The organism is Streptomyces glaucus (assembly GCF_039533365.1).
GTDB classification, from domain to species: Bacteria; Actinomycetota; Actinomycetes; order Streptomycetales; family Streptomycetaceae; genus Streptomyces; species Streptomyces glaucus.
Genome location: NZ_BAAATK010000002.1, coordinates 110,304 through 166,653, shown reverse-complemented (window position 1 = coordinate 166,653; position 56,350 = coordinate 110,304). Strand labels below are relative to the sequence as shown.

The following is a 56,350-nucleotide window of genomic DNA, read 5'->3' as shown; positions in this document are numbered from 1 at the left end:
TGGTCGCACTGCTGATCTTCCTGGGCGTCTATCCGAAGCCCGTGACGGACGTCGTCAATCCGGCGGTCGAGCAGACCATGTCCGACGTACAGAAGAAGGACCCCCGGCCCGAGGTGGAGGCGGCCAAGTGAGCGCATCAGCCGTCCACAGCCTGTGGACAACGGCGGCAACCGCGGCCGAACCGGTTTCGAAGATCGACGCGCCGACGTTCGAGTACGGGCAGATGGCGCCCACGCTGATCGTCGTCGGCGCGGCGATCGTCGGGGTGCTGGTCGAGGCGTTCGTGCCGCGCAGGTCCCGCTACCACGTCCAGATGTTCGTGTCCGTCGTCGCGCTCGCCGCCGCCTTCGCCGCGGTCGTCGCGCTCGCGGCGGACGGGTACGGCACGACCAGGGCGCGCATCGCCGCCATGGGCGCGATCGCCGTCGACGGACCGGCGCTCTTCCTGCAGGGCACCGTCCTGCTGGCGGGCCTGGTCGGCCTGTTCACCTTCGCCGAGCGGCGGCTCGACCCGGTGGTGCACGGCAACCGCGTCGACTCCTTCGCCGCGCAGGCCGCGTCCGTGCCGGGCAGCGAGAGCGAGAAGGCCGCGGTGAAGGCCGGGTTCACCACCACCGAGGTGTTCCCGCTGCTGCTCTTCGCGATCGCCGGCATGCTGGTCTTCCCGGCGGCCAACGACCTGCTGACGCTCTTCGTGGCGCTGGAGGTCTTCTCCCTCCCGCTGTACCTGCTGTGCGCGCTCGCCCGCCGCAAGCGGCTGATGTCGCAGGAGGCGGCGGTCAAGTACTTCCTGCTCGGCGCGTTCGCCTCCGCGTTCACGCTGTTCGGGATCGCGCTGCTGTACGGCTACGCGGGCTCGATGTCGTACGCGACCATCGCGTCGGTCGTGGACGGCACGGTCACCGACGTCACCCCCGCGCTCGCCGCCACCATGGGCAACGACGCGCTGCTGCTCGTCGGTGCGGCGCTGCTCGTGATGGGCCTGCTGTTCAAGGTGGGCGCGGTGCCGTTCCACATGTGGACGCCGGACGTGTACCAGGGCGCGCCGACGCCGGTGACCGGGTTCATGGCGGCGGCGACCAAGGTGGCGGCCTTCGGCGCGCTGCTCAGGATCCTGTACGTCGTGCTGCCCGGCCTGCGCTGGGACTGGCGGCCGGTGATGTGGGGCGTCGCGATCGTCACCATGCTGGGCGGCGCGATCGTCGCGATCACGCAGACCGACATCAAGCGGCTGCTGGCGTACTCGTCGATCGCGCACGCCGGTTTCATCCTCGCGGGCGTCATCGCGACCACGCCGGACGGCGTGTCGTCGGTGCTGTTCTACCTGGCCGCGTACTCGTTCGTGACGATCGGCGCGTTCGCGGTGGTCACGCTGGTGCGGGACGCGGGCGGCGAGGCCACCCACCTGTCCGAGTGGGCCGGGCTGGGACGCAGGTCGCCGCTGGTGGCGGCCGTGTTCGCGGTGTTCCTGCTGGCCTTCGCGGGCATTCCGCTGACCTCCGGCTTCGCGGGCAAGTTCGCCGTGTTCAAGGCGGCGGCGGAGGGCGGCGCGGCCCCGCTGGTCGTGGTCGGCGTGGTCTCGTCGGCCATCGCGGCGTTCTTCTACATCCGCGTCGTCGTCCTGATGTTCTTCAGCGAGCCGCGGCCGGAGGGCCCGACGGTGGCCGTGCCGTCGCCGCTGACCATGACGGCGATCGGGGTCGGCGTGGCGGTCACGCTGGTGCTCGGTGTGGCCCCGCAGTACTTCCTGGACCTCGCGGGCCAGGCGGGGGTGTTCGTGCGCTGACGCCGCGCTTGCTCGTACGGGGCGGCCCGGCACTCCTCGAGAGGGTGCCGGGCCGCCCCGTGTCCGCCGCGGCCGGGCCTACGCGCCGCCGCGGCGCGGCTTGATGCCGGTGAGGTCCAGATCCACCGGGAACGGGGCGCTGACCTTCATCCGCTCACGGAAGATGCCGACGCCGGTGTAGGCGCCGGTGGTGGGCTCCAGCTCGAAGGCGTGCACGGCGGCGAGCCCCTTCTCGCTCTCCACGCGCCAGTAGTGGGGGATGCCGGCCCGGGCGTACTTCAGCGGCTTGGTCTCCCGGTCGCGGGAGACGGAGTCCGCCGAGACGACCTCGACGGCCAGCAGGACGGCCTCGGCCGGGTACCGGGTCTGCTCCGGGTCCTCCACCACGTCCCCGCGCACCACGATCACGTCCGGCTCGGGCCGGTTCTGGCGGTCGATGTCGATGGTGAACTCGCGGACGACCTCGAACTCCGCCGGGGCCAGCGACTGGAGCTGCCAGTTGAAGAAGTCGACGGCACGCGAGTGGAAGAGGGTCTGCGGACTCACGAAGACGAGGCTCCCGTCGATCAGTTCCGTGTGCGGAGGAAGATCCGGAAGCCGGTCCAGGTCGTCGGCGGTCCAGCCGCCCTCCGGCGGGATCGGCCAGGCGGGCGTGGACGCCTTCGGTGCGACGCTCATCAGTGCTCCCATGGGACGGAGTCTCGCCGGTGCATTCAGACTATCCGCCGGAAACGGACAGGTCTGCCGCGAACGTGTGAACGACGATCGCGTCCTTGACGCGGGACGACGGGCCGGCCTGTGGACAACCCCGGGGGCTGTCGGCGCCGCCCCCTATCGTGGACGCAGTGGTCGAGGGACGACGTACGGGGGACACGACGATGGGCGGGACGGGCGGTATCGCCGAGATGGCAGTGACGGAGAACGAGGCGCTGGCCACGCTCCACCGGGTCTTCGGGTACGAGGCCTTCCGCGGTGAGCAGGAAGCGGTCGTCGAGCATGTGGTGGCGGGCGGCGACGCCGTCGTCCTCATGCCGACCGGCGGCGGCAAGTCGCTGTGCTACCAGATCCCGGCCCTGGTCAGACCGGGCACGGGCGTGGTGGTCTCCCCGCTGATCGCGCTGATGCAGGACCAGGTGGACGCGCTGCGGGCGCTCGGGGTGCGCGCCGGGTTCATGAACTCCACGCAGGACTTCGACGAGCGGCGCGTGGTCGAGGCCGAGTTCCTGGCCGGGGAGCTGGACCTGCTGTACCTCGCACCGGAGCGGCTGCGGCTGGAGGGCACCCTCGACCTGCTCTCCCGGGGCAAGATCTCGGTCTTCGCGATCGACGAGGCGCACTGCGTGTCCCAGTGGGGCCACGACTTCCGGCCGGACTACCTGGCGCTGTCGCTGCTCGGCGAGCGCTGGCCGGACGTGCCGCGGATCGCGCTCACGGCGACGGCGACGCACGCGACGCACCGCGAGATCACCGAGCGGCTGAACATGCCGGACGCCCGTCACTTCGTGGCGAGCTTCGACCGGCCCAACATCCAGTACCGGATCGTGCCGAAGTCGGACCCCAGGAAGCAGCTGCTCGCCTTCCTGCGCGAGGAGCACGCCGGGGACGCGGGCATCGTGTACTGCCTGTCGCGCAATTCCGTCGAGAAGACGGCCGAGTTCCTCACCCGCAACGGCATCGAGGCGGTGCCGTACCACGCCGGCCTGGACGCGGGCACGCGCGCGGCGCACCAGGCCCGGTTCCTGCGGGAGGACGGGCTGGTGGTCGTGGCGACCATCGCCTTCGGCATGGGCATCGACAAGCCGGACGTCCGCTTCGTCGCCCACCTGGACCTGCCCAAGTCCGTCGAGGGCTACTACCAGGAGACGGGCCGCGCCGGACGCGACGGACTGCCATCGACGGCATGGATGGCGTACGGGCTCAACGACGTCGTACAGCAGCGCAAGCTGATCCAGTCCGGTGAGGGCGACGAGGCGTTCCGGCGGCGGGCCGCCCAGCACCTGGACGCGATGCTCGCCCTGTGCGAGACCGTGCAGTGCCGTCGCGGCCGGCTGCTCGCCTACTTCGGGCAGGAAGCCGACCCGGCGGGCTGCGGCAACTGCGACACCTGCCTCACCCCGCCCGAGACCTGGGACGGCACCGTCGCGGCGCAGAAGGTGCTGTCGACGGTGGTGCGGCTGCAGCGGGAGCGGGGACAGAAGTTCGGCGCCGGGCAGATCATCGACATCCTGCTGGGCAGGCGGACCGGCAAGGTCATCCAGTTCGACCACGACCAGCTGTCCGTCTTCGGCATCGGCCAGGAGCTGACCGAGGGCGAATGGCGGGGCGTGGTGCGCCAGTTGCTGGCGCAGGGCCTGGTCGCGGTCGAGGGCGAGTACGGCACGCTGGTGCTGACCGAGGCCAGCGGCGCGGTGCTGCGGCGGGAGCGGGAGGTGCCGCTGCGCAAGGAGCCGAAGCGGCCGGCGGCCGCGCGGGCCGCGTCCTCGGGCGGGACCGGCTCGGCGGGGTCCGGCCGCGGCAAGCCCCGGGCCGCCGCGGCCGAGCTGCCCGAGGAACTGCTGCCCGCCTTCGAGGCGCTGCGCGCGTGGCGGGCCGAGCAGGCCCGGGAACAGGGCGTCCCGGCCTACGTCATCTTCCACGACGCCACGCTCCGGGAGATCGTCACGGCCTGGCCGACCTCGGTGGCGCAGCTCGGCACGGTCAACGGCGTCGGCGAGAAGAAGCTGGCGACGTACGGGGAGGGCGTGCTCGCGGTACTGGCGTCGCTGGACGGCCCGTCCGAAGCGGCGGACCCGGCGTCCGGCCCCGCGGTCCCGGCGGACGTACCGGAGGGCGACGCCGCATCCGAACCGGACGACTGGCCCGAGGCCGACCCGGAGCCGGACGACTGGGCGTAGGAGGACCGGACGGCCGGCCCGGGGCGGAGCCGGACGGGACGGCACGGGGGAGCGGCACAGCGCCGGAAGGGCGCCGGAGGCGTGGTGGTGGTGCGGCTACGACAGTGCCGTCAGCCCCGGCGCGAAGGTGATCAGCAGCGGCACCAGCGGCACCAGGGCCGCCACCGCCGTCGTCAGGGCCCGGTGGCGGCGGTCCAGGCGGGGCGGGGGCTGAAGGAGGCGGTCGACGCGCTCGCCGAGGAGGCGATGGGTGGAGGCGCAGGACAGCACCCCCCGGTGCTGGTTGAGCTCGATCAGGGCCAGGGCCGTGGTCAGGTGGCCGCAGCGGCGGGAGGCCGTGTCGTCGGCGGCCAGTTCGACCAGGCGGTGGGTCTGGTCGCAGAAGTGGGCGAACAGCGGCACGCGGGGGAAGCCGGTGGCCAGCGCCGTCGACAGATGGAGCAGCCAGTCGTGGCGGGCGCGGGCGTGGCCGCGTTCGTGGGTGAGGACGGCGTCGAGCTGGTGGTCGGTGAGGCGGTGCAGGGCGCCGGTGGTGACGATCAGCTGGGGCGGGCTGCCGGGCATCCACCAGGCGTCCGGGTACTCGTCCTCCAGCACCAGCAGGGGGCCGCGGGCGGCGGGCAGACCGGCCGGGAGCTCGGGGGCGCGCTCCCGCAGATGCGCCCGGGCCTGGGCGCGGCGCCGGTACGCCTCGACCAGTTCGCGGGCGAGCATCGCCGTCGTCCAGGCGGCGCCGCAGGCCAGCAGCAGGGTCAGGGCGGCCGCCCAGGGCGGGGCGGCGGACAGGTCGTAGGCCGCGGTCACCGCCGGCGGCGCGGGCGCGAAGAGCTGGCCGCGCACCGTGCCGAAGACGGCGGCGGCGCCCAGCGCCAGGGCCGTCAGACAGCACAGCAGGACGGTGGCGACCAGGCACTGCCACACCCACAGCGCGACCACCGGTTCCCGCTCCGGCCACGCGGCCCGGGTCAGCGCACGCGGCACCGGTACGGCGGCGGTCACGGCGACGACGCTCAGCAGGAGCAGGCAGACAGTCATGCCACGGGTTCCGGATCCTGGTCGATGGGTCGAGAAGGGGCGGCTTCGGTCGTGCTGCGGGGGGAGGCGGCGGCGTGCTGCCGCGGTGTGCGCGGCGGGGTGCGCGCCGCCCGACGCCAGTATGACGGCGACGGGCGGCGCGAGTCAGGGGGGAGCCACAGGCAGTCGGAGGAAAAGCCGGAGAAAAGCGGTCATCCCGCCACCACCCGGCCCGTCACCTCCCCGATTCCCACCCGGGCCCCGTCCGGCCCCGGCGCCCACGCCGACAGCGTCACCACGTCACCGTCCTCCAGGAACGTCCGTCTGCCGTCGGGGAGTTCCAGCGGGTCGCGGCCGTTCCAGGTCAGTTCCAGCAGGGACCCGCGCTGCCGCTCCCCGGGGCCGCTCACCGTGCCCGAGCCGTACAGGTCGCCGGTGCGCAGACGGGCGCCGTTGACGGTCATGTGGGCCAGTTGCTGGGCGGCCGTCCAGTACATGGTGGAGAACGGCGGCTCGGACACCACGTGCCCGTTGACCGCCACGGAGATCCGCAGGTCGTAGCCGCCCGGCTCCTCCGCGCCGTCGTCCAGGTACGGCAGCAGCGGATGCGTCCGCTGCGGCGGGGCCACCCGCGCCTGCTCCAGCGCGTCCAGCGGTGTGATCCACGCCGAGACCGACGTGGCGAAGGACTTGCCGAGAAACGGGCCGAGGGGGACGTACTCCCAGGCCTGGATGTCCCGTGCGGACCAGTCGTTCAGCAGGCACAGGCCGAAGACGTGCTCGCGGAAGTCGCCGAGCGGCACCGGCCGGCCCGGCTCGGACGGCACCCCGACCACGAAACCGACCTCGGCCTCGATGTCCAGGCGGACCGACGGCCCGAACACGGGGGCGGGGTCGGCCGGCGCCTTGCGCTGCCCGGAGGGCCGCACGACGTCCGTGCCCGACACGACGACCGTGCCGGAACGGCCGTGGTAGCCGATGGGCAGGTGCTTCCAGTTGGGGGTCAGGGGGTCGGCCGCGTCGGGGCGGAAGATCCGGCCGACGTTCCGGGCGTGGTTCTCCGAGGCGTAGAAGTCGACGTAGTCCGCGACCTCGAAGGGCAGGTGCAGGGTCACCGATGGCAGCGGGTGGAACAGCGGTGCGACGACCTCCCGGTGGGACGGGACCGTCACCCACGCGGTCAGCGCGCGCCGCACGTCCGACCAGGCGGTGCGGCCGGCCGCCAGCAGCGGGTTGAGGGTGGGCCGCGCGAGCAGGGGGGCGTACGGCGAGCCGAGCGCGCGCGCCGCCGCGCCGGCGTCCAGGACGTGGTCGCCGAGGCGGACGCCCACCGTCCGCTCCCGCGTGCCGGGGACGGAGAACACGCCGTAGGGAAGGTTGTGCGGTCCGAAGGGATCGCCCTCGGGGACATCGAAGGGGGGCATCGGGTGCTGCCTCGCTTTCGTGCTCGCCGGGTGCGGCCACCTGTCCGTGGCCCGGCCACACGTTACGGGTGCGGCGCCGTTGCCGGGCAGAGGACGAGCAGGCGGTGCTGGGCGCGTTCCGGGCACGGGGACGCCGTACGGCGGGTGGGGGCGCGGTGCGGGAGGGGACGGGCGGGGTGTGTCGCCGGGCGGTGGGGGAGGGGCCGGGGAGGGCGTGCGGCAGCCGGAGCGCGCGCCGGGCGCGCTCCCGGGCTTTCCGCCCCCTCGGTGGCGCTCCGCTTCCACTCGTGCGCGGGAAGTTGTCCACAGGCCGGTATGCAATCTTGACGGAGCGGTGCGAAAGGGGTGAGTCTGGGCGGGTGCCGGAAGGCCTCGGGGAGGGGGCGTTCCGATGGCACATCAGGGGGGCGGATGGCCAGTGGGGAGGCCGGCCTTGACCCGGCGCGTCCGGATGCGCGGCCGGAACGGCTGGAAGAGATCATGCGCGGTCGGCTGGGCCGGGAGTGTGTCTACGTGCCGTCCTGCCGGCTCGGGCTGTTCCTGGCGCTGCGCCACTGGTGCCCGTCCGGCGGCCGGGTGCTGATGTCGCCGGTCAACGACGACGTGATCTTCTTCGTCGTGCTCGCGGCGGGGCTGCGGCCCGTGCAGGCGCCGCTGAACCCGCGGGACGCGTCCATCGACGTCGACGCCGTGCCCGACGAGGTGTGGGGCTCCCTGTCCGCCGTCCTCACCACCAACCTGTACGGCAACCCGGACCCGGCGCCGCGGCTGCGGGCGCGCTGCGACGCGCTGGGCATCCCGCTGCTGGAGGACGCGGCGCACGCCATCGGCAGCACGGTGGGCGGCCGTCCCGTCGGGGCCTGGGGCGACGCCTCCGTCTTCAGCCTGTCCAAGCACGTCGGCGCCCGGACCGGGGGCTTCCTCGCCGTCGCCGACCCGGACCTGCGCGCGGCCCTGCGGCAGACCCGCGACGCGCTGCTCACCCCGCACCGGACGACGGCCGAACTCGCCTACGCCTTGCGCCCCCACGCGGAGGCGGCCGTGCGGGGGCTGCGGCTGCGCCGCCCCGCCCGGGCCGCGCTGCGGCTGCTCGGCCTGGCGGAGCGCGAGGAGATCCGGATGCCGCTGCGCCCCGGGGCGCTGGCCCGCGCGGCGGCCGCGGCCCCGGACCTCACGGCGTACGACCCGTGGGTCCGCGTCGACCTGCACGACTACCGCCGGCGGCCGGGCCGGCTGCGCCTCGCCCGCGTCGCCCGCGGACTCGTCCGCCTGGACGACGTCCTGGCGGCCTGCCGCGCCGGGACCGAACTGCTGCTGTCGACACCGTGGGCGGCGCCGGGGCCGGCCGAGCCCCGGCCCCTGTTCCGGGTACCGCTGTTCGTCGCGGACCGGGACGCCGCGGTGCGGGCGCTGGCGCGGCGGGGCATCACCGTCGGCTACCTCTACGACCCGCCCCTGGACGACTACGCGGGCGCGGACTTCACCGACCCCTCGCCCGCCCCGGAGGCCGCCCGCTGGTTCGCCCGGCACGCGCTGCCCGTGGACCCGCTGCGGGCGCGGGAGGCCGTCGGCGCGCTCAGGGCGTCCGGCGCGCGCCCGGCCCCGGCGCCCGCGGACCGGGCGCGGCCAGGGGCGGCACCGGGAGGGCTGGATCCGTCCCGTGGCTGAGACCCAGGTGCACGAGGCCGCCGCGGCGCCCGCCGACGGCGGCCCGAAGGCGTCCGGAAGCGGGCGGGAGTCCGACTCGCTGTTCAAGAACGCCTACTTCCTGATGCTCAGCACCGGCGTGTCCGCCGTGCTCGGCCTGGGCTTCTGGCTCGTGGCCGCCCGCTACTACTCCGAGGACGCCGTCGGCCAGGGCTCCGCCGCGATCGCCGCGATGCGGCTGCTGGCCAGCATCACCGCGACCACGATGATCGGCGCCGTCGTCCGCTTCGTCCCGCGCGCGGGCCGCGCGACCGGCACGCTGGTGTGGCGTACGTACGCGGCCAGTTCGGTCGTCGTCGCCGTGGCCGCCGTCGTCTTCCTGCTCACCCTCGACCTGTGGGGGGCGTCGTACGCGCCGCTCGGCACCCCCGCCGCCGGAGCGCTGTTCGTCGCGGCGTGCGTGGCCTGGGCGCTGCTCACCCTGCAGGACGGGGTGCTGACCGGGCTGCGCAAGGCCGAGTGGGTGCCGGCCGGGAACGCGGTGTTCTCGGTCGGGAAGCTCGTCCTCCTGGCCGTCTTCGCCGGCACCCTGCCGGTGCTCGGCATCTTCGTGTCCTGGGCCGTGGCGATCGCCTTCTCCACCCTGCCGCTGGGCTGGCTCATCTTCCGCCGGCTCATCCCGCGCCAGGCCGCCGCCGACCGCGACCTGCAGCCGCCCACGTTCGGGGAGATCCGCCGCTTCCTGGCCGGAGACTCGCTCGGCGCGCTGTTCAGCCTCGCGATGATCAACCTGCTCCCGGTGATGGTCGCGGTCCGCTTCAGCGCCGCGGAGAACGGCTACTTCTACGTGGCGTACACCGTCGGCGGCACGATGGAGTTCATGGCCATCAACATGGCCTCCTCCCTCACCGCCCACGCCTCGCACGACCCGCGCCGACTCGCCGACGGCGTCCGCGGGGCGCTGCGCCGCATGGCGCTGCTGCTCGTGCCGGTGGTGGCCGTCCTGGTGGTCTTCGCGCCGCAGATCCTCCTCCCCTTCCACGAGGACTACGCCGAGCACGGCTCCACCGTGCTGCGGCTGCTCGCCCTCGGCGCGCTGCCCAGGGTCGTCGTGGAGCTGTACATCGGGGTGCTGCGGGTCCAGGGGCGCACCGGTGTGCTCGCCGCCGTGCAGGGCGCCATGTGCGCCCTGGTGCTGGGCAGCGCGGCCGTGCTGTTCTCACCGGCCGGGATCGCGGGCGCCGGCTGGGCGGTGCTGCTCGGCATGACGCTGGTCGCCGTCGTCTGCGTGCCCGGCCTGCGCTCCGCGCTGCGCGGCATCGGCGGCACCGGCGGCGTGCGGGCCGGCGCGGACCGGACCGGCGAAACCCCCGCCTACGGCACCCGCTGGGCCCGGCTGAACGCCACCGCCGGGTACGGCACGAACTGGGCGCGCCAGGCGGCGTACCAGCACGGCCGGACCACCGGGAACGCCGGGCACCCCGGGAGTGCCGGGAGTGCCGGGGACGCCGAGAACGCCGAGGACACGGTCACCCTGTTCATAGGACGCCCCGGCTACGAACGCGAGGCCCTGGAGGCGGACACCCTCGCGGTGATCGTGCGGCGGCATCCCGCCGACGCCGGTCCGCCTCGGCGCCCCGACGCCGGCGCGGACCCCGGCAGGGAGGCGCCGGCCGAAGCCGAAGGGCGGGCCGGGGAACGAGCCGAGGGGCGGGCCGGGGGCGACCGGCGCCTGACGTACGCCCTGTGGACCCTCCTCGCGGCCGCCACCGCCGTCTTCTGGGCCGCCCTGCGCGACCTGCCCCGGCTCGGCGCACCGTCCGGGACCGGGCCCGGCGGCCGGGAGATGCTGGACGCGCTCCCCGCCCCGGCGCTCACCGCGGGGGTGGTGCTGCTGCTGGTGTTCGTCGCCTCGGTGACGCTGACCACCCGGCGGGACCCGTGGCTGCCCGGCGCCGCGCTGGGCTCCGCCGTCCTCGCGCTGTACGCCGCGCCGGTCGCCCTCGGCCGGGAACCGCGGCCGGTGGAGGGGACGCTGTACGCCACGACGGCCGGTTTCCTCGCGGACGCGGTGGGGCTCGACGGGCCCGAGCCGCTGCTGCGCTGGGCGCCGCCCGTCTGCCAGCTGTGGTGTCTCGTGCTGCTGTGGCTGCTGCTCGCACGCACGGGCGGCCGGCTGCCGTGGCCGGGACGCTGGGGAATCCTGTACCTCGCCGCGGTGGGCGGCTGGGTGGGGCAGCGGTCGCTCGCACCCTTCGCGCCGCCCCTGCTGCTCCTGCTCGTCCTCGCCCTCGTCGTGCTGCTCCTGGCGCCGCGCCGCCCGTCACCCACGGCACAACCCCCGCCCCGCACCGGACCGCACAGCCGGTCCGGGGGCGGCCCCGGGGACTGATCCAGCACAGCGCACCGACCGCGCACAGAGCACCGACCGCGCACAGAGCCGAACCACCAGGGGGGAACCGTCGTGCGTCCGCCAGCGACTCCACGGGAGAGATCCGCGCCCGAGCCACCCGCGCCCGCACCGGACGCCCATGACACCCACGACGCCCACGACATCCAGGACGCCCACGACATCCCGGACGCCCGTGAGCCCCGCGACGCCCATGGCCTCCCGGCCGGCCGCGACGGTCACGACACCTCGGACGCCCGTGACGCCCGTGACGTCCGCGGCCGCCCGGACGCCGGGAAGGCCGCCGGGAAGCCGCCCCGCCCCGCGGCCGGGTCCGTGACGGACCTCTCCGACCTCCCCCCGGCCCGGCCGGGACGCGTCCTCGCGGCCTGGCCCGCCCTCCCGCTGCTGGCCGCGCTCGCCCTGTGGGCGTACGCGGTGCGGCACACCGACGTGTCCCGCCTCGACGACTTCGGCCTCGTCACCGCGCTGCACCCCGCCTTCTGGGTCGGCCTCGCCGTCCTCACCACCGGCTTCTGGTGCACGGTCCGCGTCCGGAGCCGGCCGCAGGGCTGGTCGCTGGCGTACGTCCTCGGCCTGCTGGTGATGGAGCGGGCCACGCAGGCCGTCCTCTACCCGACCCCGCTGTACGCCTGGGCGTGGAAGCACGACGCGGTCATCGACCACCTGCTGACCGCGGGCCGCCTCCAGACCGCGGAGCAGATCGGCGACATGGCCGTCTACGACCAGTGGCCGGGCTTCTTCGCCGCGCAGGCCGCGCTGGTGCGGCTGCTGGGCGTGGACTCCGCCGCGACGTACATGGCGTGGTGGCCGCTGGTGTCCAGCCTGCTGCTGCTGCTTCCGCTGCTGCTGATCTACCGCACCTTCACCGAGGACCGGCGGCTGATCTGGACGGCGGTGTGGCTGTTCCACGTCGCCAACTGGATCGGCCAGGACTACTTCTCCCCGCAGTCCGTGGCCTACGCCCTGCACCTCGGTGTGCTCGCCGTCGTCCTGCGCCGCTACGGCCGCGCCGGCGGGCGGCGGACGGCGGTGTGGACCGCGCTGCTCACCGTGCTGGTCACGGCCATCGTCATCTCCCACCAGCTGACGCCCGGCATGCTGATCGTCTCGCTGCTCGCGCTGTGCCTCACCCGCCGCTACCGCGGCTGGGTCCCGCCGGTCACCGTCGTCGTCATCTTCCTGGCCTGGTGCCTCACGGCCGCGCTGCCCTTCCTGTCGGCCGCGATGCCGGACATGATCCGCTCGGTCGGCGACATCGGCGCCAACGTCGAGACGGGGTACGGCGCCACCCCCACCGGCACCGGGGCGATCGCCACCTCCTGGGCGGCCCGGCTGCTGTCCGGCTCGGTCCTGCTGCTGGCGCTGGTGGGCGTGGTGCGCCAGCGGGTGCTGCGCCACCGGGCGCTGCCGCTGGTGCTGGTGACGGCGGCTCCGCTGCCGATGTTCGCGGCGAGCAGCTACGGCAGCGAGATGATCTTCCGGGTGCTGCTGTTCATGCTGCCCGGCGCCGCCTTCCTCGCCGCCGCGGCGCTGCTGCCGAAGGTCCGCACCCTGGCCGCCGACGCCGCCGCCCGGGAGGCGCGGGCACGGCCGCGGCCCGTCACCGGGCGGCGCCGGCGGCGGCTCCTCGCGGGGCGGTACGGCACCTGGGCGCCGTTGCCCGCCCTGCTCGCCGTGACGTGGGCGTTCGTGCCGAGCTACGCGGGCAAGGACCGCATCAACTACTTCCCGCCGCAGGAGGTCGCCCTCGTCCACCGGCTCTTCGAGCAGGCGCCGGAGGGCTCCCTCGTCGTCGCCGCCAACCGCAACTACCCCCTCGCGTACGACTCGTACGGGACGATCGACCACTACTGGTTCCTCGACGACGACCGGCGCCACGTCGACGAGATCCTCCGGAACCCGGCCGCCACCCTCGCCCGCGACATGGCGGGCGTCGAACCGCCGGCCCGGGCCTACTTCCTGCTCACCCAGGGGCAGTTGGCCAACTCGGAGATGAACGGCCAGCTCGACGAAGCCCAGTTGGACCGCATCCGCAGGTCCGTCGCCGCCTCGCCGCGCTTCGAGCGGGTGGCGCGGAACGACGCGGGCGTGCTCTACGCCCTGGTACCGGCGGACGGGGAAGGGGGCGCGAGCCGATGACACCGCAGCAGCTCGTCGTGCGGGCGCTGCCCCCCCTCGGGGGCTGGCTGGCGCTCGCCGCGCTCGCCCTGCCCGATGCCTCGGTGCCGCGCGGCGCGGCCGTCGTGGCCTTCCTGGCGGCCGGGCCGGGCGCGGCGCTGGTCGGGCTCTGCGGGCCCGCGCTGCGGGCGCGGCCCGCCGAGGGGCCCGTCGAGCGCCGGGACCCCGCCTTCGAACACCGCTCCGACCTGCTGGAACGGCTGATGCTGGCCGTCCTGCTCAGCGTGAGCGCCGCGCTGATCGTGGCGACCGTGCTGATCGCCGCGCACGCGTTCAGCGGACGGCGCGTGCTGCTGGCGCTGACGCTGCTGACCACGCTCGCCGCGCTCTGCCCGCGCCTGCGCGCCTCCTCGGCGGCCCGGGCGCCGCGCACGGCGCCGAAGGAGACGCGAGGAGCGCCGGAGACGCCGGGAACACCGGAGACGCCGACAACGCCGACAACGCCGACAACAGGAAAGGGTTCCGCTTCGTGAGGTTCGCCCGCCGCTTCCGGCGTACGAGTCGTACGGCCGCTCCCACCGGGCAGCACCGGGCACCGGAGCCGTCCACGGCCCCGGGCGCCCGCCCGGCCGGTCTCCCGGCGCGGGGGCGGCGCCGTCTGCTGATGATCGCCTCCGCCGCGGTCGCCTGCGCGGCCCTGCTGGCCGTGCCGGTCCTGCGCGACGCCTCCGGGCCCGCCCCGGACCCGCCGGACGCCTCCGGGGACGGCCGGTGCCGCCCCACCGCGCTCCTCGAACCGCCCTGCGGCGCCTGGTTCGGCGCCTTCGTGCCGCACGAGCGGACGGACCTCGGGGAGAAGGTCCGCGCCTACGAGCGGCGCGTGGGCCGGAAGCTCGACATCGTGTACACGTACCACGACATGTCCGTGGCCGAGGGCGCCCGCCTGGAGGGCCAGCTCCTCACCGAGGAGGAGCAGCGCGTGGGCCGGGACCACATGCTGCTGCTGTCCTGGGAGAGCAAGTGGTGGGGCGGTACGAAGCGGCAGCAGCCCACCTGGCGGCGGATAGCCGCCGGCGACCTGGACGAGACGGTGATCGACGTGCAGGCCCGGCGCGTCAAGGAGTACGGGCAGCGCACCGGGAAGAAGGTGTTCCTCTCCTTCGACCTGGAGATGGACACCCGCACCCCGGACAACGGCACCCCGGCCGAGTTCGTCGCGGCGTACCGGCACATCCACGACCGGTTCCGCGAACTGGGCGTCGACAACGTCGTGTGGACCTGGATCACCACCGGGTACCTGGACCACGCGGACGTGATCGAGCGGATGTACCCGGGCGACGAGTACGTCGACTGGATCGGCTACAACCAGTACAACTACTACCGCTGCCACGACGCCGACTGGCTGACCTTCGCGCAGACCCAGACCGACACGCACGCCTGGATCCGCGCGAACATCTCCGACGACAAGCCGCTGATGCTCTCCGAGTTCGGCACCGCGGCCGACGACTCCCGGCCCGAGCGGCAGGCCCGGTGGTACGCCGAGGTGCCCCGGGTGCTGAAGCGCCTGGAGGGCGTCAAGGCCGCGCTCCAGTGGAACTACCGCGACCCGGGGCCGCACTGCGACCTGGCGCTGGCGAACGACGCGGCCTGGGACAGCCTGCGCGAGGCGGTCGCCGACCCGTATCTGAACCAGCCGCCGAAGTGACCCGGCCGGCGGTTAGCCCGCGAACTCCGGTCCGCGCACGGCCGCGCGGGCCCGCCGGTACCAGCGCCACGCGATCGTCCTCGGCCCGTCGCGGTAGGGGGCGATCCGGGCGCCCGCACCCGCCAGCCACGCCTCGACGTCGGCGACCGTGTGGCTGCGGCGGACGATCAGCCGGGCGATGCGGTAGCGCTCGTCGCGGTCCGAACTGAGCGCGTGCCGCACGGCGGTCGCGGTCTCGTACCCGGCGCGGGCGGCCAGGGCGCGCACCTTCGGGCTGTTGTAGCCGTGCGGGTAGGCGAGGTGGCGCACCGGGTGGCCGAGGACGTCCTCCAGCACGGCCCGGGACGTGCGCAGTTCGTACGCCACGTCCTTGGCGGGCAGGGTGTCCAGCTGGGCGTGGGTGACGGTGTGGCTGCCGATCTCCACGCCGTGACGTTCCAGCTCCGCCGCGTGGTCCAGGCTCATCATCGGGGCGGGCGGCAGCAGGCAGGGGCCGCCGGGGACGAGGGCGCCGGTGGTGAGGTAGGCGGTCGCGGTCAGCCCGCGCCCGGCCAGCGCCTCGGCGGTGGGGCCGGGCAGGTCGGCGAACCCGTCGTCGAAGGTGAGCAGCACGGGCCGGGGCGGCAGCGGGGCCCGCCCGGCCAGGTGGTCGGCGACCGCGCTGATGGTGACGGGCGTACGGCCGCTGTCGACGATCGCGTCGAGGTGCGCGGCGAACTCCCTCGGGCCGACGGTGAATTCGGCGATCCAGGAGGGCGGGTCGTCCATGACGGCGTGGTAGAGGAAGACGGGGATGGCGCCGCGGTCCCCGCCGGTACGGGCCCGGGCGTCCGCACGGCTCCCCGCGGCGCCTCGGCTCCCCGCGGCGTCCGCCGCCCCGTGCGCCGCCTGCCCGCCGTCCGCCGCCCCGTGCGCGGCCTGTCCGCCGTCCGCCCCCCGGGGCCCCGCTCCGCCCCGCCCCGGCTCCGCGCCCCAGTCGCCGCCTGTCCGCCGTCCGCCCCCCGCGGCCGGTTCTCTGCCGTTGCCGCCCATCGCGCCCCCGCCCCGCTCCGTCGGCCTCATCCCGGCTCCGGCGTCACCGCGCGCTGGGCGCGCCGCGCCCGTACGTAGCCGAGGGGCCCGTACAGCATCCCCCGGCGCTGCAGCCGCGACAGCCGCCGTGGCCAGGGGTGCGTGCGGGCGTCGTGCTCGCCCGGCGCCGCGGCCTCGCCCCCGGTCCCGTCCGTGTCCCGCGCCGCCGTCAGGGCCCGGGCGTGGGCGAGGCCGCCCGGCAGCTTCGCGAGGAACGCCGGCAGCAGCGCCGGGCGGTTCACCAGGATCGCCGTGAGGTACGCGGTCAGGCCCGCGCCGTAGCCGTACGCCTGGGTCTCCAGGTCCCGCCAGGTCTCCCGGTGGTGGTGCCACACCAGCGCCTGCGGGGTGTAGTGCAGCCGGTGCCCCGCGGCGAGGACCCGGACGAAGCCGTACAGGTCGTCGCCGCCCCGCGCGGGCGTGCCCGCGCCGGTGGCCGGGTCGAAACCGCCGACGGCGCGCAGCACCGCCGTGCGGAAGGCCATGTTCGCGCCGGAGCCGAAGCGTCCGGCGGTGAAGGGGAACAGCGGCTCGTCGGGCGGCGGGCTCTTCGGGTCGTACGTGCGCGGCGTGAAGCCCTTCGCGAAGCCGCCGTGGCTCTCCAGCAGCACCTGTGCCGGGGTGCGCAGCCGGGCCGGCAGGATCAGCCCGGTGGCGCAGCCCAGACGCGGGTCGGCGGCGAAGGGCGCGGTCAGCTCGGTGAGCCAGCGCGGGTCGGCGACGACGTCGTCGTCGGTGAAGGCGACGACCTCGGTGCGGGCGACGGCGACGCCCCGGTTGTGGGCGACGGCGAGCCCGGGCACCGGTTCGCACACGTACCGGACGCGCTCGCCGTACTTGCGCTCGACCAGGTCCCGCGTCTCGTGCGTCACCGGCGCGTTGTCGACGACGACGATCTCGAAGTCGGGGTGGTCCTGCGCGAGGAGCGAGTCGAGGGCGCGCGCGAGCCGGTCGGCGCGCTCCCGGGTGGCGACGACGACGCTGGCCCGCGGCGGCACGCCGGGCGCCGCCGCGGGCCGTGCCCCGCGCGCGAGGCGCCGGGCGGGCCCGGCCAGCGCCTCCCTCGGCTCCGCGCCCCGCGGCACCTGCCCGAGCAGCGTCCCCACCGGCCGCCCTTCCCGCCTGACCAGGGCGAACACCGGGCCGGACGTCACCGGCGGGCTGCCCGGCCCCGGTGTGAGGGCGATGCGGCCCTCCCCGTCGAGGTCCAGTTCGGCGACCTGCACCGGTGCGATGCTCTGGAACCGCCGGATCTCCTCCTGCGTCCGTGCGATCCGTCGTGTCCGTGCGATACGGGACATACGTCCTCCCCCTTCGTCACCCGTGATGTCAGGACCGGCGCAGCCGGGCCGCGCCCTTCAGCGTCCGGGCCGCCAGCGCGGCCAGTCGTGGCCGGCCGCGTACGAAGCCGTGGACCCGGCGCGCCGGTTCGCGGCCGAGCCGGTGCAGCGCCGCGCCCACCCCCGGGCGCGTCGCCATCCCCTCGTACACGGGCAGCTCGCCGGTCTTCAGCGCGTCCTTGTACTCGGCCGCGCCGCGCCCCAGATCGAGCGTGTCGATGCCCTCGGCGGCCGCGGCCTCGGCCATCCGCAGATGCAGCACCAGCCCGGGCGAGAACCTGGCGAACCGCGGGTCGTACGCCGGGAACCAGCAGGCCAGGACCGTCGCCGAGCGCAGCCCGAAGTGCGCGGCGACCGGTTGTCCGGCGGCGTACAGCACCGACAGCGTGCCCGTGCACTGCGGGGTCCGCGTCTCGGCGAGCCGCCCCACGAGCCGGGTGATCCACTCCCGCGCGAACCGGTCCCGGCGCCCGGTCCTGCGGTACTGCGCGGACTTCCACTCGACGAGCGCCCGCAGCGCGGCCGGGTCCCGCTCGTCGAACACGAACCGCACGTCGCCGACCTGGCGGCCGAGCCGGCGTTCCTTGGCGAGCGTGGTCTTCAGGAACTTCGGCGACCGGGTGCGCAGGGCGTTCTCGTAGGTCTCGTACCCCTTCCCCACGTCGATGACGTAGGTGGTGAACTCCTCGGCGGCGTACGGCACGAACAGCCGCTGCTCCGCCTCCAGGTTGTCGAAGGCGTAGCTGGACAGTCCGCAGGCCCGCAGCAGGGCGCGGCCGTCCAGGCCGAGGCCCGGGCGCAGCACCGCGCCCTGACAGTCCGACACCCCGAGTCCGACGGCCCGCCCCTGGCCCAGCGGCCCGCGCTCGTGGGGCAGGAAACCGGCCGCCTCGCCGCCCTCGTAGACCACCGCCACGCGCGCGTGCGGGCGGACCCGGCTCACGGCCTCGGTGAACTCCGGTTCCATGAACGGGTTGCGCGGCGCGCCCGACGCGGCGCGCAGCTCCCGCCAGCGCTCCTTCTCCCCCTCGCCGAGCTCCTCCGGCCCCAGCACGCGAATGCGTCCACTGCTCAACCTGACCCCCCGATCAAGTCCCCCCGGACACAAGGAAGGTACCCCCGGGGCCGCCCCGGCGGTAGGTACCGGGCCATGCTGCTGCCAACCGGTGCAGAGGCCCACAACCACCTGTAGGCGGTGAAGGGGGATGAAGGCGGTGACTTCCGGACACGTGTGCGCCGTGTTCCCCGGCGGTCTCCGACGCCCCGCGGGCGCCGGGGTCCGTGGGGCGGTCCGGCTCCGGACGCGTCGGCGGGGCGCCCGGTCCGTATTCTCTGATCATGGCCCCCTTCACCGCATTCTCACTCGTCGCCACCGACCTGGACGGAACGCTGCTGCGCGCCGACGACACGTTCTCCGACCGGTCGCGCGCCGCGCTCGCGCGGGTGGCGCGGGCCGGTGCGCAGCACCTCGTGGTGACGGGACGCCCGGCGCCGAGGGTGCGGCCGCTCCTGGACGACCTCGGCTGCGGGGGGCTCGCGGTGTGCGGGCAGGGCGCGCAGGTGTACGACGCCGGCGCGCACCGTCTGCTGTGGTCGGTCACCCTGGACCGGGAGCTGGCCGAGACCGCGCTCGGCAAGATCGAGGCCGAGGTGGGGCAGGTGTACGCCGCGGTCGACCAGGACGGTGTCGACGGGCTCACGCTGATCGAGCCCGGCTACCGGATGCCGCACCCGACCCTGCCCGCGGTGCGGGTCGAACGGCGCGACGACCTGTGGTGCGCGCCCATCAGCAAGGTGCTGCTGCGCCATGCCGAGCTGTCCGACGACGAACTGGCGGCGACGGCCCGCGCGGTGGTCGGCTCCCTCGCCACGGTCACCATGTCGGGGCCCGGGACCGTCGAGCTGCAGCCGCTCGGCGTCACCAAGGCGACCGGCCTGGCGCTGGCCGCCGAGCACCTGGGGCTCGGCCCGCGGCGGACGATCGCCTTCGGGGACATGCCCAACGACATCCCCATGTTCGGCTGGGCGGCCCACGGCGTCGCGATGGCCAACGCCCATCCCGCCCTCAAGGCGGTGGCCGACGAGATCACACGGTCGAACGAGGACGACGGCGTCGCCGTCGTCCTCGAGCGGCTGTTCGGCGCGGCCTAGAGGGAGGGCTCGGCGGGCCTAGTAGGCCCCGGCGACGTTGTCGATCGAGCCGTAGCGCTGGGCCGCGTAGTTGCAGGCGGCGGTGATGTTCGCGACCGGGTCGTACGGGTCCCACGACGTGCCGGCCACGTGGTACGCCTGGAAGGTCGGGTCGATGACCTGGAGCAGGCCCTTGGACGGGGTGCCCGCGGCGGCGTTGGAGTCCCACAGGTTGACGGCGTTCGGGTTGCCGGACGACTCGCGCATGATGTTGCGGTGGATGCCGTCGTACGTGCCGGGGATCCCGTTCTGCGCCATGATGTCGAGCGCCTCCCGGATCCAGCCGTCGAGGTTGTCCGGGTAGGCCGTGGCCGTGGTGGTGGCGGCGGTCGTCGTGGCGGCCGTGGTGGCCGCGGACGCGCTGGCCGCGCCGACGAGCGGAAGGGCGAGTACGGCGGCGCCCGTGCCGGCGAGGGCGAGCGTGCGGGCGAGGCGGGCGGTACGGCGGTGGCCGCGTGCAGGCATGGTCGGTTCCTCTCCTACGCCTGCGAGGTGAGCTGTCGGGTTCGGGCGGGAGGTGCCCGGTCGTGCCCCGTGGGCACGGCTTCACCCCGAGCCGCACCGGTGCGTCCGGTACGGCGGCTTACCTGGGTCCCCCGCTCCTGCCGTGCGAGTGAGTTCGTCGTGGGTGGCGCGGACGGCGGCAGGATTCGGCGTCCGCCCGACAGGCCGGGAACGTATGCGAGAGCACATGTCCGGAACAAGTGCGGGATTCGCGGAACGCTCCTGTTGACCTTGTTCTGGGGTGTTTTGGGTGCTTGATCCTTCGCGGGCGCCGAGGGGCAACTCGCTTGCGGGGCCGGGGAGGTGGGGAGGAGGCGGGGCGGGCGGCGCGGCGCGCCGGGGCGTGAGCCAACTCACGGAGACCGAAAAGACCGGCAAAACGGGCAATATGGCCAACTCGCCCGTAAGGGGCCGGTCGTGGGGCCGGGCGCGGAGACGCGGGGAGGGGACCGGGTGCGCCGCCGGCGGCGGCGGGCGCGTTCGCCGCGCGCGGAGTGAGGATGGTCACGCCATGTCGTTCCATGTCCGCTCATATGAACCGATCAAAAACATGACGGTCCTGGTCCCGTATCGCCCGGGCTGTAACCGTGGGCCCTATCGGTGATCGAAACGTGACCGGATACGCTGACTTGAGTGAGGGCAGCGACCTATCGACAAACCGTGTAATCGCCAGCAGACACCAGCAGACAGGAGACCCCTCGTGACCGTCGTCGGGCCGTTCGGGCTGAGCGTGCGGGACCAGGCTCTGGAAGCCGATGTCCAGGCCGGATTGGCGGCTGTCGAGGAAGGGTTGCTCGAGGCAACCAAGAGCGCGGTGCCCTTCATCACCGAGGCCGCCCAGCATCTGGTGCGGGCGGGCGGGAAGCGGTTCCGGCCGCTGCTGGTGATGCTCGCGGCGCAGTTCGGGGACCCGTACGCGCCCGGCGTCGTGCCGTCGGCCGTGGTCGTGGAGCTGACCCACCTCGCCACGCTGTACCACGACGACGTGATGGACGAGGCCGCGGTGCGGCGCGGGGTGCCCAGCGCGAACACCCGCTGGGGCAACTCGGTGGCGGTCCTCACCGGCGACTTCCTCTTCGCCCGGGCCTCGCACATCCTGGCCGACCTCGGCCCGGAGGCGGTGCGGGTGCAGGCGGAGGCGTTCGAGCGCCTGGTGACCGGGCAGATCCTGGAGACGGCGGGACCACGGGACGGACGGGACCCGGTCGAGCACTACCTGGACGTGCTGGGCGGCAAGACGGGATCGCTGGTGGCGGTCTCCTGCCGGTTCGGCGCGATGATGTCCGGCGCCGACGACACGGTCGTGGACGTGCTCACCCAGTACGGCGAGCGGCTCGGCGTCGCCTTCCAGCTCGCGGACGACGTACTGGACATCGCCTCCGACTCGCACGAGTCGGGCAAGACGCCGGGCACGGACCTGCGCGAGGGCATCCCCACCCTGCCGGTGCTGCGGCTGCGGGAGCGGGCGGCCCGGCTGGGGCGGGCCGAGGACGTCGCGCTGTGCGAGCTGCTCGACTCCGACCTGACCGACGACGCGCGGCACGCCGAGGCCCTGACGCTGCTGCGCGCCCACCCGGCGCTGGAGCAGGCGCGCCGGGACACCGTGCGCTACGCCGAGGAGGCGCGCGCGGCGCTGGCGCCGCTGCCGGAGTGCGACGCGAAGACGGCGCTGACCGAACTGTGCGACGCGGTGGTCCACCGGGCGGGCTGAACCGCCCCGCGGAACACCTCCCGGCACCCGCCCCCGCCCGGCGGCGTCCTCCCGCGCGACCCCTACGGGTCGGGGGAGGCGTGAGCCCTCCCGTGTCATACCGCAGGCGTACGGGGAGTTGACTCCCGGGTCTGACGATTCCGCGTGGCCGATTTGGTCGGATGGACACCACGGACATCACCACTCCTCACCGATTCGGGTGAGAATGGCGGCCACGGGTGGACGAACGGGAGTGGTCCGGCCGCCGCCGACGACGGAGGGCACACATGGCACCGTACGAATCCGACGACAGCACGACCGCCGGGGAGGCCGAGGACGGGCGTTCCGGCCGGCGCAGGGCCGCACGGTACGTGGTACCGGTCGCGGTGATGGGGGTGGCGGCCGCGACGATCGGGCTCGTCCCCGCGATCGCCGACTCCGGCGACCCCGACCTCCCGGAGATCACCGCCGAGCAGCTCGTCCAGAAGGTGGCCGAGTCGGAGGTGGAGCAGCTGTCCGGCACCGTGAAGATCACCACCGACCTGGGGCTGCCGGACCTCGGCGGACTGGGGAGCGGACTGCTCGCCGGCGCCCCGCGGGCGGACGGCGAGGGCTCCTCCGCCGACCCGTCGGCCAGGCTCACCGAGCTGGCCTCCGGCACGCACACGCTGCGGGTCGCCGTCGACGGCCCCGACCGGCAGAGGCTCTCCCTGCTGGAGAACGCCGCCGAGTACAGCCTGATCCACAACGGCGACGACGTCTGGGCCTACGACAGCGCCTCCCACGAGGTCTACCACGGCACCGTGCCCGACCGGGCGGGCGAGCAGCGGGAGAGGAGCGTTCCCGCCACGCCCCGGGACTTCGCCGAGAAGGCCCTGGCGGCGGTCGACGCCACCACGTCCGTGACCGTGGACGGCACCGTGCGGGTCGCCGGCCGGGACGCGTACAAGCTGCTCGTCGAGCCGAAGCGGCCCGGCTCCACGATCGGCGCGATCAGCGTGGCCGTGGACGCCGAGACCGGGACGCCGCTGAAGTTCACGCTGACCCCGGCCGACGGCGGCGCCGCCGTCGTGGACGCGGGCTTCACCCGGGTCGACTTCGCCGCACCCGCCGCGTCGGCCTTCGACTTCACCCCGCCCGAGGGCGCGAAGGTCACCGAGGCGGACGAGGCGGCGAAGGCGCCCGAGCGCGAGCGGACGTCCGGGAGCGGGCGGAAGTCCGAGGCCGACCTCGCGAAGGAACTCGACGGCCTCCAGGTCCTCGGCGAGGGCTGGAACTCGGTGGCCGTCTTCGACACGGGCGGCCGGGGCCTGCCCGCCGCCGGCGCCGGCGGCGACCTCGACGGCTTCCTGAACTCGCTCGGCGACCGGGTGACCGGAGAGTTCGGCACGGGCACGGTCCTCTCCACCCGCCTGGTCAACGCCCTGATCACCGAGGACGGCAAGGTCTACGTCGGCACGGTCACCGCGGACGCTCTGGTGAAGGCCGCCGACGCCGGGAAGTGAGCCCCCGACGAGTCGCAGGGAACGAGGGAGCCGATGGGCGAGCCGTCCGTCACGGAGCCGGACCGGCGGCGCGCGGATGACGCCGTCATCGCCACCCGCGCGCTCACCAAGCGCTACCGCGGCGGACAGCTCGCCGTCGACGGGCTCGACCTGACCGTCCCGGCGGGCAGCGTCTTCGGCTTCCTCGGCCCCAACGGCTCCGGCAAGACCACCACCATCCGCATGCTGATGGGCCTGATCGAGCCGACCTCGGGCACGGCCCGCGTGCTGGGCCGGCCCATGCCGCGCGCCGCCCGCGCCGTCCTGCCCCAGGTCGGCGCCCTGATCGAGGGCCCGGCCCCGTACGGCTTCCTCTCCGGCCGCGACAACCTCCTGCGGTACGACGCCGCCGACCCGACCGCCGACCCGCGCACCCGGCGCGCGCGGGTCGCCGCCGCCCTGGACCGGGTGGGCCTCACGTCCGCCGCCGGCAAGAAGGCGAAGGCCTACTCGCTCGGCATGAAGCAGCGCCTCGGCCTCGCCGCGGCGCTGCTGAGGCCCCGCCGCCTGCTGGTGCTGGACGAGCCGACCAACGGTCTCGACCCGCAGGGCATGCGCGAGATCCGCACGCTGGTCCGGGAGTTGGCCTCGGACGGCACGACCGTCTTCCTCTCCTCCCACCTCCTCGACGAGATCGAGCAGGTGTGCACACACGCCGCGGTGATGGCGCAGGGCCGCCTGATCGCCCAGGGCGCGGTCGCCGACCTGGCGGCGGGGACGCGCGGCCGGCTGGTGGTGACCACGCCGGACACGGGGGAGGCGGCCCGGGTGCTGAAGGAGCAGGGGGCCGGGGACGTCGTCGTCGCCGAGGACCGGGTCACCGGCGAACCGCCGGACCGCGACCTCGCCGAGGTGAACGCCGCGCTGGTGGCGGCCGGGGTCCGGGTGCGCGGCTTCGGGACGGAACGGGTCTCGCTGGAGGACGCGTTCGTGGCGCTGACGGGGGAGGGGTTCGATGTCGCGGGCTGAGCCGTCGCGGGCCGGGGCGTCGCGGGCCGGAGCCGCCGTCCGGCCCGGCCCCTCGTGGACGCTCGGCCTGTTCCGCAGCGAACTGCTCACCACGTTCCGGCGTTGGCGCACCCTCGCCCTGCTGGGCGTGCTGGCCGCCGTGCCGGTCCTGATCGGCGTCGCCGTCAGGATCGAGACGGGCGACGGCTCGCCGGCGGGCGGCGGGGGCCCGGCGTTCCTCGCGCAGGTCACCAACAATGGCCTGTTCCTGGTCTTCACCGCGCTGGCCGCGACCCTCCCGTTCTTCCTGCCGATGGCGATCGGCGTCGTCGCGGGCGACGCGATCGCGGGCGAGGCCGGCGCGGGCACGCTCCGCTACCTGCTGGTCGCCCCCGCCGGCCGCACCCGCCTGCTGCTCACCAAGTACGCCTCCGTCATCGTCTTCTGCCTGGTCGCCACCCTCGTGGTCACGGTCTGCGCCCTCGCGGTCGGCGCGCTGCTGTTCCCGCTCGGCGACCCGACGACCATCTCCGGCACGCGCATCGGCCTCGCCGAGGGCCTGGGAAGGGCGCTTCTGATCGCCCTGGTCGTCGCCGCGTCACTGACCGGCGTCGCGGCCCTCGGCCTGTTCGTCTCGACGCTGACGGGCAGCGGCATCGCGGCGATGGCGACCACGGTCGGCCTGCTGATCACCGTCCAGATCGTCGACCAGATACCGCAGCTCCACGCCGTCCAGCCGTACTTGTTCTCCCACTACTGGCTGTCCTTCGCCGACCTGATGCGCGATCCGGTCCACTGGGACGACATCGTGCGCAATCTCGGCCTCCAGGTCCTGTACGCGGCGGTGTTCGGCTCGGCGGCCTGGGCGCGGTTCACGACGAGGGACGTCACCGCCTAGCCGCTCACTCGGTGTCGTACGGGAAGCGGGCGAGCGGCGCCTCCCGCGCGAAGAACGTCTTGGCGTGCGCCAGCGCCTCGGTGTCCCTCAGGACGTCGCCGGGCTTGCTGCCGTTGCCGAGCAGGACCCCGCCGAACCGCATGCCCAGGTACGCGGCCGAGTTGCGCAGGGTGCCGATCAGCGGGTCGGCCACCACCAGCTCCTGGTGCGCGAGCGCGGTGACGCCCCACAGGGTGCGCCCGGCCATGGTCGCCTTGAAGTCGACGCCGGGGGTGCGCAGCCAGCCGGCCCAGTGGTCCAGGTAGCGCTTGACGGGAGCGGACACGGAGTACCAGTACAGCGGCGAGGCGATGACGACGTCCGTCGCGGCGAGGGTGGCGTCGAGCAGCAGGGCCGCGGCGCCCTGCGTGGGCCGTACGTGGTCGCTGTCGTGGCGCAGGTCCTCGAACTCGGGCAGCGGGTGTTCGGTGAGGCTGATCCACTCCTGCTCGACGTCGCCCGGCAGCTGTTCGGCGGCCCGGCGGGCGAGCAGCTCCGTGTTGCCGTCGGCGCGGCTGCTGCCCAGCAGGAAGAGGAAGCGGCGGTTCATGGGATCTCCCGGGTGGTCGGCGCACGCCACAATATGCACATACATTATATGCGCGCGCATCCATATGTCCATGGGCCGGCGCCGCCGTGCGCGCCGACCCGGGAGAAACGCCGCGGCCCGGCGGCCCGCCCCGGTTCCGGCGGGGTCACCGGCCGCGTGTCCAGATCCCCGGTCCTTGTCGCATGCACGCTCCCCTCCCTCGTCATCCGCGGAGCCGCACGGTACTCTCTGCCGCCACGGCGGGACGGGGCTCTGGGACGAGCCTGTGACACCGCGGTGACGTGAGAACCGTGAGCGAGCGGAGAGACTCGACAGCAGGTATCACGACAGGCTCTTGAACGGTGCGGGAGCGGAAGCCGATGTCTCGACCCAGCCGCGACGACAAGCGGGAACAACAGCGTGCCGGGCGCTCGGCCCCCCCGATCCAGGTCCACGTCCCGGCCATCGGCCCGGCCGCCGGCCCGACGACCGGGCCGGGTGCGGGCGCGGCCGCGAACCCGGCCGCCGGGCCGGATCCGGGCGGCCCGCCGGCGGGTGCCTCGATCGACGGCGTCCCGGTCGCCGCGGCCCCCGGCCAGGAGATCCACCACGCCGTCCTGGACCGCCTGCACCGCATCGCCCTCGCCGCCGGCCGCCCCGTCCTCGCCACGGTCCACGACGAACGCATCGGCTACGTCGTCCCCCTCCAGGTGGACACGGACGGCTCCAGCCGCTTCACGGCGGAACCGGTACGGACGGCCCCGCCGCCCGACGCCGCCCGGCCGCCGGTTCCTCCGCGGCCGACGGCACCCCCCGCGGGCGTGCCGGACCCGCAGCGTCCGCGGCACGACACGCCCGCCCACGTCCTGCGGCGGCCACCCGGACCCGCGGAGGAGGCCTCCGCCCCGACGTTCCCGCTGCGGGCGATACCCGACCCGCGGCCCCGCCCCCAGCCGCCCGGCGGGTCCGCGCCGGCGGTCCCGCCGGGGGCCGTGCCGGAACCGGCCGGGGGCGCCGCACCCGGCACGGTCGCGCCCCCGACGGGAGAGTTCGGGCCGCCTCCGCCGATGGACGCGGTCCTGGGATCCGCGCCTTCGGCCGGGCCCGAGTCCGACCCGGACCCCAGGCCCACTCCGCCCCGCGGCTTCGACGCCGTCGCCGAGGCCGTCCTCGGCGGCGGACCGGCGGGCGCCGGCCCCGCCCATCTCGCCGAACCGGTGACCCGTATCAACGAGGCCGTCAAGGCGGGCCGCCTCGAGGCGGCGGCGCACCTGGCGGAGCAGACGCTCGCCCAGGCGTCGGGCACCCTGGGGCCGGAGCACCCCGAGACGCTCCGGCTGCGCGAACTCGCCGCCTACATCGCCTACCTCTCGGGTGACCCGGTCCGGGCCTTCCACCTCTCCCTGGACCTGGCCCGCGCCCACCGCGGCGCGGGCGACGCGGAGGCCGCCTACGGCAACGTGCAGAGCGCGGCCACCGCCTGGCGCGCCGTACGCGACCCGGTGCGGGGCCTGGACCTGGGCCGGGACCTGATCGGCCTGTGGACCGGGCTCGCGGCCGAGGGCGGCCCCGCCGCCGACGACATCGAGCAGCTGGAGTCGGCCCGCGCCCGCATGGGCCGCCTCACCGAACGCGCCCGCGCCCAGGGCGGCTGACCGGGCCCGGTGTCCGAGGGGGGGAGCCGCCGGTCCGGGGCGGTGCCGCCGCCGACGCCGGCGGTCGTGTCGCGGGCGGGGCGCCCGGGCGGCGGAACCGCGACCGGCTCACCTGCCCGGCGGGCGCCCGGGCGGTGAGCCGGTCGCGGCGTCCCGGTCCGGCGCCCTAATGCACGCAGAACTCGTTTCCCTCCGGGTCCGCCATCGTCACCCACTGCCCGCCCGGCTCCGCCACCCGCCGCAGCACGCTCGCGCCGAGCCGCTCCAGGCGCCGTACCTCGTCCTCGCGGCGCCCCTGCCCGGGGTGCAGGTCGAGGTGGAGCCGGTTCTTGACCGTCTTCGCCTCCGGCACGCGCTGGAACAGCAGCCGCCGCCCCAGCCCCGTCCCGCTCTCCTTCTCGTACGGATCGTCCGGGTGCCGTACGGCGGCCAGGTCCCGCCAGGCGGGCCGGCCGTGGAACTCGACGGTCAGCTCGGCCGGTACGGCTCCCAGGCCGAGCAGCTTCTCGATGAGCGCGCTGTTGTCCTCGACCTCGTAGTGCAGCGCGGCGGCCCAGAAGTCGGCCTGGGCGTGCGGGTCGGCGGCGTCGATGACGATTTTCCAGTGCAGGGGTGCGGGGGTCGTCTCTGTCATGCGACCACTCATAGTGGCTGCGGGAGCGAGGGGGGAGCGGAATCGCCGAAAGATCCCGGGGCCGGGGGCCGGGGCCGGTTCCGTACGCGGGCGGGCCTTTTCGGCCCTTCCGCCTCGAGCGGGGGCCGCGCGGCCCCCGCTGCTCGCGAATCCGGCGGCGACCGCCGGCTACGGCTTGGCGGCCGGCGAGGCCGACGGCTCCGCGGCCACGCCGTCGGCGCTCCGCGCCGCGCTCCCGGTGCCCGCCGGCCCGGTGGTCCCGGGCCTGTCGAGCCCGGCCCTGAGCGCGCGGGCGGACCGCCGCGCGGTGCGCAGCGCGTCCCAGGTGAGCAGCGCCAGCGCCAGCCACACCAGCGCGAAACCGGCCCACCGCTCGGGCGGCATGGCCTCGTGGAAGTAGAGGATGCCGAGCAGGAACTGGAAGACCGGGGCCAGGTACTGCAGCAGCCCGAGTGTCGACAGCGGCACCCGGATCGCGGCGGCGCCGAAGCAGACCAGGGGGAGCGCGGTGACCACGCCGGTGGCGGCGAGCAGGGCCGCGTGTCCGGGGCCCTCGGTGGCGAAGGTGGAGCCGCCCTGCCCGCTCAGCCACAGCAGATAGGCGAGTGCGGGCAGGAACTGGACCGCGGTCTCCGCGGCCAGCGACTCGACGCCGCCGAGGTTCACCTTCTTCTTCACCAGTCCGTAGACGGCGAAGGAGAGGGCGAGGATCAGCGAGATCCACGGCGGACGGCCGTAGCCGACGGTGAGGACGAGGACGGCCGCGAAGCCGACGCCGACCGCCGCCCACTGCACGGGCCGCAGCCGCTCCTTCAGCAGCAGCACGCCCATCGCGATGGTGACCAGCGGGTTGATGAAGTAGCCGAGCGAGGCCTCGACGACCTGGCCGCTGTTGACGGCCCAGATGTAGACGCCCCAGTTGATGGTGATGACGGCCGCGGCGACCGTGATCAGCCCCAGCTTGCGCGGCTGCCGCAGCAGCTCGCCGGCCCAGCTCCAGCGCCGCAGCGCCAGCAGGGCGACGGCCACGAGGACGAGGGACCACACCATCCGGTGGGCCAGGATCTCCACCGCCCCGGCCGGCTTCAGCAGGGGCCAGAACAGGGGGACGAGCCCCCACATTCCGTACGCCGCGAAGCCGTTCAGCAGTCCTATGTGCCGCTCGCCCCTCGACTTCCCGGCCACCGGCTCCTCCTTCGTGTCTCGAACCCGCGTCCACGAAGGTAACGCCGGACACCCCCGTCTGTCATACCCGTACCGGCATACGGTCATGACAGACGCGGGGAGGGCCGGGTGGTCAGGCCGGGAGCGCGGCGGCGACGGCCTCGGCGATCAGGGTGGTCGGGCGGCCGATCAGGCGGGACAGGTCGCCGGTGGAGACCACCAGCTCGCCCCTGGCGATGGAGGCGTCCACTCCCGCGAGGACCGCGGCCAGCGGCTCGGGCAGGCCGGCGCCGGTCAGGATGCCGGTCAGCGCTTCCGGGGTGACCGCGTTGTAGGTGATCTCCCTGCCGGTCCGCCGGCTCAGCTCGGCCGCGTACTCGGCGAAGCTCCAGGCCTCGTCGCCGCCCAGCTCGTACGTCGTGTTCTCGTGCCCCTCGCCGGTCAGCACGGCGACGGCGGCCGCGGCGTAGTCGGCGCGGGAGGCGGAGGAGACCCGGCCCCCGCCGGCGGCGGCCACCACCGCGCCGTGCTCCAGCACCGGGGCCAGGTTCTCGGTGTAGTTCTCGTGGTACCAGCCGTTGCGCAGCAGCACGTACGGCACGCCGGAGGCGAGCAGCACCTGCTCGGTGCCGCGGTGGTCGTCGGCGAGGGCGGCGGTCAGGGTGCCGGGGGCGCTGGTGTAGGCGAGCAGGGCGACGCCGGCCGCCTTCGCGGCGTCGACGACCACCGTGTGCTGCCGCACGCGGTCCCGGTCGACCTCGCTGCCGGAGATCAGCAGCACCTTGTCGCCCGCCGCGAACAGCCCGTCGAAGGACTCGGGGGCGTTGTAGTCGGCCACGGCGATCCGCACGCCGCGGTCCGCGAGGTCGCGGGCCTTCTCCGCGCTGCGGACGACGGCGGTGACCCGGTCGGCCGGAACCTTCTCCAGCAACTGCTCCACGACGTGCCGGCCGAGCTTCCCGGTGGCTCCGGTGACGACGATGCTCATGATCAGAACTCCTTGCGAGGGTGCTTTCACACTAACCCTAAGAGAGGCGCTAACCATGCGAAAGTACCCACTTCAAAGTAAGGTACTGGCATGACAGTAAGTGACCGGGGGGCCGTCGGCGAGGAGCTGTGCCCCCACCGCCTGGTCCTGGAGCACGTCACCAGCCGCTGGGGCGTCCTCGTCCTGATCCGGCTCCTGCAGCGCCCGCACCGCTTCAGCGAGCTGCGCCGGGCGATCGGCCGCGTCAGCGAGAAGATGCTCACGCAGACGCTGCAGACCCTGGAACGGGACGGCCTGGTCCACCGCGACGCCCGGCCCGTGATCCCGCCGCGCGTCGACTACTCCCTGACGGAACTGGGGCGCGAGGCGGCGGAGCAGGTGCGGGCGCTCGCGCTGTGGACCGAGGAACGGATGGCCGACGTGGCGGCGGCCCGCCGGGCGTACGACGGGGCCCGGACCGCCACGCGGCGGTCCGGGCCCCGGGAGCCGTAGGGGGGCGATCAGCCCACGACGGTCCAGGTGTCGCCCCCGGCCAGCAGCGCGGCCAGGTCGCCCTTGCCGCGCTGCTCGACGGCCGTGTCGAGCTGGTCGGCCATCTGCGTGTCGTAGACGGGGCGGTCGACGGAGCGGAACACGCCGATCGGGGTGTGGTGCAGGGTGTCCGGATCGGCGAGGCGGGACAGGGCGAAGGCGGTCGTCGGGGACGCGGCGTGCGCGTCGTGGACCAGGATCCGGTCCTCGTTGTCCGGCGTCACCGCGACGACCCTCAGGTCGCCCGTCGCCTGGTCCCGCACGACGCCCTTGGAGCCGTCGCGGCCGAAGCGGATCGGCCGGCCGTGCTCCAGCCGGATCACCGCCTCCTCGGCCCGCTGCTTGTCCTTGAGCACGTCGAAGGCGCCGTCGTTGAAGATGTTGCAGTTCTGGTAGATCTCGATCAGCGCGGTCCCCGGGTGGGCGGCGGCCTGCCGCAGCACCTCGGTCAGGTGCCTGCGGTCGGAGTCCACCGTGCGCGCCACGAAGGACGCCTCCGCGCCGATCGCCAGCGACACCGGGTTGAAGGGCGCGTCCAGCGAACCCATCGGAGTCGACTTGGTGATCTTCCCGACCTCGGAGGTCGGGGAGTACTGGCCCTTGGTCAGGCCGTAGATCCGGTTGTTGAACAGCAGGATCTTGAGGTTGACGTTGCGGCGCAGGGCGTGGATGAGGTGGTTGCCGCCGATGGACAGCGCGTCGCCGTCACCGGTGACGACCCACACCGACAGGTCGCGGCGCGAGGTGGCGAGACCGGTGGCGATCGCCGGGGCGCGGCCGTGGATGGAGTGCATCCCGTAGGTGTTCATGTAGTACGGGAAGCGGGAGGAGCAGCCGATGCCGGAGACGAAGACGATGTTCTCCCGCGCCAGGCCCAGCTCGGGCATGAAGCCCTGCACGGCGGCCAGGATCGCGTAGTCGCCGCAGCCGGGGCACCAGCGCACCTCCTGGTCGGACTTGAAGTCCTTCATGGACTGCGCGGCCTCGGCCTTCGGCACGAGCGAGAGCGCCTCGACCGTGCCCGTGGCCTGGGGGATCGTCTCAGCCATCGATGGCCTCCTTGAGCGCCGCGGCGAGCTGCTCCGCCTTGAACGGCATGCCGTTGACCTGGGTGTACGAGCGGGCGTCGACCAGGTACTTCGCCCGGACGAGGGTGGCGAGCTGGCCGAGGTTCATCTCGGGGATCACCACCTTGTCGTAACGCTTCAGGACGGTGCCGAGATTCCCCGGGAAGGGGTTGACGTGCCGCAGGTGGGCCTGCGCGATCGACGCGCCGGCCGCCCGCAGCCGCCGCACCGCCGCGGTGATCGGCCCGTACGTCGATCCCCAGCCCAGCACCAGCACCTTCGCCCCGTCCGGGTCGTCGGGCTCGATGTCGGGGACGTCGACGCCGTCCACCTTCGCCTGCCGGGTGCGCACCATGAGGTCGTGGTTGGCCGGGGCGTAGGAGATGTTGCCGGTGCCGTCCTCCTTCTCGATGCCGCCGATGCGGTGCTCCAGGCCGGGCGTGCCCGGGATCGCCCAGGGCCGGGCGAGGGTGTGCGGGTCGCGCTTGTAGGGCCAGAACACCTCGGTGCCGTCGTCCAGGGTGTGGTTGGGGCCCTGCGCGAACCGCACCCGCAGGTCCGGCAGCTCGTCCGGCTCCGGGATGCGCCACGGCTCGGAGCCGTTGGCCAGGTAGCCGTCGGACAGCAGGAAGACCGGCGTGCGGTAGGCCAGCGCGATGCGGGCCGCCTCCAGCGCCGCGTCGAAGCAGTCGGCCGGGGTGCGCGGGGCGATCACCGGGACCGGCGCCTCGCCGTTGCGGCCGTACATCGCCTGCAGCAGGTCCGCCTGCTCGGTCTTGGTGGGCAGGCCGGTCGACGGCCCGCCGCGCTGGATGTCGACGATGATCAGCGGCAGCTCCAGGGAGACGGCCAGGCCGATCGTCTCGCTCTTGAGCGCCACGCCCGGGCCGGAGGTGGTGGTCACGGCGAGGGAGCCGCCGAAGGCCGCGCCCAGCGCCGCGCCGATCCCGGCGATCTCGTCCTCGGCCTGGAAGGTCCGCACCCCGAAGTTCTTGTGCTTGGACAGCTCGTGCAGGATGTCCGAGGCCGGGGTGATCGGGTACGAGCCCAGGAACAGCGGCAGGTCGGCCTGGCGGGAGGCGGCGATCAGGCCGTACGCCAGGGCGAGGTTGCCGGAGATGTTGCGGTACACGCCCGGCGGGAACGCGGCGGCGGCCGGGGCCACCTCGTAGGAGACGGCGAAGTCCTCGGTGGTCTCGCCGAAGTTCCAGCCCGCGCGGAAGGCGGCGATGTTCGCCTCCGCGATGTCGGGCTTCTTCGCGAACTTCGTCCGCAGGAACTTCTCGGTGCCCTCGGTGGGCCGGTGGTACATCCAGCTCAGCAGCCCGAGCGCGAACATGTTCTTGCTGCGCTCGGCCTCCTTGCGGGTGAGGTCGAAGTCCTTGAGCGCCTCGACCGTCAGGGTGGTCAGCGGCACCGGGTGCACCTGGTAGCCGTCGAGGGAGCCGTCCTCCAGCGGACTGGTCGCGTAGCCGACCTTCTGCATCGCCCGCCGGGTGAACTCGTCGGTGTTGACGATCACCTCCGCGCCGCGCGGCAGGTCGCCGATGTTCGCCTTCAGGGCGGCCGGGTTCATCGCCACCAGCACGTTCGGCGCGTCACCGGGGGTGAGGATGTCGTGGTCGGCGAAGTGCAGCTGGAACGACGACACCCCCGGCAGGGTGCCGGCGGGCGCGCGGATCTCGGCCGGGAAGTTCGGCAGCGTCGACAGGTCGTTGCCGAAGGACGCCGTCTCCGAGGTGAAGCGGTCTCCGGTGAGCTGCATCCCGTCACCGGAGTCCCCCGCGAACCTGATGATCACCCGGTCCAGCCGGCGGACGTCCTTCGCCCCCGCCGGTGTGCGCCGCTCCGCCACGGCCGCTTCGTCGGCCTGCTCCGCTGGACTACTGACCTGGCTGGTCACTGAACTGGACCTCCCTCGAGGCGGTTGTCCGAGGCTGGCCTTCCGCAGACCATCCCAGGATCAACCCTACGACCGCGCGGGCCGCCTTCCTGAGCCATTCGCATGATGGACACGACTTCGGAAGGATTCGCCTGCTCGGCCGGGGCCCGGCGCGGTCGCGAGCCGGTCAGGAGTTGAGGTACGTCAGCACCGCGAGCACCCGCCGGTGGTCGCCGTCGCTCGGGGACAGCCCCAGCTTCAGGAAGATGTTGCTGACGTGCTTCTCGACGGCGCCGTCGCTCACCACCAGCTGCCTGGCGATCGCGGAGTTCGTCCGCCCCTCGGCCATCAGGCCCAGGACCTCCCGCTCCCGGGGGGTGAGCCCCGCGAGGACGTCCTGCTTGCGGCTGCGGCCGAGCAGCTGCGCGACGACCTCCGGGTCGAGGGCCGTGCCGCCCGCGGCCACGCGCACCACCGCGTCCACGAACTCCCGCACCTCGGCCACCCGGTCCTTGAGCAGGTAGCCGACGCCACGGCTGGAACCGGCCAGCAGCTCGGTGGCGTAGCGCTCCTCCACGTACTGCGACAGCACCAGCACGCCGAGCTCCGGATGCGCCCTGCGCAGCTGTACGGCGGCCCGCACGCCCTCGTCGGTGTGCGTCGGCGGCATCCGCACGTCCGCCACCACCACGTCCGGCAGCTCGCCCTGGTCGCCCAGCTCCGTGATCGTCTTGATCAGCGCCTCGCCGTCCCCGACACCGGCCACCACCTCGTGCCCGCGGTCGGTCAGCAACCGGGTCAGGCCCTCCCTGAGCAGCACCGAGTCCTCGGCGATGACCACCCGCACCCTGTTCTCCACGTTTTCCGCCCCCCTGGCCCATGCCGGCTCCGCGCCGTCGCTGCGAACACGTCCAGCATCCCAGCATCGGGGGGATCCCTGCGCACGGGCCACGCGATCCGAGGGGCGCACCCCGGACCCGGCCGGGACCCGGCCGCTCCGCGGACGGACCGCGGGACCGGCCGGGCCCCGGCGTCACCCGGGCGGCTCAGCGCACCCGGTCCGTCCGCCACGGCAGCTCCGCGGTCACCCGGGTGGGACCGCCGGGCGGCGAGTCCACGACCAGGATCCCGTCCACCGCGTCGAGCCGCTCCGCCAGCCCCGCGAGCCCCGAGCCGGCCGAGGCGTCGGCCCCGCCCACGCCGTCGTCCACGACCTGGAGCAGCAGCCGGTCCTCCACCCGCCACACCTCCACGGCCGCGGCGGCGGCCCGGGAGTGCTTGCCGACGTTCTGCAGCAGCTCCGACACCGTGAAGTAGGCGATGCCCTCGATCGCCGGCGCCGGCCGCTCCGCCAGGTCGACCTCCACCCGCACCGGCACCGGGCACCGCGACGCCACCGCCGACAGCGCCGCGTCCAGGCCGCGGTCGGTCAGCACGGCCGGGTGGATGCCGCGGGCGAGGTCGCGCAGCTCCTGCAGCGCCGTCTTCACCTCGCCGTGCGCCTCGTCCACCATGCGCGCCGCCGCCCGCGGGTCCTCCTTCAGCTTCTCCTTCGCCAGCCCGAGGTCCATGGCGAGGCCGACCAGGCGGGCCTGCGCCCCGTCGTGCAGGTCGCGCTCGATGCGCCGCAGGTCGGCGGCGGCCGCGTCGACGACGACACCCCGGTCCGACTCCAGCTCCACCACCCGCGCCGACAGCCGCGACGGCCCGAGCAGCCCGTGCACCAGCATCCGGTCCACCGTCGTCAGCGCCCGCACGATCCACGGCGCGGCCAGCGCGAACAGCAGACCCACCAGCGCGGTCACGGTGATCTCGAAGGGGTTGTCCAGATGGATCCGGTGGGTCCCGTCGCCGTACACCTGGAGCCCGTCCTGGCCGACGTACATCGGGAAGACCCAGAACCACAGCGGGTAGGTCAGCATCGCCCAGCCCCACGTCCAGACGGTCACGGCGACGCCGAAGGAGAAGACCGCCCACGGGAACTGCACCAGCGCGTACAGCAGCGCCCGCCACGACGCGCCGCTGCGCAGGACCGCCCCCGTCCAGGCCGGCACGCCCGGCTTCGCCGGCCGCAGCGGCTCCGGGTCGGCCACGTCCAGGCCCAGCAGCCCGCGCGCCCGTGCCCGCTCCATCGCCCCGAACCCCCGGCACCCGGCGAGCGCCGCCGCCAGCACCGGGATCCCGAGGAACGTCACCAGCAGGCCCGCGCCCAGCGACACCATCGTGACCGCGTAGCTGAACAGCAGGGTGCCGACCGGAAGACCCAGCAGCACGTAGCCGAGCTCGCGCCGGCTGCGCGCCTCGAACGGCGCCCGCAGCCCCGCCGGCAGCCGGGGACGCCGCCCACCGGCCCGGCCGGGAACGCTGTCGAGCCCGTAGGCCTGTCCGTACTCCGTGGTCATCGGCGTCGTCCTTCCCCTCGTTCTGCGGCTGTCCTGTCCTGCCTCCACCCTGCGCGGCCGCGGCCCGGCGGACCATGGAGTCCGTCGGCGTCCCGGACGGGGGGTTTTCCCTACCGCGGGCCGGCGGCGGCCGTGCGGTTCCGCCACGGCAGCTCCGCCGTGACGGTCGTCGGACCGCCCTGCGGCGAATCGACGACGAACAGGCCGTCGACCGCGCCCAGCCGGTCGGCGAGACCCCGCATGCCCGTACCGCCGTCCACGCGCGCGCCCCCGCGGCCGTCGTCCCGCACCTGGATGAGCAGCCGGTCGTCCTGGCGCCACACGTCGACCGACGCCGACCGGGCCGCGCTGTGCTTGCTGACGTTCTGCAGCAGCTCCGAGACGGTGAAGTAGGCGATGCCCTCGATCGCCGGCGCGGGCCGCTCCGCCAGGTCGACCGTCACCTTCACCGGCACGGTGCAGCGCGAGGCGACCGAGGACAGCGCCGCGTCCAGGCCGCGGTCGGTCAGCACGGCGGGATGGATGCCGCGGGCCAGGTCGCGCAGCTCCTGCAGCGCGAGCTTCACCTCGCCGTGCGCCTCCTCGACCATCGCCGCGACGTGCTCGTCGGCCTGCCCCTCCAGCAGCTTCTCCTTCGCCAGGCCCAGCCCCATGGCGAGGTTGACCAGGCGGGCCTGCGCCCCGTCGTGCAGGTCGCGCTCGATGCGCCGCAGGTCGGCGGCGGCCGTGTCGACGACGACACCCCGGTCCGACTCCAGCTCCGCGATGCGCCGCTCCAGCTCGTCCGAGGGCGACAGCAGGGCCCGCACCATCGCCCGGTCGGCGTTGGCCAGGCCCCGCGCGATGAACGGCAGCACCGGCCACAGCACGAACAGCGAGGTCAGCGCGATCGTGAAGGTGAGGATGCCCCAGGGCAGCCGGATGAACCCGTACAGGACCGTACGCCAGCCCACCGGGTCCCTCAGCGTCATCCACAGCCGCGGGAGGAACCCGCCGGCGCCGCGCAGGGACAGCCGGCTCGGCTCGTCCACCCGCACCCCGAGCAGCGCCCGGGCCCGCGCCCGCTCCAGCCGGCCCAGCAGCCGCGCGCCCGCCAGCCCGGCCGCCAGCAACGGGAACCCGATCACCGTGATCGTCAGCCCGAGACCGGTGAACAGCACCGTCATGACGTAGGTGAACCCGAGCAGCGCCGCCGGGAGGTTCGCCAGCAGGTGGGCGATCTCCTTCCAGGTGTGCCGGTCGTAGGCGAGACGGGCCGGCGGCAGGCGGTCGCTGTCCGCTTCACCCGGGTGTCCGGTTTCGCCCGGGTGTCCGGTTTCACTCAGGTGTCCGGCGCGCGGCGGTGACATGAGGCGTTCGGTCATACGGGTCAGCGTGCCGTGCGCCGCGACGCCGCGCCATGAGGCGGACCGCCGCGATCCCGCTGGGGAAAACCCCACCGCCGTGTCCCACGACGTGACGGGCTGCTTACCCTCTCTTTAGCAGGCCCTAGACTCCCGTGCGTACGGATCGTCGAACAGCGGGGTCCACCAGGTTTCGGGCCGCGGGTTCCGGGCCGGGTGCCCGGGGTCACGGGCCACCGACGGGACGTCACGGGCCGCAGGTCAAAGGGTCAGGGTCAGGGAGCGAGGGACGGACGTGCCGGAACCGACCGTCGTCAACACGACCGTCGTCGCGGCGGACTACTTCGAGTCCTACTCGGTCGTCGGACTGCTCGCCGTCATCGGCGTGCTCTTCGTCGCCGTCGCCTTCGGCGCGGGCCGCCTGCTGCGCCCCGTGGTCCCCACCCCCGAGAAACTCCTGACGTACGAGTGCGGCGTGGACCCCGTCGGCGAGGGCTGGGCGCACACCCAGGTCCGCTACTACGTCTACGCGTTCCTGTACGTGGTCTTCGCTGTCGACTCGATCTTCCTGTTCCCCTGGGCGACGGTCTTCGCCGCCCCCGGCTACGGCGCCACGACCCTCGTGGAGATGTTCGTCTTCCTCGGCTTCCTGGCCGTCGGCCTGCTCTACGCGTACAAGAAGGGCGTCCTGGCATGGACGTGACCCCCACCCCCGCCTCCACCCCCACCCCTGTGCCGCTCCCCGAGCCCAAGCGGCTGGGCGCGCTCGCCCGCCTGGCCCCCGAGCCGATGAAGGTGATCCTGAACTGGGGCCGCCGCTACTCGCTCTGGGTGTTCAACTTCGGCCTCGCCTGCTGCGCGATCGAGTTCATCGCCGCGTCGATGGCCCGGCACGACTTCATCCGCCTCGGCGTCATCCCGTTCGCGCCGGGCCCGCGCCAGGCCGACCTGATGGTGGTGTCCGGCACGGTGACGGACAAGATGGCCCCGGCGGTGAAGCGCCTGTACGAGCAGATGCCCGAGCCGAAGTACGTCATCTCCTTCGGCGCGTGCAGCAACTGCGGCGGCCCGTACTGGGACTCGTACTCCGTCACCAAGGGCGTCGACCAGATCATCCCGGTCGACGTCTACGTCCCCGGCTGCCCGCCCCGGCCCGAGGCGCTGCTCCAGGGCATCCTGAAGCTCCAGGAGAAGATCGCCCGGGAGTCGCTGGGGGAGCGGTACGGGCCGGCCCCCCGGCCCTCGGCGGCGGCCCTGCAGAGCGGCCTGGTGCAGCCGCCGCCCCCGGCCGCGGGGGAGGACCGATGACCGCGGCCGGCTGGCTGCCCGCCGACGTCGAGGAACTCTTCGGCGCGCAGGCCACGGCCGAGGAGTCGTACGAGGTCCTGACGGTGGACGTCCCGCCCGCGGCCTGGATCCCCGCGCTGGAGACCGCGCGCGACCGGCTGGGCTGCACGTACTTCGACTGGCTGAGCGCGGTCGACGAACCGGGCACCGGCTTCCGCGTCGTCGCGCACGTCGCCGCCCTCGCGCCGGTGCGGCGGCTGCTGCTGCGCACCACGGTCCCGCACGAGGCGCCGGCCCTGCCCTCGGCGGTGGACGTCTACGCGGGCGCCGCCTGGCACGAGCGCGAGACCCACGAGATGTTCGGCGTCGTCTTCGAGGGCCACCCGGCCCTGGACCACCTGCTCCTGCCGGAGAACTTCGAGGGCCACCCGCTGCGCAAGGACTTCGTCCTGGCGGCCCGGGTCGCCAAGGCCTGGCCGGGCGCGAAGGAGCCCGGGGAGTCGGAGCACGGCGGCCCCAAGCGCCGCCAGATGCTGCCCCCGGGCGTCCCCGACCCCAACGAGTGGGGCCCGCTGAAGGGCCAGCTCCCGCCCGCCCCGGCCCGGGGAGCCCGCGCGGCGGGGGACCGGCCGGCACGCCGTACCAGGTCGGCGGCGGAGGGACCGGCCGGCCGGACGGCGGCCGAGGCTCCGGGCACCCCGCCCGCACCGCGTCGTGCGCGGAGCGCGAGCGGGGGTTCGGCGAGCCAGCGGGCCGGAGCGGTGGACGCCGCGGCGGAGGAGGCGGCCGCCGGGCAGGGAGCGACGGGTTCCGGTGCGGGGACCGCGGCTCCGGGTGCCCCGGCCGCACCGCGTCGTGCGCGGAGCGCGAGCGAGGGTTCGGCGTCGCAGCGTGCGGGCACGGGTGCGCCCGCCGGGCCGGGCCGGGCCCGCAGCGCCGCGGAGGGCACCGCGAGCCGGCGGTCCGCGCCCGGGGAGGGGACGCCGTCGGACGGCACGGGCGCGGGCGCCGCGGCCCGGCGCACCACGTCCCCGGGCGCCGCGGGCCGGCCCCCGAAGCCGCCCGTCGCCCCCCACAGCCCGGACGCCCCCTGGCACCACGCCCGCCCCGCCTTCGACGAGTCCGGGGAGGAGGCGAAGCCCGGGGCGGAGCCGAGGCCCGGGGCGGAGCCGAGGCCCGGGGCGGAGCCGAGGCCCGGGGCGGGGTCGGAGTCCGCGGCCGGGGCGGCCGCCGAGGCGGAGTCGCGTGAGGGGACCGAACCGGTGACCGGTGCCGAGCCGGTGACCGGTGCCGAGCCGGCGCCCGGGGCCGGGGCGACGTCCGAGGCCGGGACGATGTCCGAGGCCGGTGCACCCCCCGAGAAGTCCGGGAACCCCGACCCCTCCGAGGCCTCCGGGGCTCCCGAAGCCCCCGGAGATCCCGAAGCTTCCCCATCCCCCGAGAACCCCGCAGGAGGTCCGCGGTGAACGACGCGCTCGACGTCACCCTGCGCCTCCTGATCGTCTTCGTCGTCTTCCTCGCCCTCCCCCTGCTCGTCGGCCAGACCGAGCACAAGGTGATGGCCCACATGCAGGGCCGCCTCGGCCCCATGTACGCCGGCGGCTTCCACGGCTGGGCCCAGCTGGTCGCCGACGGCGTGAAGTTCGCGCAGAAGGAGGACGTGGTCCCCGCGGGCGCGGACCGCCGTATCTTCCAGCTCGCCCCCGCCGTGGCCCTCCTGCCGTACCTCCTGGTCCTCCTCGCCGTCCCCGTCGCCCCCGGCGAGGGCGCGGTCGGCCAGGTGATCGACGCGGGCGTCTTCTTCGTCCTGGCCGTCATGGGCGTCGGCGTCCTCGGCTCCCTCATGGCCGGCTGGGCCTCCGCCAACAAGTTCTCCCTCCTCGGCGGCCTGCGCACCGCGGCCCAGCTCCTCGCCTACGAGCTTCCGATGCTGCTCGCCGCCGCCTCCGTGGCCATGGCGGCCGGCACGGTCTCCCTCCCCGGCATCCTCGACGCCTTCGAGTGGTGGTGGCTGCCCTGGCAGATCGTCGGCGCGATCGTGTTCTTCGTGGCGGGGCTGGCCGAACTCCAGCGTCCGCCCTTCGACATGCCCGTCGCCGACTCGGAGATCATCTTCGGCGCCTACACCGAGTACACCGGCCTCCGCTTCGCCCTGTTCCTCCTCGCCGAGTACGCCGGAATCGTCGTCCTGTGCGGTCTGACCACCGTCCTCTTCCTGGGCGGCTGGCACGGTCCCTGGGGCGCCGACGGCCTCGGCTGGGTGTGGACCCTGCTGAAGACGGCCGTCCTCGCCTTCATCGTGATCTGGCTGCGCGTGACCTACCCCCGCCTGCGCGAGGACCAGCTCCAGAAACTCTCCTGGACCCTCCTCGTCCCCCTCTCCCTCGCCCAGATCGCCCTCACCGGCGTCGTCAAGGTGGTGATCGCGTAACCATGGCCGCCCCGCTCCCGCCCTCCCGGCCCCGCATCCCCGGCAGCGGTCTGGCGAAGGGCCTGGCCGTCACCCTGCGCACGATGACGAGGAAGACCGTCACCGAGCAGTACCCGGACGTCCAGCCCGACCTGCCGCCCCGCACCCGCGGCGTGATCGGCCTCTTCGAGGAGAACTGCACGGTCTGCATGCTGTGCGCCCGCGAGTGCCCGGACTGGTGCATCTACATCGACTCGCACAAGGAGACGATCCCGGCGGCGGCCCCCGGGGGCCGCGAACGCAGCCGCAACGTCCTGGACCGCTTCGCCATCGACTTCTCCCTGTGCATGTACTGCGGTATCTGCATCGAGGTCTGTCCTTTCGACGCCCTGTTCTGGTCCCCGGAGTTCGAGTACTCCGAGACCGACATCCGCGATCTGACCCACGAGCGCGACAAGCTCCGCGAGTGGATGTGGACCGTTCCGGCCCCGCCCGCCCTCGATCCCGGCGCGGAGGAACCGAAGGAACTGGCCACCGCCCGCAAGACCGCCGAGAAGCTGGCCGCCCGGCAACAGGCCGCGCCCGGCGGGCCCTCCGCGCCCGCCGCCGGCCCCACCGCACGGCCGGCGCCCGCCGCCTCGGCCGGCACGGAATCCCACGCCGACGAGCAGGCCCGCGCGGCGGAATCCCCCACCCGCCCGATGGGCGACTCCCCGCAGCAGACGGACCAGCCGGGGCAGCAGACGGACCAGCCGGAGCCGGGGCGGGAGGGCCGGGAATGACCCTCGCAGCGACCGCCGGCCTGGCCCCGCACACCGCCGCGGCCGCCGGGGCCCACGGCTTCCTCTCCCCGACCGGCGTCGAGATCGCCTTCCTCCTCGTCGGCCTGGTCACCCTCGGCGCCGCGCTCGTCACCGTCACCACCCGGCAACTGGTGCACGCCGCCCTGTGGCTGGTGGTGACCCTGGGCGGCCTCGCCGTCGAGTACCTCCTGCTCACCGCCGAGTTCATCGCCTGGGTGCAGGTCCTGATCTACGTCGGTTCCGTCGTCGTCCTCCTCCTGTTCGGCCTGATGCTCACCAAGGCCCCAATCGGCCGCTCCCCGGACGCCGACTCCGGCAACCGGTGGACCGCCCTCACCGTGGCCGTCGCCGCCGCGGCGACCCTGGTCTGGGTCGTCGTCGACGCCTTCCGCACCACCTGGATCGACCTGGACGGCCCGGCCGCCGGATCCACCCGCGTGACCGGGGAGAGCCTCTTCCAGAACTGGGTCCTCCCCTTCGAGGCCCTGTCCGTCCTCCTCCTCGCCGCCCTGGTCGGCGCGATCGTCCTGTCCCGCAAGGCGAAGGCCGACGCGGCGCCCCCCGGCCCCGCCCCCGGCGCCCCGGACACGAGCGCCCCCGGCGCCCGGGACACCCGGCGCGGCGCGGAAGGGACCCGCTGATGCACCTCGCCTATCCCGCCGTGCTCTCCGCCCTCCTGTTCTGCACCGGCCTGTACGGCGTCCTGGCCCGCCGCAACGCGATCCTCGTGCTGATGTCGGTCGAGCTGATGCTCAACGCCGTCAACCTCAACCTGGTCGCCTTCGACGTCTGGCTGAGCCGGACCGCCGAGGAGACCCTGCACTCCGGCCAGGCCCTGACCCTGTTCACCATCGCCATCGCCGCGGCCGAGATCGGCATCGGCCTGGCGATCGTCCTCGCCGTCCACCGCAGCCGCGGCACCTCGGACATCGACAAGCTCCGCGACACCGCCGAGGGCCGCGCGAGCGACGGCCCCGACCGCGACGCCCGCACGGCCGAGAAGACCGAGAAGACCGAGGCCACCGCGTGACCACGACCACCCTCGCCGTCCTCGTCCCCCTCCTTCCGTTCCTGGGCGCCGCCGCCGGCCTGCTCCTGGGCCGCACGGCCCCCGGCTTCGTCCGCCCGCTCGCCGTCCTGCCGACGCTCGCCGCTCTGGTGCTCGCCGTGCTCGTCGCCGTGCGCCAGGGCGGCGGCCGGGCCGTCGACGCCGCCACCGAACTCGCGCCCACCGGCTCGGTCCCCGTCGAGCTCGCCCTGCACGTCGACGGCTTCGCCGCCCTCGTCGCCGTCCTGGTCGGCCTCGTCGCCACCTGCGTGCAGATCTACTCGACGGGCTACCTCCGCGACGACCCGCGCTATCCCTCCTACGCCGCCCTCGTCTCCCTGTTCACCTCCGCGATGCTCCTCGTCGTCTACTCCGGCGACCTGATGGTGCTGCTGGTCGGCTGGGAGATCATGGGCATCTGCTCGTACTTCCTGGTCGGTCACTACTGGCAGACCCCCGAGGCGCGCGCCGCCTCCCTCAAGGCCTTCCTGGTCACCAAGCTCGGTGACGTCCCCTTCCTCATCGGTCTGCTCGCCCTTGCCACCGAGGCCGGGTCGTTCCGCATCACCCGCGTCCTCGGCGCGGTCGCGAGCGGCGGACTCGACCACCCCACACTGATCGCCCTGCTGCTCCTGGCCGGCGTGGCGGGCAAGTCCGCGCAGTTCCCGCTGCACACCTGGCTGCCCGACGCGATGGCGGGCCCCACGCCCGTCTCCGCGCTGATCCACGCCGCGACGATGGTCGCCGCCGGCGTCTACTTCGTCGCCCGGCTCCTTCCGGTCTTCGAGGCCTCGCGGGCCGCGCTGGTCGTCCTCGCCGTGATGGCCGCGGTCACGATGGCCGGCTCGGCGCTCGCCGCGCTCGCCCAGGACGACATCAAGCGCGTCCTCGCCTACTCGACGATCGGCCAGCTCGGCTACATGAGCGGCGCCCTCGCCGTCGGCGACCGCGGCGCCGCCGTCTTCCACCTCCTGTCCCACGGCGCCTTCAAGGCGCTGCTGTTCCTCGCGGCCGGTGTGATCATCCATGCGGCCGGCACCAACTCGCTGGCCGCCATGTCCCGCATGCGGAACCTGCGCGACCGCGTCCCCGACGCCTACTGGACGATGACCGTGGCGCTCCTCGCGCTCGCCGCGATCCCGCCGTTCAGCGGCTTCTTCTCCAAGGAGTCCGTCCTGGTCGCCGCCGAGCACGCCGCCACCGGCCACACCGAGCACGCCCCCGGCGCCGCGGGCTGGACCGTCCTCGTCGCCGGCCTGCTCACGGCCCTGCTCACCGCCGCGTACGCGATGCGCCTGTGGCTGCTGGCCTTCCGCGGGCGGGGCGCCGACGCCCCCGACCACGGCCGGCAGCCGGTGGCCATGAACACCGTGCTGTGGGTGCTCGCCGTCCCGTCCCTCGCCCTCGGCGGACTCGCCTACCGCCTGCTGCCCGACTGGTTCGACGGCCGCGACCTGACCCCGACCCTCACCACCTCCGTCCTCGGCACGGGCGTGGCCCTGGCCGGCGGCATCGTCACCTACGCGGCCTGGCGGCACACCACCGCGCTCACGGCCCGCGTCCCCCTGGGCGCCGTCGCGGCCCACCCCGAGGGCGACGCCGCCCGCGTCGAGGCCGAGGCCATCGCGAGCCACGAGCCCGCGTACGGCACCGTGGCCGCCGCGCCCGACCCGTCGGACCCGGCCCGGCTCCTGCTCGGCCCGCTGCACCGGCCCGCGGCCGCCGGCTTCCACCTGGACACCGTGTACACGGCCCTCTTCGTCCGCCCGGTCCGGGCCGGCGCGAGCCTCGTGAGGTTCCTCGACCGGGAGGTCGTCGAGACCTACGTGCGCGGCGCGGGAGCGCTGCCCCGCTGGCTCGGGGCCGCCGTACGGCGCGCCCAGACCGGCAACGTGCAGACCTATGTGAGCGCGCTGCTCGCCGGCACCGTCGTCCTGGCGGTCGCCGCCGTCCTCGTCGCCACGGGAGCGTGAGCAGGCGTGATCGATATCAGCGAGTCCGTGATGCAGTTCCTTCTGGCATTCGTCGTCGTCGGCCCGCTCCTCGGCGCGGCCGCCGCTCTCCTGCCGGCACCGCCCGGGCTGAAGGGGAAATCTCCCGAGCAGGCCGTGCTGCGGCACGGCGTGACCGTCACCGGCGCCGTCCTCGTCGCCGCGCTCGCCCTCGCGCTCGGCTTCGACCACGACCACCCGTCGAAGATGCAGGCCACCACGGACATCAGCTGGATCCCCGCACTCGACGTGCGGATCCACCTCGGCATCGACGGCATCTCCCTCCCCCTTCTGGTCCTGACCGCGCTGCTGACCTTCCTGAGCGCGCTCCACGCGTACTTCAAGATGCCCGCGGGCCCCAGCCCGAAGGCCTTCGTCCCGCTGCTGCTCCTCCTGGAGTCCGGCACGCTCGCCACGTTCGCCGTCCTCGACCTGCTGCTGTTCTTCCTGGCGTTCGAGACGGTGCTCATCCCGATGTACTTCCTCATCGCCCGCTGGGGCGGTGCGGGCCGGAGCCGGGCCGCGTGGCGGTTCATCCTCTACACGCTGCTCGGCTCCGTGGTCATGCTGCTCGGCCTGCTCCTGATCGGGCTGGAGGCGGGCACGTTCGACATGGTGGCACTCGCCACCGACAACGGCCGGTCACTGAGCGTGTCCGTGCAGGTCGTCGCCGTCCTGGCGATCGGGATCGGGCTCGCGGTCAAGACGCCGATGTGGCCGCTGCACAGCTGGCTGCCCGACGCCCACACCGCCGCGCCCACGGTCGGCTCGGTCCTGCTGGCCGGCGTCCTGCTGAAGATGGGCACGTACGGATTCGTCCGGATCCTCCTCCCCGTCGCACCGGACGGATTCCGCACCTTCGCGCCCTACCTCGCCGCCCTCGCCGTCGTCGGGATCGTCTACGGGTCCCTGGCCTGCCTGGCCCTCGCCCGGCGGGGCGCGAAGGGCGACCTCAAGCGCCTCATCGCCTACTCCTCCGTCGGCCACATGGGCTTCGTCCTGCTCGGCATCGCCACGATGACCCCGACCGGCGTGAACGGCGCCCTGTTCGCCAACATCGCCCACGGCCTCATCACCGGCCTGCTGTTCTTCCTGGTCGGCGGGGTGAAGGACCGCACCGGCACCACCGACCTCGACACCCTGGCCCTCCCCTCGCCCGGCCACCGCCCCCCGGCGGGCGGATCCGCCGCGCCGGGCCGCCCCCAGGAGGGCGCCGCCCTGTACGGCAGGGCCCCGCGCCTCGGCGGCCTGCTCGCCTTCGGCGCGGTCGCCTCCCTGGGCCTGCCGGGGCTGGGCGGGTTCTGGGGCGAGATGCTGGCCCTGTTCGGCGCGTTCGATCCGGCCGACGGCCTCAGCCGGCCCGCCTTCCTCGCCTTCATGGCGATCGCCGCCTTCGGCACCCTGCTGACGGCCGCGTACCTGCTGATCGTGGTCCGCCGCGTCTGCATGGGCGCCCTCCCGCCCGACGCGCCGAAACTCCCCGACGTCCGCGGCTACGAGTTCGCGGCCTGGACGCCGCTCGTCGCCCTCACCGTCGTCGCCGGGCTGTGGCCCAAGGTCCTCCTCGGCCTGACCGACCCGGCCGTGCAGCAGCTCCTCGCAGGAGGCACCCGATGAGCTCCCTGGCCCAGTCCGTGGTCCAGTCCGTCGACTGGCTCGCGATCGCGCCGCCCACCCTCGCCGCGGTCGTCGCACTCGTCGTCCTCGTCGCCGACCTCTTCGTCGGCGACCACCGCAAGGCGCTGCTGGGCTGGGTGTCGGTCGCCGGGCTCGCCGCCGCCACGCTCCTGCTGCTGCCCCTCCTGGACGGCGACCACGCCACCTTCTGCCTGACCGGCGACACCGGTGTCTGCAGCTACACGGCGGACCACTTCGCCCTGGTCGTCCAGCTCCTGGTCCTCGGCGGCGCCCTCCTGGCAGCCCTCCTGTCGGTCACCGCCCTGAAGGACGCCCGCGCGGGCCTCCCCGAGGGGGAGTTCTGGTTCCTGCTGCTGTCCTCCGCCGCCGGCGCCGCCCTGCTGCCCGCCTCCCGCGACCTGGCGACCCTCGTCGTCGCCCTGGAGGTCGCCTCCCTGCCCGCCTTCGCCCTGGTCGGCCTCCGCCACGGCGACCGGCGCTCCTCCGAGGCCGCCCTGAAGTTCTTCCTGTCCTCGGTCACCGCCACCGCGGTCAGCCTCATGGGCATCAGCTTCGTGTACGCCTCCACCGGCACCCTCCACCTCACCCGGGTCGCCGACCGGATCCAGGACGTCGACGGGCAGCTCCTCACCCTCGCCCAGACCGGCGTCGTCCTCACCCTCGTCGGCTTCGCCTTCAAGACGGCCGCCGTGCCGTTCCACTTCTGGGTGCCGGACACCTATGTGGGAGCGCCCCTGCCGATCGCCGCCTACCTGTCGGTCATCGGCAAGGCGGTCGGCTTCTCCGGCCTGATCCTCGTCACGGTGGTCGCCCTCCCGTCGTACGCCGACGTCTGGGGTCCGGCGCTCGCCGTGCTGGCCGCCCTCACCATGACCGTCGGCAACGCCGGCGCGCTGCGGCAGCAGGGCACGCGCGCGCACAGCGCGGTCCGGCTGCTGGCCTGGTCGTCCGTCGGCCAGGCCGGCTACCTCCTGGTGCCGATCGCCGCCGCCGCGTACACCGACGACGTCCGGCGGCCGATCGGCTCCACCGTGGCCTACGCCCTCATGTACGGCGCCGTGAACCTCGGCGCCTTCGCGGTGGCCGCGCTCGTCGGCCGTACGAAGTCCCTCAACCGCGTCACCGACTACCGCGGCCTGTACGCCACCAACCCGCTGACCGCCCTGCTCCTGGCGTTCTTCCTGCTCTGCCTCGCCGGGCTGCCGCCGGGCGTCATCGGCCTCTTCGCGAAGGTCACCGTCTTCTCCGCGGCCGTCGACGCGGGCCTCGGCTGGCTCGCCGTGGTCATGGCCGTCAACGTCGTCATCGCGCTGTTCTACTACCTCCAGTGGACGGCCCTGCTGTTCCGCGCCCCGCAGGGCACGCCCGAGAAGCACCACGTCCCGGCGCCCCTGACCGCCGCGCTCACCGTGACCGCGGTCCTCGGCGTCGTCCTGTCCGGGGCGCCCCAGCTGGTGCTGCGGTTCGCCGGCACCGGGCTCTTCTAACGACCGGCACCGGGCTCCTGCGCACCGCGGCCGCTCCCGGCACACGCGCGGGGGACACCCGGCCTCCCTCGCGCGCGTGCCGCATCCGCCCCCGCCCGTCCGGACGGCCCCCGCGCGCCGCCGTACGCACGAGGGAACTGGTGGCCTCCGCCTCGCGTTGACCAGTACGGGAGGGACCACTGGACGTGACACCGCGGCACCAGTGGCATCGGAGACCAGGAAGCACCATCGGGCAAGCAAAGGGTTCCCCCGCTGCACCATTTGGAGGGCGTACCGTGCACCGCCGGCACAACGGGCTCAGGACCGCAGTACTCCTCGGGGGACTGTCCGCACTCATCGTCGTCATCGGCAGCTTCTTCGGCCGAGCGGGGCTCGTCGTCGCCGTCCTGGTCGCCCTCGGCACGAACGCCTACGCGTACTGGAACAGCGACAAGCTGGCGCTACGCGCGATGCGCGCCCGCCCGGTGAGCGAGTTCGAGGCCCCCGGGCTGTACCGGATGGTCCGCGAGCTCTCCACCCAGGCCCGCCAGCCCATGCCGCGCCTGTACATCTCCCCGACGGAGGCGCCGAACGCGTTCGCCACCGGCCGCAACCCGCGCAACGCCGCCGTGTGCTGCACCGACGGCATCCTGCGCATGCTGGACGAGCGCGAGCTGCGCGGCGTCATCGGCCACGAGCTCAGCCATGTCTACAACCGCGACATCCTGATCTCGTCGGTCGCCGGAGCTCTCGCCTCCGTGATCATGTTCCTGGTCAACTTCGCCTGGCTGATCCCGATCGGCCGCTCCGACGACGACGACGGCCCCGGCCTCCTCGGCATGTTGCTGATCATGATCCTGGGCCCGCTCGCCGCCACCCTCATCCAGCTCGCCGTCAGCCGCTCCCGGGAGTACGAGGCGGACGCCTCCGGCGCCCGGCTCACGGGCGACCCGCTGGCCCTGGCCAGCGCCCTGCGCAAGCTCGAACTCGGCACCAGGCAGCTCCCGCTGCCGCCCGAGCCCCGCATCGAGACCGCCAGCCACATGATGATCGCGCACCCGTTCCGCCCGGACCGGGGGCTGTCGAAGATGTTCGCCACGCACCCGCCGATGGCGGACCGCATCGACCGGCTCGAGAAAATGGCAGGTCACCACCGGTGAAGACCATCCTGAACGTCATATGGCTCGTCCTGAGCGGCTGCTGGCTGTTCCTCGCCTACCTGTTCGCGGGCGTGCTGCTGTGCCTCACCGTCATCGGCATCCCCTTCGGCCTCGCCGCCTTCCGCATCGGCGTCTACGCCCTGTGGCCCTTCGGGTACACCACGGTCGAGCGCCGTGACGCGGGCGCGCCCTCGTGCGTCGGCAACGTCCTGTGGCTCCTCCTCGCCGGCTGGTGGCTGGCCCTCGGCCACGTCGTCACCGGCATCGCGCTCTGCGTCACGATCATCGGCATCCCTCTCGGCATCGCCAACTTCAAGCTGATCCCGGTCTCGCTGCTCCCGCTCGGCCGCGAGATCATCCGCACTGACCAGCCGTTCGCGGCCCGCTGACCGTACGGGGCCGCCGATGGTTCCCCCGGCGGTCCCTCCCCGCCCGGGCACAGCGTGGCCACGGACGCTCCACCGGCCCGGTCGGCCCGCCCGTTCTCCACAGGCCCGGGGTTGTCCACAGGCGGGCCCGGCTGTCAGCGGCGGCCTGCATGATGAACCCATGACCGAGAGCGAGCAATTGCTGGCACGGGTGGCGGCCAAGGCCCGCGACACCCGCCCCTGGGGCTGGACTTCCCTTCCCGCGCCTGTCGACACGGCCGCGTTGGCCCGCGCCGAGGCCGCCCTGGGCTTCGCCCTGCCCCCACTGCTCGCCGAGCTCTACCTGCGGATAGGGGACGGCGGATTCGGCCCGGAGTACGGCCTGCTGCCCCTCCTCGACAGCCCTCCCTCCGGTGAGCCCGCCGCCGTCCCGCACTACCTCGCCCGCCGCGAGAGTGGCCGCAAGGACCCCGACTGGCCCTGGCCCGAGGGCGTACTGCCGATATCCCACTGGGGCTGTGCGATGTACGCGTGCGTGGACTGCCGCTCCCCGCAGGCCACCGTCCTGCTCTTCGACCCCAACCCGGGTGACCCCGGCCACGCCTGGTTCGTCGACGCGCCCGGCCTGGAGGACTGGCTGCGTGCGTGGGTGGACGGCACGGGCTGGTACGAGGAGACGAACGAGGACGCGGAGATGGCGCTCTGGACCGACTTCCTCATACGCGCAAAACCACCGACCGCACCAGACGCCCGCCGGCGCCCCGAGACCACCTGAGAGCCGAGGAACAGCGGACCCGGGACAGCAGCCCGGCCACAGTCCCCCCGCTGCACACACGAGGCCACCGGCCGGCGGCCGGTGCCACCCGGCCGACATCCCATACCCGGTGGGCCGATGGGCGATCACTGATCCCCGGCAGCGGTGCACAGCCGACCGCCCGAGGCCCACGCGCCGGGCGGAACTACCGCGACGCCGCCCACCGCCGCGCCCCGTACGCGCCCACGCCCACCGCCAGCACACCCGCGCCCACGGCCACCGACACCACCGGAAGGGAAACCGCCATCACCACACTCCCGACCAGCCCCATCGCCGGCACGAGACGGGCCGCCGCAGCCGGGGACAGCGTCCAGGCCGACGCGTTGGCCACCGCGTAGTAGACCAGCACACCGAAGGAGGAGAACCCGATGGCGTCCCGCACGTCCACCGTGGCGGCCAGGACCGCGACCACCGCGCCCACGGCCAGCTCCGCACGGTGCGGCACCTGGAAGCGGGGATGCACCGCGGCCAGCGCGCCGGGCAGATGACCGTCACGCGCCATCGCCAGTGCCGTCCGCGACACACCCAGGATCAGGGCCAGGAGCGAGCCGAGCGCGGCCACGGCGGCACCCGCCCGCACCACCGGCGCCAGCCCCGGCACCCCCGCCGCACGCACGGCGTCGGCCAGCGGAGCGGCGGCATCCCCGAGACCGTCCGACCCCAGCACGGAAAGGACGGCCACGGCCACGCCCGCGTACACGGCGAGCGCGACACCCAGGGCCAGCGGGATCGCGCGGGGGATGGTGCGCGCGGGATCCCGCACCTCCTCGCCGAGGGTCGCGATCCGCGCGTACCCGGCGAACGCGAAGAACAGCAGACCCGCCGCCTGCAGCACTCCGCCGACGCCTCCCGAGGCCCCGATGTCCAGGCGCCCGGCAGCGGACCGGCCGGACCCCAGGCACACCACCACCACGGAAGCGAGGACAGCCAGGACCACCGCCACGATCGCCCGCGTCAGCCAGGCGGACTTCTGGACGCCGCCGTAGTTCACCGCGGTCAGCACCACCACGGCCGCGACCGCCACCACGTGCGCCCGGTCCGGCCAGACGTATGCGCCCACGGCCAGCGCCATCGCCGCACAGGAGGCCGTCTTCCCGACCACGAACGACCAGCCCGCGAGATACCCCCAGAACTCCCCGAGCCGCTCACGCCCGTACACGTACGTACCGCCCGAGACCGGATACAGGGCGGCCAGCCGCGCCGACGAGGTGGCGTTGCAATAGGCGACCACCGCGGCGACCGCGAGCCCGAGCAGCAGCCCGGACCCGGCCGCGTGCGCCGCCGGCGCGAGGGCGACGAAGACCCCGGCCCCCACCATCGAGCCCAGGCCGATCACCACGGCGTCACCCACCCCCAGGGTGCGCCGCAGTCCGGAGTCGGAAAGCGCCATGGGCCGCACCCTACCGACCGGCGCAACCACCGGGTGTGCCCCGAACGTCCTCACCACCACGACAGCATGAACACGTGACCGGTCCACCGCACACCGCACACCGCACGAGCACAGCCTGCCCGGGCGGGACCACAGCGCCGGGACAGCGCGAGCACGACAGGAAAGGGCAGGGTGACGGCATGACCATCATCAGCTGGATCGTCCTCGGACTGCTGGCCGGAGCCATCGCCAAGTTCCTGCTGCCGGGCCGCGACCCGGGCGGGCTCATCGGTACGACCCTGATCGGCATCGCGGGCGCGTTCGTCGGGGGCTGGATATCGGCCCGCTGGATGGACCGCCCGATCACCGAGGATTTCTACGACGGCGCCACGTGGGCCGCGGCGATCGGCGGCTCCCTCGTCCTGCTGATCGTCTACCGGATCCTGTTCGGCAACTCACGCGACTGAGCACCCCCGGGCCGCTCCCGGACCGCGGCCGGCAAGCGGAAGAGGCGGGCACCACCAGGCGCCCGCCCCCTCCACACGACGTCGCACCGGACGCCGGATCAGCACGTCACCGGTCGCCGATCAGCGCCTCACCGGTAGTTCACGAACTGCATCGCGAAGTCGAAGTCCTTGCCCTTCAGCAGGGCGATCACGGCCTGCAGGTCGTCGCGGCTCTTGGAGCTGACCCGCAGTTCCTCCCCCTGCACCTGGGCCTTCACGCCCTTCGGGCCCTCGTCACGGATGATCTTCGCCACCTTCTTCGCGTTCTCCTGGGAGATGCCCTCCTTGATCGACGCGAAGATCTTGTACTCCTTGCCGGAGAGCTGGGGCTCGCCCGCGTCCAGAGCCTTCAGCGAGATGCCGCGCTTGATCAGCTTGGACTGGAAGACGTCGAGGACAGCCTTCACCCGGTCCTCGGAGTTCGCCTCCATGAGGATCTTCTCGCCGGACCATGAGATCGAGGCACCCACGCCCTTGAAGTCGTAGCGCTGCGAGATCTCCTTGGCGGCCTGGTTGAGGGCGTTGTCGACCTCCTGCCGCTCGACCTTCGAGACGATGTCGAAACTGGAGTCGGCCATGTCCTGTGGCTCCTTGTATCGGGGTGCGTATCGGGGTGCGTACCGGGTACGCACCGGCGTTCGTCGGCGGCCGCCGATCCCGGCAACGGTCCCGGGCCGCATCCGGACAAGCCTAGCCACCCCCTGCCCTCCGGGCGCCGATCAATCAGGTGGCGGAGCACCCCTCCCCATCGGGTATTGTTTACGTCGTTGCCACGGAGCACCGCCGAAAGGCGGTTCGAAGGGCAGCAACCCCGGCGGTGTGCCCGAGCGGCCAAAGGGAGCAGACTGTAAATCTGCCGGCTCAGCCTTCCTAGGTTCGAATCCTAGCGCCGCCACACTGGGGAAGACCCCCTCCGAACTGCGGAGACGCAGAGCGGAGGGGGTTTCTTCGTGTTCGCGTGCGCTGATTCGAGCGAAGAGCGAAGGCGCGGTCAGGGGCCTCCGGAGAGGGGAGCCCGGAAGTGATCCCGCTCACGGCGAATGGTCCGGCAGCGCCGACGATCTCAGCGACAGCGACAGCGACGCCGACAGCGACGGCCACACCGCGGCCACATCGACCGGCAAGGCGACATCGACCGGCAACAGGTACCGGCACGGTGACCGCCCGCCCGACTGTCGCCGGTGGGGGCGACGACCGCGGCCGGGACACCGGTGACCTCGACGCGGCGGCAGGCGTCGGCTGGAAAACGCGGGAGGGGCAGCACAGGCGCGGCGGGCAGGGCGACGATCCGCCGGGAGGGCGCCGGAGGGGGACGGGGCGCCCGCCCGCGGGTGGCGCGAGACGTCCCGGACACGTCCCGAGAGTGTGCACGGCTCCCCAGCGGATCGGCCGGCGCAGGACGGACGGATGCGGCGCGGCGCCGGGAACGCCGGGAGGAAACCGCCGTACACATGCCTGAACGTGCCGGGACCCGGCATCGGGGAACCGATCCTGCCGCACTGATGGCGTTTTCCGGGGGAACGGGTTACGACAGGGACGACCGCCCGCTACGGGCGATGACCACCGTTCTTCCGGGGGACCGGCATGGCATCGGACCCGAAGTCTCCGGGGCGTACCGCACGTCTCCGGAAGCCGGCCGGCGTCGAGGCGCTGACCGGCGTCGATCCGGTCCGGCCGGCGGACCGGAACCCGCGGCGGGTGTGGTACACGGCCTACGGTTCCAACACGCACCCGGACCGCCTGGCCTGCTACGTCAAGGGCGGCCGACTGCCCGGAACCACGCGGGAGCACCCGGGCTGCCGAGACCCGCGGATGCCCTCACGATGCCTCCCGATCGAGCTGAACGGTGCCGTGTACTTCGCCACGGAGTCGCCGGTGTGGGGAGGCGGCCGGGCGTTCTACGATCCGTACGCGGACGGGCGGGTGCCGGCGCGGGGGTATCCGGTCTCCGCCGCTCAGTTCTCCGACATCGCCGCCCAGGAGATGTACCGGGCCCCTGGCAGGTCCCTCGACCTGGCCGAGGTGATCACGGACGGCCGGGCGGTGCTGGGCGAGGGGCGTTACGAGACGCTGATCTGTGCCGGGCGGATCGAGGAACTGCCCGTCCTCACCTTCACCGCGCCGTGGCGCATGACCGACGTGCCGTGGAACCCGCCGTCGGCGGCGTACGTGCGCTACCTGGCCTCCGGCCTGCTGTCCGCGGGCGTCTGGGACCTGGAGGCGGTCGCTTCGTACCTCGCCGCGTGTCCCGGGGCGGCCGGCCACTGGTCGGTGCGGGCCGTGACCGAGCTGATGGGCGACGGCGCGCACGGCGGCTGAGGCGAGGAGCGCGGCCACCCCGACCCCGGCCGGGGCCGACCCTCCGGCCGGCCGCCCACCCCCGGAACTTCCCCGGACAGGGCACTCGGGTCCGGCGTGTCGCGTCTCGGGCGCGCGTTCTTCCACAGACCGTCCCCTTTCCCGCCCGTGGGTCCCGCCCCTGAGCCGCGCCCGTAGGTCCTGCCCCTGAGCGGCCTGGTCGCCGTGTCCGGACCCGGCGATCCGCGATCCGCGATCCAGGTCCCGCGTTCCGGTGATCCGCGTTCCGGTGGTCCGCGTCCGCCGCCGCCCGGGGGAACGCCCGTGCCGCGGCCCTTCCGCCGGATGGCGTCACCCGGCCCCGGCAGCCCCGGCAGCCCCGGCAGCCCCGGCAGCCCCGGCAACCCCGGCGGCTCAGCGGGCCCGGGCCGCCCTTCCGCGGCGCGGCGGCACCCGGCGGGCGCGCGGCACACTGGCGTCATGACCAGCCGCCGCAGACAGTGTCCCGAGTGCCGCCGTGAAATCGCCGTCGTGGCCGGGCGGTTCGCGCGCCACGACCCGCCCGGCGCCCGGGGGAGCGGGGAGCTGATTTCCTGCCCGGGCTCCCGCCGGACGGCTCGACTCGGCGCGGCCCAGCCGTCGTTGGACGGGTACGTGGTCCCCGACTTCCCCGGCCAGCTCCCCCTGTTCTAGAACGCCACCAGGGCTCCGCCCAGGGGCCCGTCCAAGGCCCCGACGCCCTCGGGCCGCCAAGCCCTCCACGCCGCCGTCCGGCACGTTCGGCCGGGCCGCGTCCGGTACCGGCGGGCGGGGGACGAAAGCGCCCCCCGTCAGCCGGGAAGACCCTGTACGTCCGCCGCGGCGGCGTCTCCCGTGCCGCTGTGGCTCCCGGTGGCCGAGATCAGTTCCCGGCCACCGACTTCACCGCCACCGACACCGGGGTCGATCCGCTGATCAGCTCCAGCGTCAGCCCGGCCGTCGCCGGGGTGTCGACCAACTCCGCCAGCACGGCGGCCACGTCGTCCCGCGGGACCGGGCCGCGGCCCGTGTGCGCCGCCAGGCGTACGAGGCCGGTGCCCGCGTCGTCCGTCAGCTGGCCGGGACGCAGGATCGTCCAGTCCAGCGCGTCCAGCGCACGCACGTACGCGTCGGCCTCGCCCTTGGCGCGCAGGTAGACGTCGAAGATCTCGTCCCCCTGGTGCGCCGGGTCCGCGCCCATCGACGACACGATCACGAAGCGCCGCACGCCCGCCCGGACCGCCGCGTCCGCGAACAGGATCGCCGCGGCCTTGTCCACCGTGTCCTTGCGGGCCGCGCCGCTGCCGGGGCCGGCGCCCGCCGCGAAGACCGCCGCGTCCGCGCCCCGCAACCGCTCGGCGACTTCCTCGACCGAGGCCGACTCCAGGTCGAGCACGACCGGTTCGGCACCGGCTTCCCGCAGGTCGTCGGCCTGTTCGGGTTTCCGGATGAGTCCCTCGACCGCTTCTCCGCGCGCGGCGAGCAGCCGCTCCAGCCGCAGCGCGATCTGACCATGACCACCAGCGATGACAATGCGCATGTCTTCGACCGTACGCCCGCGGGACCGCGTTCGCCGCACGGCTCCGGCCGCGTCCCACCCGGCCCGGGGAAGCGGCAGGCGGCACCACGGCTGCCGAGCGGCCGGCGAGCCGGGCGGCCTCATTCCGCCTCCCCCCGCCCCTGCCGCGGCAACCCGGCTTCCCCCGTCACCGGCGAGTCGCAGAACTCCCGTACCGCGCTCGTCCGCGCCACCA

Annotated in this window: 51 protein-coding genes, 1 tRNA gene and 1 riboswitch (2 of these 53 only partly in view); of the genes, 32 read left to right on the top strand and 20 right to left on the bottom strand. The window is 74.0% G+C overall.

Features of this window, described 5'->3' with window-relative positions; all coding sequences use genetic code 11:
* Both ABD363_RS02250 and nuoN read left to right on the top strand, forming a co-directional pair.
* Nucleotides 1-131, top strand: the final stretch of a protein-coding gene (locus ABD363_RS02250) for an NADH-quinone oxidoreductase subunit M (RefSeq protein WP_344599618.1). 1,441 nt of this gene lie to the left of the window's left edge; 131 of the gene's 1,572 nt are visible here — the last part of the coding sequence; its start codon lies beyond the left edge, outside the window; the stop codon is at nt 129-131.
* Nucleotides 128-1,786 (top strand): NADH-quinone oxidoreductase subunit NuoN, encoded by a 1,659-nt coding sequence (nuoN, locus tag ABD363_RS02245; protein WP_344599617.1) that lies wholly within the window; start codon nt 128-130, stop codon nt 1,784-1,786. Before ABD363_RS02250 ends, nuoN begins: the two co-directional genes overlap by 4 nt.
* A gap of 78 nt (nt 1,787-1,864) precedes the next feature.
* Here the strand turns inward: nuoN and ABD363_RS02240 are convergent, their stop codons facing one another.
* On the bottom strand, nt 1,865-2,464 hold the full coding sequence (locus ABD363_RS02240) for a Uma2 family endonuclease (RefSeq protein WP_344599616.1): 600 nt from the start codon (nt 2,462-2,464) through the stop codon (nt 1,865-1,867).
* 200 nt (nt 2,465-2,664) lie between these two features.
* On the opposite strand from ABD363_RS02240, the gene recQ reads away from it, so the two are divergent.
* A complete protein-coding gene (gene recQ, locus ABD363_RS02235) occupies nt 2,665-4,680 on the top strand; it encodes a DNA helicase RecQ (protein WP_344599743.1) in 2,016 nt (671 codons plus the stop codon).
* Nucleotides 4,681-4,776: 96 nt separating this feature from the next.
* Here the strand turns inward: recQ and ABD363_RS02230 are convergent, their stop codons facing one another.
* On the bottom strand, nt 4,777-5,715 hold the full coding sequence (locus tag ABD363_RS02230; protein WP_344599615.1) for a M56 family metallopeptidase: 939 nt from the start codon (nt 5,713-5,715) through the stop codon (nt 4,777-4,779).
* Between the two features lie 191 nt (nt 5,716-5,906).
* The gene (fahA, locus tag ABD363_RS02225; protein WP_344599614.1) at nt 5,907-7,118 is read right to left on the bottom strand and encodes a fumarylacetoacetase; all 1,212 of its coding nucleotides are present in this window, start codon (nt 7,116-7,118) and stop codon (nt 5,907-5,909) included.
* A 480-nt stretch (nt 7,119-7,598) separates the two neighbouring features.
* Here fahA and ABD363_RS02220 point away from each other — a divergent pair, with 480 nt between their 5' ends.
* The 5 genes from ABD363_RS02220 (at nt 7,599) to ABD363_RS02200 (ending at nt 15,001) form a co-directional block, all read left to right on the top strand.
* The gene (locus ABD363_RS02220) at nt 7,599-8,786 is read left to right on the top strand and encodes a DegT/DnrJ/EryC1/StrS family aminotransferase (protein ID WP_344599613.1); all 1,188 of its coding nucleotides are present in this window, start codon (nt 7,599-7,601) and stop codon (nt 8,784-8,786) included.
* Entirely contained in the window at nt 8,779-11,157 is a 2,379-nt protein-coding gene (locus ABD363_RS02215; protein ID WP_344599612.1) for a lipopolysaccharide biosynthesis protein, read from the top strand. The genes ABD363_RS02220 and ABD363_RS02215 overlap by 8 nt, the downstream gene beginning before the upstream one ends.
* A gap of 333 nt (nt 11,158-11,490) precedes the next feature.
* Nucleotides 11,491-13,317, top strand: coding sequence for a glycosyltransferase (locus tag ABD363_RS02210; protein WP_425577929.1), 1,827 nt, complete (start codon nt 11,491-11,493; stop codon nt 13,315-13,317).
* A complete protein-coding gene (locus ABD363_RS02205) occupies nt 13,314-13,829 on the top strand; it encodes a hypothetical protein (RefSeq protein ID WP_344599610.1) in 516 nt (171 codons plus the stop codon). Before ABD363_RS02210 ends, ABD363_RS02205 begins: the two co-directional genes overlap by 4 nt.
* A gap of 131 nt (nt 13,830-13,960) precedes the next feature.
* Nucleotides 13,961-15,001 carry a glycosyl hydrolase gene (locus ABD363_RS02200; protein WP_344599609.1) on the top strand — a complete coding sequence of 347 codons (1,041 nt, stop codon included), beginning with the start codon at nt 13,961-13,963 and terminating at the stop codon, nt 14,999-15,001.
* Between the two features lie 12 nt (nt 15,002-15,013).
* Here ABD363_RS02200 and ABD363_RS02195 read toward each other — a convergent pair whose 3' ends face one another.
* The 3 genes from ABD363_RS02195 to ABD363_RS02185 form a co-directional block, all read right to left on the bottom strand.
* On the bottom strand, nt 15,014-15,769 hold the full coding sequence (locus ABD363_RS02195; protein ID WP_344599608.1) for a polysaccharide deacetylase family protein: 756 nt from the start codon (nt 15,767-15,769) through the stop codon (nt 15,014-15,016).
* A 290-nt stretch (nt 15,770-16,059) separates the two neighbouring features.
* The gene (locus ABD363_RS02190; RefSeq protein ID WP_425577928.1) at nt 16,060-17,298 is read right to left on the bottom strand and encodes a glycosyltransferase family 2 protein; all 1,239 of its coding nucleotides are present in this window, start codon (nt 17,296-17,298) and stop codon (nt 16,060-16,062) included.
* A 103-nt stretch (nt 17,299-17,401) separates the two neighbouring features.
* A complete protein-coding gene (locus ABD363_RS02185) occupies nt 17,402-18,466 on the bottom strand; it encodes a GNAT family N-acetyltransferase (protein WP_344599606.1) in 1,065 nt (354 codons plus the stop codon).
* A gap of 284 nt (nt 18,467-18,750) precedes the next feature.
* On the opposite strand from ABD363_RS02185, the gene ABD363_RS02180 reads away from it, so the two are divergent.
* Nucleotides 18,751-19,563, top strand: coding sequence for an HAD family hydrolase (locus tag ABD363_RS02180; protein ID WP_344599605.1), 813 nt, complete (start codon nt 18,751-18,753; stop codon nt 19,561-19,563).
* An 18-nt stretch (nt 19,564-19,581) separates the two neighbouring features.
* Here ABD363_RS02180 and ABD363_RS02175 read toward each other — a convergent pair whose 3' ends face one another.
* Complete coding sequence (locus tag ABD363_RS02175; RefSeq protein WP_344599604.1) at nt 19,582-20,067, bottom strand: transglycosylase SLT domain-containing protein; 486 nt, start codon at nt 20,065-20,067, stop codon at nt 19,582-19,584.
* Nucleotides 20,068-20,069: 2 nt separating this feature from the next.
* Nucleotides 20,070-20,232: riboswitch (cyclic di-AMP (ydaO/yuaA leader) on the bottom strand.
* 574 nt (nt 20,233-20,806) lie between these two features.
* On the opposite strand from ABD363_RS02175, the gene ABD363_RS02170 reads away from it, so the two are divergent.
* The 4 genes from ABD363_RS02170 to ABD363_RS02155 all read left to right on the top strand — a co-directional run bounded on the left by ABD363_RS02170 (nt 20,807) and on the right by ABD363_RS02155 (nt 25,186).
* Entirely contained in the window at nt 20,807-21,817 is a 1,011-nt protein-coding gene (locus ABD363_RS02170; protein ID WP_344599603.1) for a polyprenyl synthetase family protein, read from the top strand.
* A gap of 266 nt (nt 21,818-22,083) precedes the next feature.
* Nucleotides 22,084-23,301, top strand: coding sequence for a LolA family protein (locus ABD363_RS02165; RefSeq protein WP_344599602.1), 1,218 nt, complete (start codon nt 22,084-22,086; stop codon nt 23,299-23,301).
* A 33-nt stretch (nt 23,302-23,334) separates the two neighbouring features.
* Nucleotides 23,335-24,309 (top strand): ABC transporter ATP-binding protein, encoded by a 975-nt coding sequence (locus ABD363_RS02160; RefSeq protein ID WP_344599601.1) that lies wholly within the window; start codon nt 23,335-23,337, stop codon nt 24,307-24,309.
* The gene (locus ABD363_RS02155; protein WP_344599600.1) at nt 24,296-25,186 is read left to right on the top strand and encodes an ABC transporter permease; all 891 of its coding nucleotides are present in this window, start codon (nt 24,296-24,298) and stop codon (nt 25,184-25,186) included. Before ABD363_RS02160 ends, ABD363_RS02155 begins: the two co-directional genes overlap by 14 nt.
* Nucleotides 25,187-25,190: 4 nt before the next feature.
* Here ABD363_RS02155 and ABD363_RS02150 read toward each other — a convergent pair whose 3' ends face one another.
* Nucleotides 25,191-25,775, bottom strand: coding sequence for a flavodoxin family protein (locus tag ABD363_RS02150; protein ID WP_344599599.1), 585 nt, complete (start codon nt 25,773-25,775; stop codon nt 25,191-25,193).
* 359 nt (nt 25,776-26,134) lie between these two features.
* On the opposite strand from ABD363_RS02150, the gene ABD363_RS02145 reads away from it, so the two are divergent.
* A complete protein-coding gene (locus ABD363_RS02145) occupies nt 26,135-27,409 on the top strand; it encodes a tetratricopeptide repeat protein (RefSeq protein WP_344599598.1) in 1,275 nt (424 codons plus the stop codon).
* Nucleotides 27,410-27,575: 166 nt separating this feature from the next.
* Here the strand turns inward: ABD363_RS02145 and ABD363_RS02140 are convergent, their stop codons facing one another.
* From ABD363_RS02140 to ABD363_RS02130, 3 genes are all read right to left on the bottom strand, one after another.
* Nucleotides 27,576-28,043 (bottom strand): VOC family protein, encoded by a 468-nt coding sequence (locus ABD363_RS02140; RefSeq protein WP_344599597.1) that lies wholly within the window; start codon nt 28,041-28,043, stop codon nt 27,576-27,578.
* A gap of 168 nt (nt 28,044-28,211) precedes the next feature.
* The gene (gene rarD / locus ABD363_RS02135) at nt 28,212-29,165 is read right to left on the bottom strand and encodes an EamA family transporter RarD (protein WP_425577927.1); all 954 of its coding nucleotides are present in this window, start codon (nt 29,163-29,165) and stop codon (nt 28,212-28,214) included.
* Nucleotides 29,166-29,340: 175 nt separating this feature from the next.
* On the bottom strand, nt 29,341-30,195 hold the full coding sequence (locus tag ABD363_RS02130; protein ID WP_344599595.1) for an NAD(P)H-binding protein: 855 nt from the start codon (nt 30,193-30,195) through the stop codon (nt 29,341-29,343).
* 90 nt (nt 30,196-30,285) lie between these two features.
* Between ABD363_RS02130 and ABD363_RS02125 the strand changes: the two genes are divergently transcribed.
* Entirely contained in the window at nt 30,286-30,687 is a 402-nt protein-coding gene (locus ABD363_RS02125) for a winged helix-turn-helix transcriptional regulator (protein WP_344599594.1), read from the top strand.
* Between the two features lie 8 nt (nt 30,688-30,695).
* Here the strand turns inward: ABD363_RS02125 and ABD363_RS02120 are convergent, their stop codons facing one another.
* From ABD363_RS02120 to ABD363_RS02100, 5 genes are all read right to left on the bottom strand, one after another.
* Nucleotides 30,696-31,775, bottom strand: a complete 1,080-nt coding sequence (locus ABD363_RS02120; protein WP_344599593.1) for a 2-oxoacid:ferredoxin oxidoreductase subunit beta — start codon at nt 31,773-31,775, stop codon at nt 30,696-30,698.
* On the bottom strand, nt 31,768-33,696 hold the full coding sequence (locus ABD363_RS02115) for a 2-oxoacid:acceptor oxidoreductase subunit alpha (RefSeq protein ID WP_344599592.1): 1,929 nt from the start codon (nt 33,694-33,696) through the stop codon (nt 31,768-31,770). Before ABD363_RS02115 ends, ABD363_RS02120 begins: the two co-directional genes overlap by 8 nt.
* Nucleotides 33,697-33,862: 166 nt before the next feature.
* Nucleotides 33,863-34,534 (bottom strand): LuxR C-terminal-related transcriptional regulator, encoded by a 672-nt coding sequence (locus ABD363_RS02110; RefSeq protein WP_344599591.1) that lies wholly within the window; start codon nt 34,532-34,534, stop codon nt 33,863-33,865.
* A 187-nt stretch (nt 34,535-34,721) separates the two neighbouring features.
* Entirely contained in the window at nt 34,722-36,077 is a 1,356-nt protein-coding gene (locus ABD363_RS02105) for a sensor histidine kinase (protein ID WP_344599590.1), read from the bottom strand.
* Between the two features lie 110 nt (nt 36,078-36,187).
* The gene (locus ABD363_RS02100; protein WP_344599589.1) at nt 36,188-37,441 is read right to left on the bottom strand and encodes a sensor histidine kinase; all 1,254 of its coding nucleotides are present in this window, start codon (nt 37,439-37,441) and stop codon (nt 36,188-36,190) included.
* A 274-nt stretch (nt 37,442-37,715) separates the two neighbouring features.
* Here ABD363_RS02100 and ABD363_RS02095 point away from each other — a divergent pair, with 274 nt between their 5' ends.
* The 13 genes from ABD363_RS02095 (at nt 37,716) to ABD363_RS02035 (ending at nt 50,366) form a co-directional block, all read left to right on the top strand.
* Entirely contained in the window at nt 37,716-38,123 is a 408-nt protein-coding gene (locus ABD363_RS02095; protein ID WP_344599588.1) for an NADH-quinone oxidoreductase subunit A, read from the top strand.
* Complete coding sequence (locus ABD363_RS02090) at nt 38,114-38,728, top strand: NADH-quinone oxidoreductase subunit B (protein WP_344599587.1); 615 nt, start codon at nt 38,114-38,116, stop codon at nt 38,726-38,728. Before ABD363_RS02095 ends, ABD363_RS02090 begins: the two co-directional genes overlap by 10 nt.
* Nucleotides 38,725-40,173, top strand: a complete 1,449-nt coding sequence (locus ABD363_RS02085) for an NADH-quinone oxidoreductase subunit C (RefSeq protein WP_344599586.1) — start codon at nt 38,725-38,727, stop codon at nt 40,171-40,173. The genes ABD363_RS02090 and ABD363_RS02085 overlap by 4 nt, the downstream gene beginning before the upstream one ends.
* The gene (locus ABD363_RS02080; protein WP_344599585.1) at nt 40,170-41,138 is read left to right on the top strand and encodes a complex I subunit 1/NuoH family protein; all 969 of its coding nucleotides are present in this window, start codon (nt 40,170-40,172) and stop codon (nt 41,136-41,138) included. Before ABD363_RS02085 ends, ABD363_RS02080 begins: the two co-directional genes overlap by 4 nt.
* 2 nt (nt 41,139-41,140) lie before the next feature.
* Nucleotides 41,141-41,899, top strand: coding sequence for a NuoI/complex I 23 kDa subunit family protein (locus ABD363_RS02075; RefSeq protein WP_344599584.1), 759 nt, complete (start codon nt 41,141-41,143; stop codon nt 41,897-41,899).
* Nucleotides 41,896-42,561 carry an NADH-quinone oxidoreductase subunit J family protein gene (locus ABD363_RS02070; RefSeq protein ID WP_344599583.1) on the top strand — a complete coding sequence of 222 codons (666 nt, stop codon included), beginning with the start codon at nt 41,896-41,898 and terminating at the stop codon, nt 42,559-42,561. Before ABD363_RS02075 ends, ABD363_RS02070 begins: the two co-directional genes overlap by 4 nt.
* Nucleotides 42,561-42,950, top strand: a complete 390-nt coding sequence (nuoK, locus tag ABD363_RS02065; protein ID WP_344599582.1) for an NADH-quinone oxidoreductase subunit NuoK — start codon at nt 42,561-42,563, stop codon at nt 42,948-42,950. The genes ABD363_RS02070 and nuoK overlap by 1 nt, the downstream gene beginning before the upstream one ends.
* The gene (locus ABD363_RS02060) at nt 42,947-44,941 is read left to right on the top strand and encodes an NADH-quinone oxidoreductase subunit 5 family protein (protein ID WP_344599581.1); all 1,995 of its coding nucleotides are present in this window, start codon (nt 42,947-42,949) and stop codon (nt 44,939-44,941) included. Before nuoK ends, ABD363_RS02060 begins: the two co-directional genes overlap by 4 nt.
* Nucleotides 44,942-44,947: 6 nt before the next feature.
* Nucleotides 44,948-46,576: an NADH-quinone oxidoreductase subunit M gene (locus ABD363_RS02055; protein WP_344599580.1), complete on the top strand. Its 1,629-nt coding sequence runs from the start codon at nt 44,948-44,950 to the stop codon at nt 46,574-46,576.
* On the top strand, nt 46,573-48,084 hold the full coding sequence (locus tag ABD363_RS02050) for an NADH-quinone oxidoreductase subunit N (RefSeq protein WP_344599579.1): 1,512 nt from the start codon (nt 46,573-46,575) through the stop codon (nt 48,082-48,084). Before ABD363_RS02055 ends, ABD363_RS02050 begins: the two co-directional genes overlap by 4 nt.
* Before the next feature lie 275 nt (nt 48,085-48,359).
* Nucleotides 48,360-49,223, top strand: a complete 864-nt coding sequence (gene htpX, locus ABD363_RS02045; protein ID WP_344599578.1) for a zinc metalloprotease HtpX — start codon at nt 48,360-48,362, stop codon at nt 49,221-49,223.
* Nucleotides 49,220-49,612, top strand: a complete 393-nt coding sequence (locus ABD363_RS02040) for a YccF domain-containing protein (protein WP_344599577.1) — start codon at nt 49,220-49,222, stop codon at nt 49,610-49,612. Before htpX ends, ABD363_RS02040 begins: the two co-directional genes overlap by 4 nt.
* 160 nt (nt 49,613-49,772) lie before the next feature.
* Entirely contained in the window at nt 49,773-50,366 is a 594-nt protein-coding gene (locus tag ABD363_RS02035) for an SMI1/KNR4 family protein (RefSeq protein WP_344599576.1), read from the top strand.
* A 184-nt stretch (nt 50,367-50,550) separates the two neighbouring features.
* Here ABD363_RS02035 and ABD363_RS02030 read toward each other — a convergent pair whose 3' ends face one another.
* Nucleotides 50,551-51,795, bottom strand: a complete 1,245-nt coding sequence (locus ABD363_RS02030) for an APC family permease (protein ID WP_344599575.1) — start codon at nt 51,793-51,795, stop codon at nt 50,551-50,553.
* Nucleotides 51,796-51,974: 179 nt separating this feature from the next.
* On the opposite strand from ABD363_RS02030, the gene ABD363_RS02025 reads away from it, so the two are divergent.
* Nucleotides 51,975-52,241 carry a GlsB/YeaQ/YmgE family stress response membrane protein gene (locus ABD363_RS02025; protein ID WP_344599574.1) on the top strand — a complete coding sequence of 89 codons (267 nt, stop codon included), beginning with the start codon at nt 51,975-51,977 and terminating at the stop codon, nt 52,239-52,241.
* A gap of 128 nt (nt 52,242-52,369) precedes the next feature.
* Here the strand turns inward: ABD363_RS02025 and ABD363_RS02020 are convergent, their stop codons facing one another.
* Nucleotides 52,370-52,858 (bottom strand): YajQ family cyclic di-GMP-binding protein, encoded by a 489-nt coding sequence (locus ABD363_RS02020; protein ID WP_344599573.1) that lies wholly within the window; start codon nt 52,856-52,858, stop codon nt 52,370-52,372.
* 235 nt (nt 52,859-53,093) lie between these two features.
* On the opposite strand from ABD363_RS02020, the gene ABD363_RS02015 reads away from it, so the two are divergent.
* From ABD363_RS02015 to ABD363_RS02005, 3 genes are all read left to right on the top strand, one after another.
* Nucleotides 53,094-53,175 (top strand) — tRNA-Tyr (locus tag ABD363_RS02015).
* 956 nt (nt 53,176-54,131) lie between these two features.
* Nucleotides 54,132-54,599: a histone deacetylase gene (locus ABD363_RS02010; protein WP_344599572.1), complete on the top strand. Its 468-nt coding sequence runs from the start codon at nt 54,132-54,134 to the stop codon at nt 54,597-54,599.
* Between the two features lie 459 nt (nt 54,600-55,058).
* Nucleotides 55,059-55,271 (top strand): hypothetical protein, encoded by a 213-nt coding sequence (locus ABD363_RS02005; RefSeq protein WP_344599571.1) that lies wholly within the window; start codon nt 55,059-55,061, stop codon nt 55,269-55,271.
* Nucleotides 55,272-55,479: 208 nt separating this feature from the next.
* On the opposite strand, the gene ABD363_RS02000 is transcribed toward ABD363_RS02005, so the two are convergent.
* Nucleotides 55,480-56,136 carry an SDR family oxidoreductase gene (locus ABD363_RS02000; protein ID WP_344599570.1) on the bottom strand — a complete coding sequence of 219 codons (657 nt, stop codon included), beginning with the start codon at nt 56,134-56,136 and terminating at the stop codon, nt 55,480-55,482.
* Nucleotides 56,137-56,255: 119 nt separating this feature from the next.
* Nucleotides 56,256-56,350 carry the 3' end of an amidohydrolase family protein gene (locus ABD363_RS01995; RefSeq protein WP_344599569.1) on the bottom strand. It continues 1,162 nt past the right edge of the window, so the window shows 95 of its 1,257 coding nt (coding positions 1,163-1,257); the start codon falls outside the window, past its right edge; its stop codon occupies nt 56,256-56,258.

Excerpts from the sequence above, each read along its gene's own strand:
- ABD363_RS02240 (WP_344599616.1), bottom strand. The coding sequence starts at position 2,464 with ATGAGCGTCGCACCGAAGGCGTCCACGCCCGCCTGGCCGATCCCGCCG.
- recQ (WP_344599743.1), top strand. The coding sequence starts at position 2,665 with ATGGGCGGGACGGGCGGTATCGCCGAGATGGCAGTGACGGAGAACGAG.
- ABD363_RS02230 (WP_344599615.1), bottom strand. The coding sequence starts at position 5,715 with ATGACTGTCTGCCTGCTCCTGCTGAGCGTCGTCGCCGTGACCGCCGCC.
- fahA (WP_344599614.1), bottom strand. The coding sequence starts at position 7,118 with ATGCCCCCCTTCGATGTCCCCGAGGGCGATCCCTTCGGACCGCACAAC.
- ABD363_RS02220 (WP_344599613.1), top strand. The coding sequence starts at position 7,599 with ATGCGCGGTCGGCTGGGCCGGGAGTGTGTCTACGTGCCGTCCTGCCGG.
- ABD363_RS02205 (WP_344599610.1), top strand. The coding sequence starts at position 13,314 with ATGACACCGCAGCAGCTCGTCGTGCGGGCGCTGCCCCCCCTCGGGGGC.
- ABD363_RS02200 (WP_344599609.1), top strand. The coding sequence starts at position 13,961 with ATGATCGCCTCCGCCGCGGTCGCCTGCGCGGCCCTGCTGGCCGTGCCG.
- ABD363_RS02195 (WP_344599608.1), bottom strand. The coding sequence starts at position 15,769 with ATGGACGACCCGCCCTCCTGGATCGCCGAATTCACCGTCGGCCCGAGG.
- ABD363_RS02180 (WP_344599605.1), top strand. The coding sequence starts at position 18,751 with ATGGCCCCCTTCACCGCATTCTCACTCGTCGCCACCGACCTGGACGGA.
- ABD363_RS02175 (WP_344599604.1), bottom strand. The coding sequence starts at position 20,067 with ATGCCTGCACGCGGCCACCGCCGTACCGCCCGCCTCGCCCGCACGCTC.
- ABD363_RS02165 (WP_344599602.1), top strand. The coding sequence starts at position 22,084 with ATGGCACCGTACGAATCCGACGACAGCACGACCGCCGGGGAGGCCGAG.
- ABD363_RS02160 (WP_344599601.1), top strand. The coding sequence starts at position 23,335 with ATGGGCGAGCCGTCCGTCACGGAGCCGGACCGGCGGCGCGCGGATGAC.
- ABD363_RS02155 (WP_344599600.1), top strand. The coding sequence starts at position 24,296 with ATGTCGCGGGCTGAGCCGTCGCGGGCCGGGGCGTCGCGGGCCGGAGCC.
- ABD363_RS02150 (WP_344599599.1), bottom strand. The coding sequence starts at position 25,775 with ATGAACCGCCGCTTCCTCTTCCTGCTGGGCAGCAGCCGCGCCGACGGC.
- ABD363_RS02145 (WP_344599598.1), top strand. The coding sequence starts at position 26,135 with ATGTCTCGACCCAGCCGCGACGACAAGCGGGAACAACAGCGTGCCGGG.
- ABD363_RS02140 (WP_344599597.1), bottom strand. The coding sequence starts at position 28,043 with ATGACAGAGACGACCCCCGCACCCCTGCACTGGAAAATCGTCATCGAC.
- rarD (WP_425577927.1), bottom strand. The coding sequence starts at position 29,165 with ATGTGGGGGCTCGTCCCCCTGTTCTGGCCCCTGCTGAAGCCGGCCGGG.
- ABD363_RS02130 (WP_344599595.1), bottom strand. The coding sequence starts at position 30,195 with ATGAGCATCGTCGTCACCGGAGCCACCGGGAAGCTCGGCCGGCACGTC.
- ABD363_RS02125 (WP_344599594.1), top strand. The coding sequence starts at position 30,286 with ATGACAGTAAGTGACCGGGGGGCCGTCGGCGAGGAGCTGTGCCCCCAC.
- ABD363_RS02120 (WP_344599593.1), bottom strand. The coding sequence starts at position 31,775 with ATGGCTGAGACGATCCCCCAGGCCACGGGCACGGTCGAGGCGCTCTCG.
- ABD363_RS02105 (WP_344599590.1), bottom strand. The coding sequence starts at position 36,077 with ATGACCACGGAGTACGGACAGGCCTACGGGCTCGACAGCGTTCCCGGC.
- ABD363_RS02100 (WP_344599589.1), bottom strand. The coding sequence starts at position 37,441 with ATGACCGAACGCCTCATGTCACCGCCGCGCGCCGGACACCTGAGTGAA.
- ABD363_RS02090 (WP_344599587.1), top strand. The coding sequence starts at position 38,114 with ATGGACGTGACCCCCACCCCCGCCTCCACCCCCACCCCTGTGCCGCTC.
- ABD363_RS02085 (WP_344599586.1), top strand. The coding sequence starts at position 38,725 with ATGACCGCGGCCGGCTGGCTGCCCGCCGACGTCGAGGAACTCTTCGGC.
- ABD363_RS02075 (WP_344599584.1), top strand. The coding sequence starts at position 41,141 with ATGGCCGCCCCGCTCCCGCCCTCCCGGCCCCGCATCCCCGGCAGCGGT.
- ABD363_RS02070 (WP_344599583.1), top strand. The coding sequence starts at position 41,896 with ATGACCCTCGCAGCGACCGCCGGCCTGGCCCCGCACACCGCCGCGGCC.
- nuoK (WP_344599582.1), top strand. The coding sequence starts at position 42,561 with ATGCACCTCGCCTATCCCGCCGTGCTCTCCGCCCTCCTGTTCTGCACC.
- ABD363_RS02050 (WP_344599579.1), top strand. The coding sequence starts at position 46,573 with ATGAGCTCCCTGGCCCAGTCCGTGGTCCAGTCCGTCGACTGGCTCGCG.
- ABD363_RS02035 (WP_344599576.1), top strand. The coding sequence starts at position 49,773 with ATGACCGAGAGCGAGCAATTGCTGGCACGGGTGGCGGCCAAGGCCCGC.
- ABD363_RS02030 (WP_344599575.1), bottom strand. The coding sequence starts at position 51,795 with ATGGCGCTTTCCGACTCCGGACTGCGGCGCACCCTGGGGGTGGGTGAC.
- ABD363_RS02025 (WP_344599574.1), top strand. The coding sequence starts at position 51,975 with ATGACCATCATCAGCTGGATCGTCCTCGGACTGCTGGCCGGAGCCATC.
- ABD363_RS02020 (WP_344599573.1), bottom strand. The coding sequence starts at position 52,858 with ATGGCCGACTCCAGTTTCGACATCGTCTCGAAGGTCGAGCGGCAGGAG.
- ABD363_RS02005 (WP_344599571.1), top strand. The coding sequence starts at position 55,059 with ATGACCAGCCGCCGCAGACAGTGTCCCGAGTGCCGCCGTGAAATCGCC.
- ABD363_RS02000 (WP_344599570.1), bottom strand. The coding sequence starts at position 56,136 with ATGCGCATTGTCATCGCTGGTGGTCATGGTCAGATCGCGCTGCGGCTG.